General features: G+C 52.1%; 37 protein-coding genes. 13 read left to right on the forward strand and 24 right to left on the reverse strand.

Translation table 11 applies throughout. The annotated features are described in order from the left end of the window. Nucleotides 1-71: 71 nt before the first annotated feature. Nucleotides 72-434 (forward strand): hypothetical protein, encoded by a 363-nt coding sequence (locus tag V7D78_RS05460; RefSeq protein WP_333607426.1) that lies wholly within the window; start codon nt 72-74, stop codon nt 432-434. A gap of 51 nt (nt 435-485) precedes the next feature. Here V7D78_RS05460 and V7D78_RS05465 read toward each other — a convergent pair whose 3' ends face one another. Next, entirely contained in the window at nt 486-1,547 is a 1,062-nt protein-coding gene (locus V7D78_RS05465) for a CobW family GTP-binding protein (RefSeq protein WP_333607427.1), read from the reverse strand. Nucleotides 1,548-1,771: 224 nt separating this feature from the next. Here V7D78_RS05465 and V7D78_RS05470 point away from each other — a divergent pair, with 224 nt between their 5' ends. Beyond that, complete coding sequence (locus tag V7D78_RS05470) at nt 1,772-2,323, forward strand: phosphoribosyl-AMP cyclohydrolase (RefSeq protein ID WP_333607428.1); 552 nt, start codon at nt 1,772-1,774, stop codon at nt 2,321-2,323. Between the two features lie 79 nt (nt 2,324-2,402). Here V7D78_RS05470 and V7D78_RS05475 read toward each other — a convergent pair whose 3' ends face one another. From V7D78_RS05475 to V7D78_RS05540, 14 genes are all read right to left on the reverse strand, one after another. Beyond that, complete coding sequence (locus V7D78_RS05475) at nt 2,403-3,077, reverse strand: response regulator transcription factor (protein ID WP_333607429.1); 675 nt, start codon at nt 3,075-3,077, stop codon at nt 2,403-2,405. Then, nucleotides 3,058-3,999 carry a HAMP domain-containing sensor histidine kinase gene (locus V7D78_RS05480; RefSeq protein ID WP_333607430.1) on the reverse strand — a complete coding sequence of 314 codons (942 nt, stop codon included), beginning with the start codon at nt 3,997-3,999 and terminating at the stop codon, nt 3,058-3,060. The genes V7D78_RS05475 and V7D78_RS05480 overlap by 20 nt, the downstream gene beginning before the upstream one ends. Nucleotides 4,000-4,011: 12 nt before the next feature. Further along, on the reverse strand, nt 4,012-4,722 hold the full coding sequence (locus V7D78_RS05485; RefSeq protein WP_333607431.1) for a hypothetical protein: 711 nt from the start codon (nt 4,720-4,722) through the stop codon (nt 4,012-4,014). A 129-nt stretch (nt 4,723-4,851) separates the two neighbouring features. Continuing rightward, nucleotides 4,852-5,394, reverse strand: coding sequence for a response regulator transcription factor (locus V7D78_RS05490; RefSeq protein WP_333607432.1), 543 nt, complete (start codon nt 5,392-5,394; stop codon nt 4,852-4,854). After that, a complete protein-coding gene (locus V7D78_RS05495; protein ID WP_333607433.1) occupies nt 5,394-6,722 on the reverse strand; it encodes a sensor histidine kinase in 1,329 nt (442 codons plus the stop codon). Before V7D78_RS05495 ends, V7D78_RS05490 begins: the two co-directional genes overlap by 1 nt. Before the next feature lie 156 nt (nt 6,723-6,878). Further along, a complete protein-coding gene (locus V7D78_RS05500) occupies nt 6,879-8,315 on the reverse strand; it encodes a hypothetical protein (protein ID WP_333607434.1) in 1,437 nt (478 codons plus the stop codon). A gap of 24 nt (nt 8,316-8,339) precedes the next feature. Continuing rightward, the gene (locus tag V7D78_RS05505; protein ID WP_333607435.1) at nt 8,340-10,487 is read right to left on the reverse strand and encodes a TonB-dependent receptor; all 2,148 of its coding nucleotides are present in this window, start codon (nt 10,485-10,487) and stop codon (nt 8,340-8,342) included. A gap of 104 nt (nt 10,488-10,591) precedes the next feature. After that, entirely contained in the window at nt 10,592-12,340 is a 1,749-nt protein-coding gene (locus V7D78_RS05510) for a CocE/NonD family hydrolase (protein ID WP_333607436.1), read from the reverse strand. A 98-nt stretch (nt 12,341-12,438) separates the two neighbouring features. Then, on the reverse strand, nt 12,439-14,094 hold the full coding sequence (locus tag V7D78_RS05515) for a M28 family peptidase (protein WP_333607437.1): 1,656 nt from the start codon (nt 14,092-14,094) through the stop codon (nt 12,439-12,441). Between the two features lie 15 nt (nt 14,095-14,109). After that, complete coding sequence (locus tag V7D78_RS05520) at nt 14,110-15,474, reverse strand: dihydroorotase (protein ID WP_333607438.1); 1,365 nt, start codon at nt 15,472-15,474, stop codon at nt 14,110-14,112. After that, the gene (gene folE2, locus V7D78_RS05525; RefSeq protein WP_333607439.1) at nt 15,471-16,388 is read right to left on the reverse strand and encodes a GTP cyclohydrolase FolE2; all 918 of its coding nucleotides are present in this window, start codon (nt 16,386-16,388) and stop codon (nt 15,471-15,473) included. The genes V7D78_RS05520 and folE2 overlap by 4 nt, the downstream gene beginning before the upstream one ends. 81 nt (nt 16,389-16,469) lie before the next feature. After that, nucleotides 16,470-17,060, reverse strand: coding sequence for a DUF1826 domain-containing protein (locus tag V7D78_RS05530; protein ID WP_333607440.1), 591 nt, complete (start codon nt 17,058-17,060; stop codon nt 16,470-16,472). Beyond that, nucleotides 17,057-18,277: a zinc metallochaperone GTPase ZigA gene (gene zigA, locus V7D78_RS05535; RefSeq protein ID WP_333607441.1), complete on the reverse strand. Its 1,221-nt coding sequence runs from the start codon at nt 18,275-18,277 to the stop codon at nt 17,057-17,059. Before zigA ends, V7D78_RS05530 begins: the two co-directional genes overlap by 4 nt. Continuing rightward, nucleotides 18,264-18,638 (reverse strand): MerC domain-containing protein, encoded by a 375-nt coding sequence (locus V7D78_RS05540; RefSeq protein WP_333607442.1) that lies wholly within the window; start codon nt 18,636-18,638, stop codon nt 18,264-18,266. Before V7D78_RS05540 ends, zigA begins: the two co-directional genes overlap by 14 nt. A gap of 260 nt (nt 18,639-18,898) precedes the next feature. On the opposite strand from V7D78_RS05540, the gene V7D78_RS05545 reads away from it, so the two are divergent. Both V7D78_RS05545 and V7D78_RS05550 read left to right on the forward strand, forming a co-directional pair. Next, nucleotides 18,899-21,382, forward strand: a complete 2,484-nt coding sequence (locus tag V7D78_RS05545; protein ID WP_333607443.1) for a TonB-dependent receptor — start codon at nt 18,899-18,901, stop codon at nt 21,380-21,382. 27 nt (nt 21,383-21,409) lie between these two features. Then, complete coding sequence (locus tag V7D78_RS05550; RefSeq protein WP_333607444.1) at nt 21,410-22,768, forward strand: 5-methyltetrahydrofolate--homocysteine methyltransferase; 1,359 nt, start codon at nt 21,410-21,412, stop codon at nt 22,766-22,768. A gap of 73 nt (nt 22,769-22,841) precedes the next feature. On the opposite strand, the gene V7D78_RS05555 is transcribed toward V7D78_RS05550, so the two are convergent. Beyond that, the gene (locus tag V7D78_RS05555) at nt 22,842-23,909 is read right to left on the reverse strand and encodes a linear amide C-N hydrolase (RefSeq protein ID WP_333607445.1); all 1,068 of its coding nucleotides are present in this window, start codon (nt 23,907-23,909) and stop codon (nt 22,842-22,844) included. A 194-nt stretch (nt 23,910-24,103) separates the two neighbouring features. Between V7D78_RS05555 and V7D78_RS05560 the strand changes: the two genes are divergently transcribed. Next, nucleotides 24,104-26,194 (forward strand): TonB-dependent receptor, encoded by a 2,091-nt coding sequence (locus V7D78_RS05560; protein WP_333607446.1) that lies wholly within the window; start codon nt 24,104-24,106, stop codon nt 26,192-26,194. Nucleotides 26,195-26,352: 158 nt separating this feature from the next. Next, the gene (locus V7D78_RS05565) at nt 26,353-29,226 is read left to right on the forward strand and encodes an insulinase family protein (RefSeq protein WP_333607447.1); all 2,874 of its coding nucleotides are present in this window, start codon (nt 26,353-26,355) and stop codon (nt 29,224-29,226) included. Between the two features lie 82 nt (nt 29,227-29,308). Here the strand turns inward: V7D78_RS05565 and V7D78_RS05570 are convergent, their stop codons facing one another. Beyond that, nucleotides 29,309-30,151 carry a LysR family transcriptional regulator gene (locus tag V7D78_RS05570; RefSeq protein ID WP_333607448.1) on the reverse strand — a complete coding sequence of 281 codons (843 nt, stop codon included), beginning with the start codon at nt 30,149-30,151 and terminating at the stop codon, nt 29,309-29,311. Nucleotides 30,152-30,261: 110 nt separating this feature from the next. On the opposite strand from V7D78_RS05570, the gene V7D78_RS05575 reads away from it, so the two are divergent. The 3 genes from V7D78_RS05575 to V7D78_RS05585 are packed head-to-tail and all read left to right on the forward strand — an operon-like array spanning nt 30,262 to nt 34,711. Next, nucleotides 30,262-31,437, forward strand: a complete 1,176-nt coding sequence (locus tag V7D78_RS05575; RefSeq protein ID WP_333607449.1) for an acyl-CoA dehydrogenase — start codon at nt 30,262-30,264, stop codon at nt 31,435-31,437. Continuing rightward, entirely contained in the window at nt 31,437-33,677 is a 2,241-nt protein-coding gene (locus tag V7D78_RS05580; protein ID WP_333607450.1) for a thiamine pyrophosphate-dependent enzyme, read from the forward strand. The genes V7D78_RS05575 and V7D78_RS05580 overlap by 1 nt, the downstream gene beginning before the upstream one ends. Beyond that, nucleotides 33,674-34,711, forward strand: a complete 1,038-nt coding sequence (locus tag V7D78_RS05585; RefSeq protein WP_333607451.1) for a malonyl CoA-ACP transacylase — start codon at nt 33,674-33,676, stop codon at nt 34,709-34,711. Before V7D78_RS05580 ends, V7D78_RS05585 begins: the two co-directional genes overlap by 4 nt. Here the strand turns inward: V7D78_RS05585 and V7D78_RS05590 are convergent. Both V7D78_RS05590 and V7D78_RS05595 read right to left on the reverse strand, forming a co-directional pair. After that, the gene (locus V7D78_RS05590; RefSeq protein ID WP_333607452.1) at nt 34,701-35,417 is read right to left on the reverse strand and encodes a M15 family metallopeptidase; all 717 of its coding nucleotides are present in this window, start codon (nt 35,415-35,417) and stop codon (nt 34,701-34,703) included. The genes V7D78_RS05585 and V7D78_RS05590 overlap by 11 nt on opposite strands. Beyond that, nucleotides 35,414-36,808, reverse strand: a complete 1,395-nt coding sequence (locus V7D78_RS05595; protein ID WP_333607453.1) for a Na+/H+ antiporter NhaC family protein — start codon at nt 36,806-36,808, stop codon at nt 35,414-35,416. Before V7D78_RS05595 ends, V7D78_RS05590 begins: the two co-directional genes overlap by 4 nt. A 239-nt stretch (nt 36,809-37,047) precedes the next feature. Here V7D78_RS05595 and V7D78_RS05600 point away from each other — a divergent pair, with 239 nt between their 5' ends. Then, nucleotides 37,048-38,487 carry a M14 family zinc carboxypeptidase gene (locus V7D78_RS05600; RefSeq protein WP_333607454.1) on the forward strand — a complete coding sequence of 480 codons (1,440 nt, stop codon included), beginning with the start codon at nt 37,048-37,050 and terminating at the stop codon, nt 38,485-38,487. A gap of 87 nt (nt 38,488-38,574) precedes the next feature. Here the strand turns inward: V7D78_RS05600 and V7D78_RS05605 are convergent, their stop codons facing one another. Then, nucleotides 38,575-39,126: an NADPH-dependent FMN reductase gene (locus tag V7D78_RS05605; RefSeq protein ID WP_333607455.1), complete on the reverse strand. Its 552-nt coding sequence runs from the start codon at nt 39,124-39,126 to the stop codon at nt 38,575-38,577. A 153-nt stretch (nt 39,127-39,279) separates the two neighbouring features. Here V7D78_RS05605 and V7D78_RS05610 point away from each other — a divergent pair, with 153 nt between their 5' ends. Next, nucleotides 39,280-40,074, forward strand: a complete 795-nt coding sequence (locus V7D78_RS05610) for a copper resistance protein NlpE N-terminal domain-containing protein (RefSeq protein WP_333607456.1) — start codon at nt 39,280-39,282, stop codon at nt 40,072-40,074. Between the two features lie 24 nt (nt 40,075-40,098). Here the strand turns inward: V7D78_RS05610 and V7D78_RS05615 are convergent, their stop codons facing one another. Genes V7D78_RS05615 through V7D78_RS05630 form a run of 4 tightly spaced genes read right to left on the reverse strand, consistent with a single transcriptional unit; the run spans nt 40,099 to nt 44,687 of the window. After that, a complete protein-coding gene (locus V7D78_RS05615; protein WP_333607457.1) occupies nt 40,099-41,328 on the reverse strand; it encodes an exo-beta-N-acetylmuramidase NamZ family protein in 1,230 nt (409 codons plus the stop codon). After that, entirely contained in the window at nt 41,325-42,248 is a 924-nt protein-coding gene (gene murQ / locus V7D78_RS05620; protein WP_333607458.1) for an N-acetylmuramic acid 6-phosphate etherase, read from the reverse strand. Before murQ ends, V7D78_RS05615 begins: the two co-directional genes overlap by 4 nt. Further along, nucleotides 42,245-43,129 (reverse strand): BadF/BadG/BcrA/BcrD ATPase family protein, encoded by an 885-nt coding sequence (locus V7D78_RS05625; protein ID WP_333607459.1) that lies wholly within the window; start codon nt 43,127-43,129, stop codon nt 42,245-42,247. Before V7D78_RS05625 ends, murQ begins: the two co-directional genes overlap by 4 nt. A 1-nt stretch (nt 43,130) precedes the next feature. After that, a complete protein-coding gene (locus tag V7D78_RS05630) occupies nt 43,131-44,687 on the reverse strand; it encodes a sodium:solute symporter (protein ID WP_333607460.1) in 1,557 nt (518 codons plus the stop codon). 161 nt (nt 44,688-44,848) lie between these two features. Here V7D78_RS05630 and V7D78_RS05635 point away from each other — a divergent pair, with 161 nt between their 5' ends. Together V7D78_RS05635 and V7D78_RS05640 are read left to right on the forward strand one after the other, a co-directional pair. Beyond that, on the forward strand, nt 44,849-46,669 hold the full coding sequence (locus V7D78_RS05635; protein WP_333607461.1) for a glycoside hydrolase family 3 protein: 1,821 nt from the start codon (nt 44,849-44,851) through the stop codon (nt 46,667-46,669). 121 nt (nt 46,670-46,790) lie between these two features. Continuing rightward, nucleotides 46,791-47,500, forward strand: a 710-nt coding sequence (locus V7D78_RS05640) for a transporter substrate-binding domain-containing protein (protein WP_333607462.1), incomplete at its 3' end; no start/stop codon positions are given.

Consider the following 47,500-nt stretch of genomic DNA (forward strand, 5'->3'; position numbering starts at 1 on the left):
CCCAATCAACTAACATTTTATTTTAACTACAGAATTTCTGGGGATACCTCAGATAAAAAGGACATCATTAAATGAAAAAAGTACTCTGTGTGGTATCTCTGGTGACGGCTTTTTCTGCTTTTGCGGCTGAGCCTCTGCAGTTAAATGTCAGTGTTTACCTGAACAACGAGCTGGTTGTAACGGACGTAATTGAAACTGAAAGCGGGCAACTACAGTCATTTACCGCAAAAGATCTACTTAGGTTTGATGTTACGCCAACCCTTAATGATGACATCGTGACCTTAACCTCATCGTTGCACAAATTTAAAGAGGGTTCATTTAATAAGTTTGCTGAACCTGTGTTACGGGTAGCACTTGATAAGCAGGCGGTCATTGAGATGGGTACCGAAGGTAAAAATATTTATAAGGTAGAAGTGACCACCAAAAAAATATAACGCGATTTGCGTTATTGTTGCAAAGCAAACCACATCTGCTCAGATGTGGTATTAACTGACAGCTTCAATACCACACTTGATTAGGCTTTGTGCTAACTGCTCACGGCTGATGCCATCGGTAATAAACACCAGCCGGCTGCGCTTATCGGCATCGGGCCAACTAGCCATAAACTCAGCCGGATGAAACAGATGCTGTACGCCATGGATCACCATAGGGCCGGGAAAGCCGGCAATATGCAGTATGCCTTTAATTCTGAGCATATTGGGTGCCATCTGCGCTACCATCATATTTAACCACTGCTCAAACTGGCTAAACGGCAGTGGCGTGTCGATGATAAAGGCATGGCTTTGAATCGGCGAAGCATGCGCTGTCGCTGAGGTCAGCGCAGATGTGTGGGGGCTCAGCAAAGCGGTTGCCGTTGTGCTGGCAGTATCGGCTGCAAAGCGGCTGCTGTTAATCCACTGTGAAAGTGGCGTATGGCTGCCTTGTGGCTCTATGTGATCCAATGCTAACAGCTGCTGTGGGTCAATGCGCCCCTGAGTCATGCCAAGTTGTTCGGCCTGCAAGTTGAGTTGGCTCAGTTGGGCCCTTAATGCTTGTTGCTGATCCGGGTTGGCCAAATCGGTTTTGGTTAGCAGCAGCAAATCGGCTACTGCCACCTGCTGCTGAGCTTCACGGTGCCGCGCCAGGGTGTTAAGGCCATTAACGGCATCCACAGTGACGATAACCCCTTGCAGCCTAAACTGACGTGCTATTTTCGGCTCGGCCATCACGGTGTGAATAATAGCAGCGGGGGCGGCCAGCCCCGTGGTCTCAATTATCACCTGCTCAAACTGGCGCACGCCATTGCGCGAAAAGCGCCAGCTAATGTCGCGTAAGGTTTTGGCTAAATCGCCCCGAATAGAACAGCAAATACAGCCACTACTCAGTTGCACTATGTTGTCTTCAGCGCTGCGGGTAACCAGCAGATGATCGAGGCTGATATCGCCCAGTTCATTAATGATCACCAGGCTTCGCGCAAAGGCAGGTTGTTGCACCAGATAATTCAGTAAGGTGGTTTTACCGCTACCCAAAAAGCCGGTTAATAAAAATAACGGTATAGATTCAGTCATGCTGCGCTACAGCTAAGAGATTTGGCGCTATGTTAATGGATTTACCGGCACTTTCCAACTGTTTAACTGCCACAGAGCTTTTGGTTGTTCATCTTTATTTAATGAAATCAGCGTCTGTTATTCATGTTGGCTTGGCATTGCGGTTAATCCACGGCCGTTAAGCTGACATCATTAAAGGTTAACAGTAAACAGTCGCCCTTCGGGCTAAGCAAAAGGTGAAGATGATGAAAGCATTAACAGTAACACTTCTTAGCAGCGCACTATTGGTAGCGGGCAGCGTGCAGGCCGCTACGAGCAGTAAGGCGATTACCGAGGCCGAGCTTAAGGCTGCACAACAAGCCTGGGGTCAAGCGCTGATCAGTATCAGCCAGGCCTATGCGGAAGGTGGCCACGCTAAAGCAGAAAAGAAAGCCCGTGCTGTATTAGACGCTGCTTACGGTTATAACCTGGGGCCGGTATTGTTTAAGCCTACTTTAGCCAGTGGCGAGCAAACCTTTCGCACCGAATACGATGGCGCTCTGGCCTATTTTGTGGGTGGCAACACCGCTTTTGCCAACGACAGCGGCTTTGCCTTGAAAGGCTGGCAGGGTTATCAGTTTAACAATGCTGCCGTACATATTAATGACAACTTAGCCTTAACCATGGGCCATGTCATGCTGACTGACAGCAATGGCCAGGTTACGACGGTAGATAAAACCTGGGGGTTTAAAAAGGATGACAAAGGTGCACTGCGCATAGTGTTGCATCACTCATCACTGCCTTACAGTGCAAACTGATTAACGGGCTGCAACAGCGTTTCACATAGGGTTCCCACCCATCTTTGGCTGGTATAGTGCCTCTGCTTACCAGCCTTTTTTATTCTGCTTGTAAACAATAGCCCAGGCAGCGCCGGGTGTGCAGTAACTTTACCGGGTAAGGATCATCCACTTTTTTTCTCAGCCGCGCCAGATAGACATCAACAATATTGGTCAGCGGATCTTCGTTCATGCCCCAGACATTAGTTAAAATACGCTCGCGGCTGTATACCTTGCCGCTGTTACTCATTAATAACTCCAGAATACCAAGCTCTTTGGCAGTGAGGGTGAGATCGTCCCCCGCCCGTTGCACCCGCATAGTATCTAAATCAAGCACTAAATCGGCCACCTGCAACTGGCGGCTTTGCTCGGCACTGATAGTGCGTTTAGCCAGGGCTTCTATGCGTGCCAGCAACTCTTCAAAGTGAAAAGGCTTGCCCAGATAGTCATCGGCACCGGCGCGTAAGCCTTTTACCCGTTCATCTACCTCAGATAGCGCCGATAAAATTAAAATCCGGGCCTTGACCTGCTGGCTGCGCAATTGCTGGCAGAGCGTTAAACCATCCAGTTTTGGCAGCATTCTATCGAGGATAATGACATCAGGCTCAAACTGCTTTACCGCTTCGGTGGCATGCTGACCATCACTGAGCAGCAGGGTAAGATAGCTTTCGGCTTTTAAGCCGCGCGATAAAAAACTGCCTACCCGCTCATCATCTTCAATGATCAGTATTTTCATGCATAGCTCCGTTAAATAGCGGTAAAGTGAGCAGCACCCGGGTGCCCTGAGGCTGATTGGCACTGAGTTGAATAGTGCCATCGTGCGCCTGCATAATGGCTTTGGCGATACTCAGGCCAATACCCAAACCATCGGGGCGGGCAAGGCGTGCGGCGTCGCTGCGGTAATGCCGGCTAAATAACTGTTGCTGTTCGGCCGGATTAACTCCCATACCCTGATCAGACAGTTGCACACTGACCTCGTTTTCTGCCGGCAGTACCGCCAGCTGCAACTGATCACTTTGTTTAGCATAGTGCTGGGCGTTGTCGGTAATAATGCCCAATACAGCGGCAAATTTTTCGGTATCCAACAGCAACCATTGGCTGTCACTTAATGCTGGCAGCGGGGCAATAGTTAACTGGAAGCGGCTGTGCAACTGCTGTTGCACCAGGGTGCAGACCAAAAGGGCAAATTGCTGCAACGAGATGGCTTTTAAACTGACATTAAGCAGGCGCTCTTCACCACGTGCTAAAAACAGCAAATCATCAATGCGCCGGTTTAATTGCTGGCTGGAGGCTAAAATCCGGGCAAAGGCATCTTTATATTCCTGGTGGTCCTTGTCTTTACCGCGCAGGCTGATTTCGGCCTCACCCTGAATGCTGGTGGCCGGGGTGCGTAGTTCGTGGCTGATATCAGTCAGCAATTGTTTCTGTCGCAACTCAGCCTGATGCAATTGTGCCAACGCTTGTTGCAGCTCAGCGGTACGAGCCTGCACCCGTTGCTCGGTGGCTTGCTGGCTTTTCTTTTCTTGCTCGGTAAAGGCATCAATATAGCCTGACATCAGGTTAAACTGCCGGGCCAACTCGGCAAATTCGCTGGGGCCTTGCTCGTTAATGCGATGGTTAAAGTGGCCTTGTTGCAGCTGTTTGGTGCCATTGAGCAATTGTTGCAGCGGCTAGCGTAGCGCTTTAGATAAGTGATAACCCAGCAGCACCGCCAGCACTATGCCGGCTGCGCTAATCAGTAGCATTACCTGCTTTACTTTTTGCACGGCCCTTAAGGCATCATTTTCGGTGGAGTGGGCCCGCTGTTTTTGCTCGGCAATGGCGGCCTGCAACAATTCGGCTAAATCGGTATCCTGAAATTTATCAAACAACGAAATCAGCGTTTGCCAACGCTCGGTATCATCTTGATATTGGGCAATCTCGCGCGTTCTGAGCGCCTGCTCTAAGGTTTGCAGGTTGGTTTGCAGCAATGAAATCACTTTTACCTGCTGCATAATATGCTGCAAGTCTGCTTCGCTGGTGCTAAACAGCTGATCGCGAATCGCCAGCTGATCCAGGGTAGCTAATTGCTGTTGCTTGCGCTGAAACAGGGTGTCACGAAAGTCGGTATTGGCATTGTCGGTAAGCAGGTACTCGGCCAGCCAGACTTTTAAGCGCTGTTTATCAGCCCGAAGCGAAATAAACTCTGACAACATCTGGTTGGCGATGCGATTGCGCTCGGTATGAAATTCAGAATTCTGATGCGCCCAAAAGCCAATAGCCGATTGCAGCACAATAATCGCCACCAGAATACACAGGGATATGATGAGTTTGCGCAGATACATGGCTTGGCCCGCACCGGTAAATAACGCCAGTATAAGACGTTGGAGCGGACAAAGCATGAATATGAGGTTAACTTTTCAGCATTTTTACCTTGTGGCTGAGCACAGGAAATAAGCCGGAACATCGCTTACTGATGCCGGTAATAATATGGTGCGAAGACAGGTGGAAGCGTTGATACTTAGCTGATTTCAAGGTCGCTTTTTTGACAATTTGCGCTGCAAGGTACGCCGGTGCATGCCAAGTAATTCTGCGGTGCGGCTGATATTGCCCTCTTGCTCGCTGAGCACCCGGTTAATATGCTCCCATTGCAGTTGCTCAGGCGACAAAGGCGTCGCCTGTACTGGCGCATTGCCATCTAACTGGGTGTTACCGGAGGGGAGTGGTAAGGCATCTAACCCCAAAGCCTGCTGTAACTGCGCAAAATCTACCGGTTTTGTTAAATAATCGTCCGCGCCTAATTTTACGGCTTGCACCGCATTGGCAATGCTGGCGTAGCCGGTAAGCAATACAATCCGACAATGCGGTAATGCCTGGCGCAGCGGTTGAATAAAGCTCAGGCCAGATTGATGGGCAAAGCGTAAATCGAGTAAGTAGGCATCTGCTTGCAGCGCGATTAAGGCCTCTGCTGTGCACGGTGTGCTAAAGGCTTTAACGTCAACGCCGGTTTGGCTAAAGCGGCGGCTTAAGGTGCGTAGTAGTGGTATGTCGTCGTCCAGTATCACCAGTTGCATTAGTGTGGCTCAGTTCGGGGTAATAGAATACGGGTTAGGGTGCCTGGTGTCTGGTTTTCTCGTTGCACCTGACCGCCAAGTTGCTCAATCGACATATTCGCCAAAAACTGACCAATCCCCAGCCCCTCAGCGCTTTGCTGTGGGATCTGGCCTAATTCGGCTAGCCTGGCAGCGGATACACCTTCCCCAAAGTCGCGGATAGACAGGCAAAGCCCCTGTGAGGTTAGTGCTAATTGTACCTCCAGCCTGGGATCGGCGTTTAGGATACTGGCATCGGCAGCATTATCCAGAATATTCAGTAAAGCGGCGCTTAAATTATGGCTGTTGTGTAATAAAAAATCGCTGCCATCCAGCTGATGGCTAAGGGTTAGCGTCATGTCCGGCCGGCTGCTAAGCCATCGGCTTAACTGTTGCTCTACCAGCGCCCGCACAGGTTGAGGTGCCAGTTGCCTTAAGCCTGAGGCATCCTGACGCAGCTGTTGCACACTGTGCTGGCAACGCTGTAACGCTGCATTGAGCTCGCTAATGATCTCTGCGGGCACCTGTGCCGGCGGCTGAGCCAGTTCGTCGCACAGCAGGCTGATGGTTTGCAGGGGGCTGGCTAAATCATGGGCGGTATTGGCGGCAAAGGTGGCCAGGGCAAGAGTCTGTTCCTGCCGTAACTGTTGCTGTTGCAGATGTTGTAACTGGCGGGATTTAAGCCGTACCAGGGATGCCTGCTTACTGATAAAACCAGTGAGTATCAATACCGATAAACTAAAGGCCCACCACATTTGCAGTACATGCTGATTAAAATGGCTGCCATGTTTAGCCGGTGCCTGAAAAAAGCTGGCATAGGCCAGGCTGTGAGATGCGTGTGGATCCGCGGCCAGTACCGTGATGGGCTCAGCGTGGCTAAGATCACCCAGCAATAACAGCATGCTGTAGGCGGCAATGGCCAGCAGTGCCAGCACATAGCAGATCCTACCCGGCAGCAATAAGGCGCCGATGGCAACCGGCAGCAGCAAAACGGACACCAGACCATTGCTAAAGCCACCACTTAGCAATAGCATGCAACTGATTAACAGCACGTCTAATGCACAGCTACTGGCATAGAGTAGCGGCAGTCTGGGTGTATGTTTTGCCAGCAGTATCAATAATGAGTTGCTACAGCTTTGCGTCAGGATCAGCAAGCTGAGCAAAGGCCAGGAGCTGACCGGGTAATGAAAAAACCACCCTACCAGTGCCGCCAGCAGCGCCAGTAAAATTAAGCCCCAGCGAAAGCGGATAAACTGCTGTAATTGCAATTGTGGCGCAAGAGTGCTGTCGTGAATAAGGTGTTGGGCCATAGCATCACTAAAAAAGACGGCTGCCAGGCAGCCGTTTGCAAAATGTCAGAAAAGACTAAACCATTGCAATGGGAATGTCATGTCTGAGTCATAGCAGTATATCGCTAAGGGTAACTAAGTTCACTGTGACAAATTGCCGCAGTGCTGATTACGGCGTTATTTACGCCGCAGGCGCATCGCAAAACCCATACCGGCCAGCAGTAATACCAGTGCCATCATGGCCACCACCACTGCATCGCGACCATCCCTCCCCAGCCAGGGTTGCAAAATGCCCCATTTATGCACAAAAGAAAAACTATAGCGTTCAAAGCGGCTGCCGTGGCTTTGTTGCTCTACCAGCTGACCGCTGGCACTGTCGACAAAGATCCGGCCCTGCGCATAATCCAGCTGCCAGACCGGTAGGCGCTTGTTGCGAAAATCGTAATCAGGCCCAAAGCGCTGCACCAGCTGTTGCTTGGATATCGCTTCGGGTGATAGCCCAATAAAACGCTCTGCCAACAGCAACGCATAAGACGCATCGTTTAGTGTCGGCGCATCCGCCAGCACAGGGATAAAGAGCGCCCCGCGCTCAGACGACTGGCCGGCAAAGCGGCTATGGCGGTCGGCTTGCAGTGCGGCATTGTGCAGTGACAAACGCCAGTACCAGTGTGAAGCGGGCCCTTGTATCAGGCTGGCACTGTTTAGTACCGCATCCGAAGGCAAAATGCCTGCCGGCAGTTGCCAGTGTTGCGGTAACGGTTGAGCGTTGCTGGCAGTTAAGCCCAGCGTATCTGGCTTTACGTACTTATAGGCAAAATGGTAGATGCCGGTCAGCAAATACAGGGTAACAGGCAGTAATAGCCCCCAGGACAGCAGATAATGGCAGCGGCGCAGACCACGACGTTTTGCTTTAAACGGCAGTCGCAGCAACAGCCAGCCACCGGTCAGCACCAGCAACAAGGCACTACCCAACAGCAGTGTCATCACCAGCGCTTTGATGATGGGCAGACCATCCAGCCATTGCCAGCTATGGAATTGCCTGAACAGCGCCTGCAAATTGGTTTTATAGGGATTGGTAATGCCCGCCAGGCTCAGGGTTTCAGTGTGTACATACAGGCTGAGCCCAGAGTCAAAATCGACCTGCCACACCGGCAATAAGCGATTGACCGAAGGGTAGGCGCTGTCAAATTCGGTTTGTAAGCGGCTGCTGCGCACCTGGGCTTGCTCTAAGCCGCTGTAATGACTGGCCAGCCAGATCGCCATCTGTTGGTCCGTGATTGCAGCCCCTTCATCATCTAAGGTCAGGTACTGGCGTGGGCTGAGCAAATCCGGGGTCAATTGTAGCAGCACCTGCTGCTGGTAAGGTACCAGCTTAACCAGCGACTGAGCAGGTAAGCTGGCCTGTTGCAGCCTTTGCATTGCCTGATTTAGCTCGGCTTCGCTCAGGTTGAGGCTTGGCGGTCGCATGGTTACAGCCTGCGGGCCGGTCCAGCTCATAATGGGGTGCGAAACTCCGGTCAGAGCAAAGATCAATAACGTGATACCGCCCAGCCAAAGCAGCCCGCGGTGCCAGCGCAGCAACTGGCTGGTGCGGATGGTGTTTGCTGTTGTCATACCAAGATCCTCAAGCCATCCGCCTTAAAACTGCCAGGTTGCCGATACAAAGACACTGCGTGGCATGCCAGGCCGGTAGTCAATGTGGGTCGAGCCAACCTGATTGCTGGTCAGGGTGGAATAGGTTTTATCGGTCAGGTTCATCAGCCGAATCGCCAGTTGCCAGTGTTCACCCAGCTGATAGCGCGCCCGCAGATGAAACAGATCATGCCCGGGGTAGATATTGGTGTTGGTCTCATCAGTGTAGTAGCGGCCAACTTGCTGCCATTCCAGCTCCAGCCAGAGCCCCTCAATACTCAGCGGCTGGTAACTCAGGCTGCTTTGCCAAAGCTGACGCGGCGCTTTACCGACGTCAAAGCCAGCAAAATTGCGGGTTTCATTAACTGCAGGCACGCAGGCCGGTGGGAAGCAGCTGAATAAATACTGAAAATCACGGTATTTTTGCCGGGTAAAGGTACCACTGAGATTCCACAACCAGGCTTGGCTTAATTGCCAACTGGCCATCAGCTCCAGCCCCCGGTGCGAGGTTTCACCAGCATTGATAACCTTGCGGGTATTACCATCAATGTAATTCACCACATCGTCTTTTATCTGCAAGTCGTAAACACTGGCATCCAGCCTTAGCCCATCCAGCTGCGCCCGCCAGCCGAGTTCATGGTTGATAGCGCTGACCGGTTTCAGCTCGGTAGTATCCTGACTGGAACCCGGGCGAAACACCTGCCCAACCGAAGGCACCCGAAAGGCATGGCGGCGGTTGGCATACAGCTGCTGATTCGATGTCAGCTTGTAGACAACCCCCAGCTTGGGGCTAAGCTGCTGGTAGCGAATGCGCTGCGACTCAGGCCGAAGCCAGCTGGTACGGCCTACTTGCTGCGGCACCGATGAGTCCAGCCGATCGGTGTAATCAACTTCAAACCAGTCGTAGCGGGCGCCCAGACTCAGTATCCACTGCTCAGAGGCAAACCATTGCAATTGTGCATAGGGGGAGATGCTGGTTTGATCAGCATCATAGTGGTAATTGGTACGCCCGGTGTGCTGGTAATCAACAAAAATATCTTGTTGCATGACGATGCTGATTTGCTGCTCACGGAAGGTGGCAGGCGTGACATCAAGATCCAACCCGGCTGTCCAGTTCAAATCCGCAGACGCTTGTTGTGAGAATTGCGTCAGTAGCCCATAGGAAGAAAAGCGGGTAGATTGCAGCACCGGATCATAGGTCAGCATCCAGCTGGGCATCAGATCCGAGCGGTTGTTGCGGTAAAAGGGTGTCAGCATCCACTCGCTTCGTTCAGACAATTGATAGCGCAGCTCAGTAGATAACCGAAACGCCTGCACATCACGCGCGCCCATATCGCCGTGAAAGCGGTTTTTGCGCGGATTACTGTTAAAATCAGCCAGGTTTAAGCCGGAGGTACCGCTTTGGTCAATGCTACCAAAACTGGCCAGGGTTTTAAGTTGCAACTGAGGTGTTAGGTCGCTGTCCAGTCGCAGGCTGCTGGAAAAGCGCTGATAATCCGCTTCTTCCCGAAAGCCATCGCTTTGGGTACGATTCAGTTGCAGCCTGGCCAGGTGCTGCGCGTTTAAGGCAGCGCTTACTGCCACCAGGCCACGCTGCCAGCCGTCACTGCCTAGCTCGGCTTGGAAGCGGCCACTGAGCTCATCGGTTGGCTGCGGCGTCAGAATATTAAAAATACCTCCTATGGCATCGCTGCCATAGAGCGCTGAGCCCGGGCCCTTGGTCACTTCTACCCGGCCGGCGTTCGGCATGTCAATTTCATACAGGCCGTTGTGGTTAAAAAAGCCGGTCGGCCGGGTGGGTAAGCCATCTTCTAAAAACAGGTAAACCCCGCCGGTGGTGATGGGCTGGCGAATGGCCGTCATATGGCCTTCCCCGCCTAAATCATTAACATGTACACCTGAAACCCGGTTCAGCAGCTCAGCCGGATGGCCGGGGCTGACCTTACCAATGGTGGCTTCATCCAACACCGCCACGGCTTCTGCCAGATTGGCTAAAGCTTGCGCCTGGCGACTGCTGGTGATGACCATCACCTCGGTGTGTTGTGCTGCAGCATCCTGCTCGGGCACGGGTTGCAGCGTTTCAGCCTGCAGCAACAGCGGTAAGGTGACAAAAGGCAGGCTAAGTAAAACGGTGTTGCGGGCAAACTGGGGCATGTGGGGTTCTCAAGCAAAATAGTTATTTGTTGAGATACGGTAACAAAATGCTACTGCCAGTGGCATGCGACAAATTGTCGCAGCGCTACAGGGTTTTTATAGCATTACTGTAGTGGTAGCCATAATATATTCGGTTGCTCTGCGGTTTGTACCATTTTGACCGTAACGGTACCCGGGTTAGTGGCTATCTGCGAAGAGACTGCAGAGGGCCCGCTATAGTTGTGTTCCAGATATAAAGGTGGGTTGGAATGAAGCGACAGCCTTAATCTGGAGCCTGCAGCAAGACGCCGTGCAATAAAGGTAAAGCTGTCAAAGATTATAGGGTATAGCTTGCCAGGTTGCAGCAGCACGTTTTTATCCAACCCAGTAAGGTGTCGTAACCGTTGCATGTCATAGGATAGCCTGAGGGTTTCACCGTTGGCCAGCAGTTCCTCAACAAGCACATAAATATCAGCATCGACCGCATCTACACTAAGTTGCAAAGTGAGTTTTGGCATACCAACCAATTCAATGCTATGTGGAAATGGCTCAGAAACAAACACCAGGCCGTCACCATCAAGCACCCGAATATCGCGTTGTTCGTTTGCAAGCTGGCTGAACTGCACCGGATTAGTCAGTGCGGCCTGCTGTGGATCAAACTCATAGCTGAACGTAGTTGCTGGCGCTTGCTCAGGGCTTAATAATCCAGGTAACGCAGTGGTGAAGTTGGCCCCAGGGGCTGGATGCAAATGCCAGCCAACATTGGCTGCTGGCATCAACTCAAGATGACGCCACTCATTGGCTCCCATTAAAAAATAATGAATACCACTACGTAAAGACACAGGCTGGGCTTGTTGTTTTAGCACCCAGTTATACCAGGATAAATGCAAGGCATTCATATCCAATACACTGCCTTCTTCCACGGCAATACCTGCTTGTGTTCGCGAAGGGCTGCGGGTGCCGCTATGATCCCAGGGGCCAATTAACAGGGTTGCCTGTAGGCGCTGCTGCGCACCAGCACTCACATAACGTTGATGATGCGCCACAGCACCCCGCTGATCAGCATCAAAATAGCCGGTAATAGTTAACACTGGCAGTCGGACCTGTTGCAACGCTGTGCCTGAGGGTACCGTTTGCTGCCAAAAATTATCCAGTAAAGGCTGCTCTAGCCACTGCTCAGCAATAGCACTGTTACTGCCGGTTAGTGCAGCCAAACTTGCGGTCGCCTGACCTGCTTTTCTCAGATGTTGCACTTGTTCAGCCCAGACATCCTCTCGAAAGGCCATGTTGAACCAATCGCCCCGACCTTGCATGGCTTCTAACCACTGAAATGAATAGTTAAAGCGGATATTGTTGTAAGCGGGGTAGTCAATACCCGGAAATACCGCAGCAGCAGGTACTATGGTTTTTAATGCGTCAGGTAAATGGCTTAACGCTGCCCATTGGCTGTAACCGACATAAGACCCGCCCCACATCGCTACCTGTCCATCAGACCAGGGCTGTGTTGCCGCCCACTGGATAACGCTAGCGGCATCTAGGCCGTCGATAGCGCTAAATGGCTGAAATGTGCCACCACTATCACCACGGCCGCGGCTGGATACAATTAAAAAAACGTAGTCATGTTCGGCAAAAAACACCGCTCTTTCTGCCAGAGCCTGAGGGCTGTAAGGCGTAAAAGCTAAAATAACCGGTTTGGGCTTATTATCTCTAGTAAACAACCAGGCGCTGAGCGATGTGCTGGTGTCGACTGCAATCTGATGTGGGCCGCTAAACGCCACCTTCGCTTTAGTTTTTGGCGTATCAGCGGCTGCTACCAGCAAATAAGATGGACTAAACAGCAAAATAAGCAGAGCTAAGTAAACTTTGGTAATCATAACACTCTGCTTCCTTTGTTGTATTGGCCTGCAAGGCACCTGCTGCAACGGCTGGTGTTAAGCCGTTCATGCAGTAAGCGCATCAAAAAAAGGTGTTATTATTTGTCAGCTCTGAGTGCCTTTCCTAGCTGATAAAACTCACTGTGTGCTGACCACTGCGGCCATTGTGCCGAGTTCGCCAGTTGCTCAATCACCAAATAATGCAGCTGAGTGTCTTGCAGCATAGCGCCCATTTCCCAGTCATGGCTAAAGGTATCGTCTGGGGTATGATAGCGGTTTTGGGTTGCATTAAGCGCGGCCTCACCTGCGACAATTCCTCCCGTTATAGCATCGGTGCCTGGCCCCATAAACAGGCCAGGCACGCCTACCTGTGCAAAGGCAAACTGATCGGAGCGGTAAAAAAAGCCTTTTTCAACTTCCGGGTTGCCGGCAACGGTGCGTTGTTGTTTTGCCGCTTGCTGGCGCACCACATCGTCCAGTTCTGACTGCCCAAGGCCAATAATCCACACATCCTTTGTCGCGCCGACCGGCAGTAGGGCGTCAATGTTGATGTTGGCCACGGTATTTTTTAATGGTACTACAGGGTTAGCTGCATAATGCTTCGTACCCAGTAAGCCAGATTCTTCAAGTGTTACCACTAAAAACAGTACCGAGCGGGCAAAGCCACCTTGTTGTTTCGCCATGGCGGCAATCTCAAGCAGGGCAGCTACCCCACCGGCGTTATCAATAGCGCCGTTGTAGATATCCATGCCGCCCTGGTCGTTTGTAATCGCACCCAGGTGATCCCAGTGGGAGGTAACCACAATCCATTCATCCGGCTGACTATGGCCTTTAAGGCTGGCCAGCACGTTATCAGAGCTGCCCATGACAATATCAGTGCTGACACTAGCACTAAACGCGAGCTCTGCCAGTGGCTGAGCTTTAAATCCTGGCTGATGGGCTTGTTGTTTAAGCTCAGCAAAATTGAGGCCCGCTTTGGCAAACAGCGCACCAGCGCCTTCAGTAGACAGCCAGCCGACTATTGGCGTTTTTGCCGCACTACTATTGGCTAGCTCAAACTGAGCACGCTGGCCAAAGCTGGTTTGAACAACATTAAAACCATAACCGGCGGCTGCGGTGTCATGTACTATCAGGCAGGCCGCTGCTTGCTGGCGGGCGCACTCTTCATATTTGTATGTCCAACGGCCATAGTAAGTCATCTCATGGCCTTTAAACTGTGCATTGTTATCGCTGGCAAAGCCCGGATCATTTACCAGTACCACCACAGTTTTACCGCGGGCATCAATATCGGCATAGTCATTCCAGTGGTATTCAGGGGCTACCACACCATAGCCGGCAAAAACCACTTCTGTTTCGCTGATGGCGACCTCTGCCAGGCCGCTACGGGAGCTAAGCACGATATCGGTGCCGACCACAGGCTGCCAGGTTTGGCTGGCTTTCTGAAACAAAGCATTGGGCGTGCCGCTGGTGGTCATTTGCATATAGGGCACTGCTTGCGCAAAGCTGTCGCCATTGCCGGGTGTCAGGCCTATTTTACTGAATTGCTCCGTCAGATAAGCCACCGTCAGGGTTTCACCCTCGGTGCCCGGTTGCCGGCCCAAAAATTCTTCACTGGCCAGGATGCTAATGTGCTGTGCTAATGATTCAGCCTGAAATTCTGGTAACTCAGTCGCAGCAGGCTGATTGGGAGCGTCGCTACAAGCACTTAGGGCCAAACCCAGCAGGGCCAAAGGGATAAAAGAACGTTTTTTCATTATGATTCCTTTTTTTTATAAGTATCTGTTATGAGTGTCGGCAAAAACATATGGCTTGCCGTTTGGCACGCCCAGTATCTGGTCACTGTGCATCACCAGTTGCCCGGCAATCACTGTTGCCAGCGGCCAACCTGTAACAGTTTCGCCATGATAGGGCGTCCAGCCTGCTTTGCTCGCTATCCACTGGTTGTCAATTTGGCGCTGTGCTTTTACATCAACCAAGGTAAGGTCGGCGTCATAGCCCACCGCCAATCGGCCTTTACCGGTTAAGCCAAAAATACGCGCCGGGTTGCTGCAGGTTAAATCGACCAGTCGCTGCAGGCTTAACTGGCCGGCAGCCACATGGTTCAGCATTATGGGTAATAACGTTTGCACCCCGGTCATACCGCTGGGTGAGTTGGGATAAGGTTTGGCTTTTTCTTCCAGGGTATGCGGCGCATGGTCGCTGCCGATAATATCGACTGTGCCATCAGCAATACCCTGCCACAGCACCTGTTGGTGGCTAAGATCGCGCACCGGCGGGTTCATTTGTGCCAGGCTGCCCAGCTGTTGGTAACACTCTGGTGCCTGCATCGATAGATGATGTGGCGTCACCTCCACGGTGACAAGGTGTTTAAAGGCTGCCAGATAGGCCATTTCGTCAGCACTGGAGATATGCAATATATGTAGCGGGCGCTGTGTTTTTTCAGCTAAAGCGATGATACGCTGAGTTGCCAGCAGGGCGCTTTTAGCATCGCGCCAGATAGGATGATTACACACATCAGCCGCTGTTAAATGTCGGCGCTGTCGCAGGCGGGCTTCGTCTTCGGCATGGATCGATATCCGGCGCCGGCCGTCTTGTAAAATTTGTAGTAACAGCTCATCTTGCTCGGCCAGCAAATCGCCAAAAGAGCTGCCCATAAATACTTTAATACCCGCACAACCCGGTAATTGCTCAAGTGTGGCCAGTTGGCCCAGATTGGCAGCGCTACCACCGATGTAAAACGCGTAGTTGCAATAGCTGTGCTGGGCAGCAATATCAAGCTTTGCCTGCAGGCAATCGGCCGATAACGTTAGCGGGTTAGTATTGGGCATTTCAAAAAAACCGGTAACACCGCCCAGCACGGCCCCTTTGCTGCCATGGGCAATGTCTTCTTTATGAGTCAGGCCGGGCTCCCGAAAGTGCACCTGAGTGTCAATCACACCCGGTAAAATATGTAAGCCGGCAGCATCCAACACCTGCTCAGCCTGCCAGCCCGTGCAGCCGATAGCCGCAATTTTACCTGCAATCAGTGCCAGATCTGCTCTAATAATACCCGAGGGGGTTACTAACTGCCCATTGACGATTAAAAGCTCAGCGTGTTTGCAGGCTATTCGCTGTAAAAAATCATTGGCGTTCATATTAACTGCTCATCTTGGTTTACGCTGACACTGGCAACCGCATCATGCGGGTGCAAGCTTTCGAGGTGACTGACCTCAACTGAAAATGATTGGTAGTGCAGGCGTAAACTGGCGTGTAATCGTCTTACCGCGTCTTCAACAAACATCAGGTTGGCACCGTTTAAACGGGCAAACTCCTGCTCATCAGCGCGTTTTACGGCGGTTTGTAGTGGGGTAGCCAGTGCTTGTTCAGCAAGTTCAATTAAAGGTACTAAGCCAAAGTGGCTGGCTTGCTGGCTTAAATTGACACTGATGCGCGCAACACTGCGTTGGCTGTGCGGTGTCGCCAGGCTGCCATGCTCTGCCAGCCATGTACTGGCTTGCTCTACGTTGATTGCGGCTTTGCCAGCAAAGCTACGGCGAAAATGCGCAGACAACAACTGCCTGCTCAGGGCTGCTGAGCAAGGGCAAGTAGAGGAGTAGCCAATGTCAACGGTGAGCTTAATACTGACACTGTGGCCAATAAGGCTCGCGTTGATACTGACCGGGTAGGCTTTAAAACCGGCCAGTCCGTCAGTAATAAGCGCAGTGCGCTGCAATAAAACGGTGCTACGCAGGCCAAGGTGTGCGCTGGTGCTGCCGCACTCTTGCTGGCTAATGACCAGATTATACAGTAACTGCTCAACAGCAACGGGGCTGAGTGGTTGAGCCAGTGCAGTGTGATACACATGCTGGTACAGCCTGGACATATGAATGCCTTTGATGTCTGGCTCTGGCAGGTTAACACTAACATTGGCTTTCACGGCTAGCGATTGCTCAGGCAAATCGACAAGCGACAGCAATAAATCAATATGCTGCATACCCACGCTGTCAAGCGCCGCTTGATGGGTTGGCCTAGTGGCGCGGGCAATATCCGGGTTTTCCAATTTAAACATGGGCTTAACTATCCTGAGGTAATGTTGGTGAATTGGCGCAAGTGATTGTCAGGCCAGCTTAGTCAGGTCATTGCTTAATCTTTACATCGGGTCTAATGTTAACAATACTCTGGGCAAATCTGATGGTGGTGAGCGGTGCACTATTGCCTGCTTTTCATTGCCTACCCAGCCGGAGCCTTTGAGCAGGGTAATGGCAAAAGGCGTTGCCTGATGCTGCTGCTCTTGACTAGCGCCTTGCCATTCGGTGCCCGGGCCCTGATAGGTGCAAACCAGCCGGCATACCAGATGATCGGTGTGAAACTTCGGGCACATCGGCTTGCTCAGGGTTTCTAATCGCAGCCCCAATTGCTGGCAGTCCATCAGGCAGCTGAACATTTCGCACAGTAAGGCAATATCAGCGAGCAGCTCGGCCTTGCCCGGTGCATCTGGCAGCGCGGCGGCAATGTCGGTGTGCACTGTGGCCGCCGTGACAATGCGCTTTAACGGCATCGCAAATGCGAGCTGTGAGCAATAAGCGCTAATCGCCGGATCTGCTGGGCGCTGCCAGCTGACCAGGTTAACATCAGGGGCGAAAATCTGGGTGAGCACCTCGGGCGCATCGCCAGCCAACTGACGGCTAATCGGCTGAAACGCCGAAAACGCCGTTAGCGCAGGAGACGACAGCGCACTCATTCGATTACTTCTGCGGTAAAAGGGCTGGGTAGTTGCAGCCAGCCTGCTTCGCCCAGCGCCAGTTCGGCATCAGTCAGCAGGCAGTCTTCAAGTTGCGCCAGCATAGTGTTTTTGTCCAGCTGCTGGCCAATAAATACCAGCTCCTGACGGCGGTCGCCAAAGGGTGCTTGCCAGTTTTGCATAATGGCTTGTTGCATCTCAGCATCTTCTGGCCATTCCGCCTTAGGCACCGCCTGCCAAAACAAGCCGGCCATGTTATAACGGGCAATACCGCCGGCCTGATGCCAGAGCCAGGCATAGCCTGGGGTACTGGCCAGCCAAAAATAGCCTTTAGAGCGCAGTAAGCGACCGCTAGGCCAGTCCTGATGCAAAAACCCATAAAAGCGCGCCGGATGAAACGGCGTGCGGGCAGTAAAAGCAAAGCTGCTGATACCGTACTCTTCGGTTTCCGGGGTATGCTCGCCGCGCAGCTCTTTCAGCCAACCGGGCGCCTGCTGCGCCTGTTCAAAATTAAACAGGCCGGTATTGAGGATCTGGGTTAACTCCACCTTGCCGTGCTCAGAGTGAATAATGCGGGCGCGGCTGTTTAAGCTGCGTAAAATGGCGCTGAGCCGCTGCAGTTGTGTGCTACTGACTAAGTCGGCTTTGCTGACCACCAGTACATCACAAAACTCTACCTGCTCAATCAGCAAATCGGCCACGCTGCGCTCATCCTCTTCACCCAGACTTTCACCACGCTCGGCGAGATGCTGAGCCGCTTCAAAATCAGCCAGAAAATTGACCGCATCTACTACAGTGACCAGCGTATCCAAGCGGGCAATATCGGCCAGCCGCTGGCCGTCTTCGTGCTCAAAAGTAAAGGTTTCGGCAATCGGCAATGGCTCTGATATGCCGGTCGATTCGATCAGCAAGTAGTCAAAACGACCGGCTTTGGCCAGCTTGCCTACTTCCAGCAGTAGGTCTTCGCGCAAAGTGCAGCAAATGCAGCCATTACTCATTTCTACCAGCTTTTCTTCGGCGCGGTTTAAGCTGACATCACTATTAAGTTCTCTGGCATCAATATTTACTTCACTCATATCGTTGACGATGACAGCCACACGCAGGCCATCGCGGTTATTCAACACATGGTTAAGTAAAGTGGTTTTGCCGGCGCCCAAAAAACCAGACAGCACTGTGACCGGTAAGCGCTGATCAGCCATTGGCTTAGTGTGCAGCATGCGACATCTCCATTGAGCGTTGTAATAAAACCCGGTTACGCAAGTGGGCACTGGCTAACAGTATGCCGCCTGCCAGCGATAAAGGTAACTCGGCGTCATGGCCGGCAAACAGTGCCATCACCAATAATAAAAACCCGCTGATCCCCAGCACAAAAGGCAATTTATTGCGGTGGATACACCAGCCACCGGGCAGGCTCCAGGCCAGCAAGGCACTGATCGGCAGTAACATCAGATAATGGAACCACTCCGAGCTGAACAGACCCAATAGCAGGCCAGAGCTGCCTACCGCCAGCAAAACAGGTAAAGCGAGACAATGCACTATGCAAAGTCCGGATAACGCTGCAGCGATAAGATCTTTCATCATGCCTCACTTTTAAGGTTAGGGCTCAGCTTGAGCTGGTTTTGTTATGTTATAACATTTTAACCGAAAGGCCCAAGATTAATCCATTCTATTTTTTAATAAGTGCTTTGCTGTTGTGTCCATGCCCTTCTGAACTGACTATCCGTTGAATGGCCAGTTTTATGTGACAGTGTAACATTGCGCATAATAATGAGATGTTATAACATATTTGCCTTGTTGTGGGCTGCGTGTTCAGCCTGAGCGTTTAAAAGGGAGTAACTATGTTACGCAAAGCGTTACGTAAAACGGCTATAGCATCAGCCATCGGCATGCTGTTTATTGCAGCACAAGCTTCAGCCAATTCTATCAGTGGTACTGTGCTCGATGCAGCGGGACAACCCGCAGCCAATGTTGAGGTATCGGTATCAGGTACCGCCATTAAAGTATTAACCGATAGCCAGGGGCGCTTTGAATTAACTGGCATCAACGCAACAAAGGTTGAATTGCACTTAGCCGGTCGGCGCATTGCCCACCGTAATATCGACGTGCAGGTACCGACACAGGGTGTCAGCAATTTAACGCTGACCGTTAAACCCACTCCTTTTGAAGTGATTGATATTACTGCCAGTCCGTTACATGCCTCTATTACAGAATCGTCCTTACCAGTTAGTGTGCTGGCCGGCGAGCAGTTAAAAATGCGCCAGGCGGCAACGCTGGGTGACACCCTGAAAAATGAAATCGGCGTGCACAGTAATTTTTATGGTGGTGTCGCCAGCAGCCCGATCATTCGTGGCTTAGACGGCCCCCGGGTGCTGATCACCCAAAATGGCCTGGATGCCGGCGACGCCTCACGCGTGGGCCCGGATCACAGCGTGGCAACCGAAGCCAGCACCGCCACCCAGATTGAAGTATTACGTGGCCCGGCCACCTTGTTTTATGGCAGTGGTGCCATCGGTGGTGTGGTCAATATCGTCGATGAGCGGGTACCCACTAACAGTACACCTCGCGCCGAGTGGATCACCCAGTTACAAAGTGTCAATTCAGAAAAACTGATTGCCGGCTCTGCAGTAGGCGGCAACGACTTATTTGCGGTCTATGTCGATGGTTTCTGGCGTGACAGCATTGATTACAAAGCGCCGCATGGCCATGATGAGCATGATGATCACGGCCATGACCATGACCACGATCATGAAGAACATAGCGAACGTCGTATCGAGAATACCTTTGCCCGTAGCCAGGGTGGCACCTTAGGCGCCAGCTATTTGCTCAGCAACGGTTTTGTCGGCCTGTCTTACGGTCGGATGGAGCGTAAGTACGGTATTCCAGGCCATAGCCATGGCGGCCATAGTGACCATGGTGGTGATGGTGAAGAGCAGGTATTTGCCGATAAAACGCAAGACCGTTTCCAGCTGCAAAGCAGTGTCTTCTATCAGGATAGCTTGCTCAGTCAGGTGAATACCAAGTTGGCCTATACCGATTATCAGCATGCTGAAATTGAAGGTGGTGAAATCGGCACTGTGTTTAGCAATAAAAGCCATGAAGCCCGGCTGGAATTACTGCATCGCCCATGGCAGCACTGGAAAGGCGGTTTAAGCCTGCATTATAAGTTCAGCGACTTTGAAGCTGTTGGTGCTGAAGCCTTCAGCCCACCGTCTGATACCACTATGCTGGCGGCGGCCTGGATGACAGAGCGGCATTTTGGCCCTGTGCTATTACAACTGGGTGCCCGTACCGAGCGGGTTACCATCAAGGCACCTTCAGTGTTATTGCCAATGCTGGAGTTGCATGAGCATGATGACCATGGACACGATCACGGGCACGGCCACAATCATGGACATGACCACGGTCATGGCCCCGATATTACCCGGGTATTCGATTTTAACAGCCGCTATAACCCTTATAGTCTGTCCGCCGGCCTGGTCTGGGACTTTACGCCCGGCTATAACATGGGCGTGTCTATATCCCGCGCCGAGCGCGCCCCTAGCGCGGCCGAGTTGTTATCCTTTGGCCCGCATATTGGCACTAGCGCCTATGAAGTCGGTGCCATTTTTAAGCTGAATGCCGATGAAGATGGCTTTGTGTTACATCCTGATGGCTTTAAAACCGAGCGCTCTAACAATATCGATTTAACCTTGCGTAAAACCACTGGCAGCACCGGTTTTGTGCTGAATGCCTTTTACAACAGGGTCGATAACTACTACTTCCAGCAGTTTACCGGGTTATTTGCCGAATTTTCGCATGACCATGGAGATGACCATGACCATGGCGGACATGCTCACGGAGGTCATGATGATCACGATGAGCATGTAGATGAACTGCCGGTGTACCTCTTTACCAATCGCGACGTTAATTTGTATGGTCTGGAAGCACAGTTTGTTTGGCAAATCAGCCAACCTTACCGCTTAACCCTCCAGGGCGATTATATCCGGGCCAGTGTGCGTGGTGCCGGCGAGTTACCGCGCACGCCACCCATGCGTTTACTGACCTCTTTTGCCTACGAAGGGAATCATTATGATGCCGATGTGACCTTTGCCCGCTATTTCCGTCAGAGCAAGGTCGCAGAAATGGAAGCGGCGACCAGTGGTTACAGCATGCTCGATGCCTCAGTTAGTTACCGCTTTAACTTTGCCGGCCAGGAACTGGTTGCCTTCTTAAAAGGCCAAAATTTGCTGGATCAACGCGCCCTGATGCACACCTCTTTCCTGAAAGACGATGCCCCTCTGCCAGGCCGCGGCCTGGCGGTTGGTTTACGTGGTCGCTTTTAACTTATATTAATGGATTTGGAATTTAACATGATGAAATTACAAACAAAAATTGCCTACCTGGCTATCGCAATGTCTGCCGCATTTTTAACAGGTTGTGGTGATACTACTGTTAACATCAACGAATTACCGCCGATTGTCGGCGACGATGATGACCACGACCATGATCACGATCATGATGGGGTGAACGCCGCCGGACGTTTAGTGTTATCGGCCATTGATAACGCCTTTATTCAGGTACTGGAACTGCCGGCCAAAACAGAGCTCAACACCTTTGTGGTTACTGCTACACCAAGTGCTGTTGTTGCCTCTGGCGATCACCGTTATGCCGCTATAGTGCAACGTAACCAGGATTTAGTGCAGTTTATTGATGGCGGCTTGTGGCAGGAAGATCACGTAGAACACATGCATGACTATCAGGAAGCCCCCAGGTTGATGCCATTCCAGTTAACGCAAGTACGGCCTACCCACTTTACCAGTGCAGAAGGGCAGTTGGCGGTATTCTTTGATGGTAACGCCACCACGGGTGCGGCGGCGGGTGTTGCCGTATTAACCGATGCCGATATTGGTGAAGATCGCAGTGATTATCCACAATTAACCTTAACTACCCATCAGCATGGTGCAGCTCAGGCCCGTGGCGACTATCTGATTAGCACCCTTCGTGATGCCAACAGCAGTACTACCTTACCAGACCAGGTCGCTTTGTATCATCAACATGGTGATCACTTTGATTTAGAAGAAGTGTTTGCTGTTAATTGCCCTAATTTGCACGGCAGTGCCCAGAATCATGACTTTATTGCCTTTGGCTGCACTGATGGCGTGTTGCTGATTGAGCAAAGCGGCGAAACCTTTACTGCCAGCAAGCTTGAAAACACTACAGATTTTAGCGGCAGCATGCGCATTGGTACCCTGGCCGGGCACGATGCGGCTGAGCACTTTATTGGTTTAGCCGGTAGTGCAGTTTTCGCTATTCATGCTGAAGATGCTGAAATGGAGCTGCTAGACTGGCAGCCGGGCGAAGCTACTGCAATTTGGGGCTATGGCTTTGCTGAGCAAGGCGAAAAGTTTGTGTTGCTGGATAACACTGGCGCGCTCACTATATTCAATTATCATGGCCATGCCCATGGTGATGAAGAGGCCTTTGAGTTTGCCGCTAAACTAGTAATGACTGAAGCCGAGCTGGCTGCTATGCCAGCCGGTGCCCGTTTTCAGCTGGCCATTTCTGCCGCTGACGACAAAGTCTATGTGACTGACCCAATCGCTAAGCAGTTAATTACCGTTGATTTGCATGATGCTGAAGTCGTGAATACTAAACAACTTAACTTTACTCCGCACCGGATAACCTGGTTGGGCATTGCTAACCCATCAGATGACCATCACGATCATTAATGCTGGCTAATCAAAGCTGACATCTGGTTGTAGCTAAGCCAACCGCTGTATCTTGTCGATACAGCGGTATTTTTTATAAATCCAGACCCTGAAATGTAAATGGCTCAGCGGCGACAAAGTACGCTGAGCTCTCGCCGGCATAGACCTGGCCTTTATCGGCGTATAACACTTTTGCAGCGGCCTCTGGCCGGAAATCTAATTTGGTTAAGTCTACCCAGAAGGTATTGGGTGTCAGTGCTGTTTCAAAGAAATAACGCAGATGCTTATGATCGGCCACCACCCGCCACTGGGTGCTGGATAAGTTCGGGTAGCCTTCAATCTGATAACCATAGGGCACTGAGGTGTTACGGATCACACTAAATACACTGGCGGTAGCGACTAGCGGATCACTGGTTTGCGGAATGCTATTAATATAGTAATGCGCCCGCACAAAGCGATCGGCTGCTTTGACGGTACCAGGTAAAAACTGATTACCCGGAATACCTTGCCAGTACTGCTGAATGGCCAGTTGTTGCTGGTAGGGCGGATCATTGGTCATCACGGTGTAAGAGGCATCATGATGGATCACCAGCTCTCCGGCGATATACTCAAAAATCGCATTGTCGCCAGTGGCATCCGATACCGACAAATGGATAGTAGTATGTTTATCAGTACCCGGTATCACATCAGTGACCACCACAAAGGGCTCCTCGCGTAAGGCTGCGACAGCCTCTGCTACGCTGGCAAAATTATCTAACACATATTGCGCCCATAGCGAAATTGACAAGCCCGGCTTGGCGCCGTCAGGGCTAAAGCTGGGGTACTCTGATTCGACCAGCCACAGCATATTGGCCACCAGGCCTTTTTCATTCATGCCATCAGAGCTGGCAATATCCCAGGAGCTGACCACCAAGCTGCCGTATTTTGCCGTCCAGGCGATGCTGTTGGCACCCACTTCACCACTGCGGCTAATACCGCGGGGCAATGCCCATAAATTGGCCGGTATCGGCAGGCTGAAATCCATGCTACGGCCGGTTAAAATGGTTTGTTCCGGGCCCTTGTACATCACTCTGGTGCAGGCATCTGCGGGCGGGCTCCAATGCAGCACCAGTACAGTACTGGCCGTCAGCAGGCCACTAAACAGCGTTTTGGTTAAGGTCATACAGGCGCTTCCTCAGTAAAATCAGAATCTTTAGTCTAGTCAGGCTTTAGCTGCAGCGCCAGAATGAAATGTGATACTATAACATTTGTCGCAGCAGCAGGCGTTTTGGTCTGAGTGCCCTTGTGGTTCAGGGCAGAGTGTTTTAGCATCTGGCCACTTTTTACGACGGTCATTTTAATATGGGTTTAATACGGATGAAAAAAACCACAGTAGCGCTGGTACTGGCCAGCGTCTTTGGCAGCCACCCAGCTATCAGTGTCTATGCGGCAGAGCCGGCGTCCGGCACTGACCAGCAGGATGAATTACTGGAAGTACCCGGTAGCGCAAATAAGCCGGCAGTAGAGCGCATTGAAGTGCGGGCCTCCGGCTTAAAACGTAATGTGGTGGACATGGCGGGGCCAGTATCGGTGTTAGCCGGTGAAGACTTGCTGCGCCGCACCGATGTCAGTATTGGCGAAACCCTGAAATACGAAGTGGGCGTGCATGCCAATTATTACGGACCGGTCGCGTCACGGCCGGTGATCCGCGGGCTCGACGGTGCCCGGGTGCAGGTGGTACACAACGGTATGGGCACCGGCGATGTGTCCCGTGAAGGGCCTGATCATACCATTACCGCCGATGCCGTTACGGCGCAGCAAATCGAAGTGCTACGAGGCCCTGCCACCTTGCTTTATGGTAGCGGCGCTATTGGTGGGGTGATTAACGTAGTGGATAATCGCATTCCACAGCAGGTGCCGGTGCAAAGCGACACTATAGTACAAAGCCGCTTTGCTACTGCCGCCAGCGAGCGCAGCCTCAGTTTTGCTCATGACAATGGTGCTGCGCAGTTCGCCTGGCATATTGATGGCAATGTTCGAAAAGGTAATGACTATAAGGTGCCTTTCTATCAAAACGAGGACGGCGACAGCAGCAAGCGCTTACAAAACTCCTGGTCAGAACATCAGGTGCTGAATATCGGTACCAGTTATATTGCTGAGCAAGGCTTTATTGGCCTGAGTTACGGTGTGATTAAAACCGAATATGGTTTACCTGAAGGTCCGGGCGAGCAGGAGGAAGAAGGCGAATACATAAAACTTAATCAGCAACGTGTGTCGCTGGCATCAGAATACCGGCCGGGCGGCAGCCTGTGGCAAAGTATCACCGCCGATATTGCCTTTACTGATTATGATCATGCGGAATTTGAAGAGGGCGAGGCGGGCACCGAGTTTTTAAGCCAAGCCCTGGAGCTGCGCACTACGGCAACCTACGAGTTAGCGGACAGCTGGCGCGGTATTGTTGGGTATCATGGCAATTTACGTGATTATCAGGCGCTGGGCGATGAAACCTTTACCCCTAATACCGACACCGATAGCCATGCGTTGTTTATGCTGCATGAAAAACGTTTTGGTGAGGTTAAGCTGGAGTTTGGCAGCCGCTACGAGCAACTTGCCCATCAGGCCTATGAGCTGACTGATAGCCTGGGCAGCCGTGATCTTAAGCAGACATTTAATTTGTTTAGCTGGTCTTTTGGTGCGGTTTACCAGTTGCAGCCAAACCAGCAACTGACGCTATCCTATAGCCAGGCACAGCGCGCGCCCGCGGCGAACGAGCTCTATGCCAATGGTATTCATATCGGTACCCGCTCTTATGAGATTGGCGTCGGCTATGAGGTGACTCAGAATAATGGCGCGGTGCAAATTGTCCACAATCCGCAACTGGCCACAGCTGAGCAGGCAAACAACATCGATTTAGGCTGGCGCGGCCAATTTGCCAGTGTCAGTGCCAATATTAACCTGTTCTACAACCAAATTGATAACTATGCCTTTTTAGCCAATTTAGGCTTTGAAATTGCCGATTTTGCCGCTTATCAATACCAGCAACAGGATGCCCGTTTGCATGGGATGGAGGCCAGCGTCAGTTGGCAACTGACGCCTGAACATCAGCTAACCTTGATTGGTGATACTGTGGTGGCGCGTTTACGCGATGGCGGTTACTTACCGCGGGTGCCTGCTTACCGGTTAGGCGCAGAGTATGCCTATAGAGCCGATAACTGGGGTGGCCAACTGGGTTTAACGCATTATGGCAAACAACAGCGTTTGGCCGAAAATGAAACGGCCACTGCTGGCTATACCGTGGCAGAAGCCGGGATAAACTATTATCTGAACTGGCAGCAGTACGAGCTGACGACCTTTGTTAAGCTGCAAAACCTCAGCAACCGCTTGGGCTTTGTTCACAGCTCCTTTATTAAAGAGGATGCGCCTTTGCCGGGCCGCCAGCTGGTGCTGGGCTTGCGTTTAGCGTTTTAATCTTTTAGCTGGTTAGCCACAGCAGACGCCGTGCGCGTCTGCTGTGTGCAAGACATACTTTCTTACAAATGCCCGCCATTAAACACTGGTCTGCTATTAGCCTTTTCGTTAGCATCAAGCATACGTTTCTCTTACAAATGTGGTTAAGGACAAGACTGATGAAAAAACTCTTTGTGATCAGTGCAGTAGCACTGGCGGTTATTACAGGCTGTGCCCAGCAATATGGCACGGCAGCGCTGAGCAAAGCTGAGCAACAGCAAGCGGCGGCCATTATTGTCAGCCCGAATGATCAACGCGAATACAAAACCATCACCCTGCCGAATAAAATTGAAGTAGTGCTGGTGTCTGATCCGAGCAGCGAAAAATCAGCAGCGTCGCTCAGCGTGGCCGTGGGTATGTTGCAAGATCCGATGAGCCAGCAGGGTATGGCGCATTATCTGGAGCATATGCTGTTTTTGGGCACCGAACGTTTTCCGGATACCGCTGAATATGGCGCCTTTATGAGTCAGAATGGCGGCGCTGCCAATGCTTACACCTGGTTAGACATTACCAACTATATGTTTCAGGTAAATAACGGTGCATTTGAAGAGGGACTGGACAGGTTTTCTGACTTTTTTAAAGCACCCAAGCTGTATCCTGAATATGCCGACAAAGAGCGCAACGCGGTCAATGCAGAGCAATCGATGCGCCGTGAAGTGGATTTTTTAGGCCAGTTTGAATTAATGCGCCGCATGTTTGGCGAGCACCCGTCAAACCGTTTTCTGGCCGGCAGCTTAGAAAGTTTAAGTGACAAGCCAGATAGTAACCTGTACGAAGAGACGGTGAAATTTTATAACGATTACTACTCGGCCAATATCATGAAAGTGGCCCTGCTCAGTAACAGACCGCTGGCAGAAATGGAGTTACTGGCCCGCCAGCATTTTTCCAGTATCGAGAATAAAAACATCGACAAACCTGCCGTGACTGCTGAGCTCGATTACAGCTTGTTTGCGCCCAAACGCATCCATTATTTACCGAATCAGGATGTGAAACAGCTGCGGCTGGAGTTTGTAATTAAAGATAACAGTGATCAGTTTGCGCTAAAACCGAATGAGTTTGTCAGCTACCTGTTAAATTCAGAAATGCCGGGCACCCCGGCGTATCAGTTAAAAAATCTGGGGCTGATTTCCAGCCTGAATGTGTCGGCTAACCCGAGCTTTTTCGGCAATTACGGTAATATCAGTATTGATCTGAACCTGACCGATGCCGGTATGCAGCAGCGTGAAGCTATAACTGCGGTGGTGATGCAGTATATCGATTTAATTCGTGAGCAAGGTGTCGACAGCAAGTACTTTAATGAAATTCGTACTAGTCTGGATAACCGCTTCCGCTTTTTAGAAAAAACCGATGGCTTTAACTATGTGGCCGGTTTAACCGCCAGCATGCTGAATGTGCCGACCCGGCATATTATTAATGCCCCTTATCATTTTGAACGCTTTGAGCCGGCGGCCATTAAGCAGGTATTAGATCAGATGACCCCGGCGCAGCTGCGGGTATGGTATATCAGCCAGCAAGAGCCGGCCGATACCGATTTGGTGCGCCATAAAGGCCGCTACAAAATTGCCGATATCACGCCTGAAGAAATTTCCACCTGGCAACGGCCGGTGGTGGCGCTGAATCTGCCACAGGTTAACCGATTATTGCCTGAAAGCTTTGATTTAAAAGCGCCTCAAGCATTAGACAAGCCAATAGCTTTACCAGAAATGGCGGGTATTAAAGCCTGGTTTTACCCCAGCCAGGCCTTTGCTGATCAACCACGCGGCCGCCTGGATATCTACCTGAATAATGCCACCCCGCTGACCGATGTCAAAGCCAAGGTGATGCTATCGTTATGGCGCGATTTGTACAACCTGGAGCAAAGCGTGTTAGCTACCGAGGCGTCGGTTGCCGGTATCTTTATGCGTTTAAGCGAAAGTAATGGCTTATTGTTAAATGTTGATGGCTTTACTGATAAACAGCCGCTTCTGGTCGATCAGGCATTGGCCGGAATTATCCCGACAGTCAGCGATGAGCGGCTGGCGCAGGCGGTAGACCGTTTAGTGCGCGGCTTGCGTAACCAAAGTCGTGAAGCGCCTTTCCGTCAGGCGTTTAACGCCTTTGGAACCTTATATCGTGGCGGTAACTATAACAACGAGCAGATGATTAGCGCCGCCCAGCAACTGACGGTTGCCGATTTACAGGCCTTTATGCAGCAAACCTTAGCTGCAAATCAGGTGCGGGTGTTTGCCTTTGGTAACTATGATCAAGCCGACGTTGAGCAATTGGTTAGCACCATTGCCAAGCGCTTGCCGACAGAGCGTCAGGTGACCGAGTATGTTCGCACGCCAGTCTGGCTGCCTAAGCCAGGTGAAGTGATTACCCTGATGCGCGACATTGATGTCACCGATGTGGCGGTGGTGGACATGCACATTCACCCGGAGCCGACTATTGAGCAGCTGGCGCGGGCGCGCTTACTGCAAAGCCACTTTAGCAATCAGGTGTTTGATAAACTCAGAACCGAAGAGCAGTTAGCATATGCGGTGGGTGGCACTGCGGTGCAACTGGAAGATTACACTGCCTTTGGCATGTACATTCAAACGCCGGTAATGGCACCAGAGCCTATGCAGCAACGCTTTGAGACGTTTAAACAGCAGTACGGTGAGACGTTAGCCAAGATGCAGGCTGCTGAGTTTGAACAGTTAAAACAAAGCTTACTGGTGAGCCTGAAAGAACCGCCAAAAAATCTGCGCGAAGAGATGGCGCCTATTGTTTCTGACTGGTATCAGGAAAAGTTTAACTACGACAGCCGCGCCCGGTTAATTGCTGCGGTAGAGCAACAAACGCTGCCAGATATTCAGGCGTTCTATCAGCAAACCTTGCTTAACCCGCAAGCGGCACGCATCTCAGTACAAATGCGTGGTACCAGCTTCCAGGATAAGCCTTTTGCTACTATCCCTGGCCAGCAGGTGATTACCGATCTGGCCGAGTTCCATCAGCGGATGAGCAAGCAGTAACACTGTTAGTCTGAGATAAAAACGCAGCTTTTACGATATACTCTGTAGGCTGCGTTTTTTTTCGGCTAAAAAAGCAGTTCTATCAACCCTTGTTGGCAGCCTGTTGGCAAAGCTGCCGCAATACCTGCAACGCCGGGCTGTCCTGAGTGCGGCCATGTGCCAGCACCAGATTGCGCTGTAACGTCAGGCCCTGAATAGGCCTGAGGCTGACATCGCTACGTTGTTGCAGGCTGTCAAAATCCGGTACCAGCGCACAGCCTACGCCAGCCGACACCAGACCCAGCGCATATTCGATGGTTTGAATATCAGCGCGGATATCCGGGTTGATGTCGCGCCGCAACAACTCCGGGTACAGCAGTGCCCAGGCGTCGCAGGGCATTCGCTTTATCAGCGGCAGATTGGCAAAATCAGTTAGCTGGATATGAGATTGTAAGCTGAGCGGCCAGGCCGGTGGCAGCGCCAGTAAATAGCGGTCATGCCAGATCGGTTGCAGCACTTCACCGGCTTTTAATTGCTGTGGCGTAATAATACGGGCATCACAAGGCTCATCCGGCTCGACTAAATGCAGCTCCAGCCCGGCTACCTGCTGGCTGAATTCGCGCAGTAACGCACTCATGCGTTCTACCCCCAGCGCTTTAATTAAACCTAAGCGAAATTGTACCCGGTTCACCGGCGCTTTGAACGACGCCTTTAACGACTGCAGCTGGCTGAGCAGTTTACCGGCATGGCCATACAGCTTATCGCCATCCTCCGTTGGGGTTACCCCTTTAGGCAGACGGATAAATAAACTAACCCCCAATTCCAGTTCTAACTGACGTAAGGCGGCAGATAGCGATGGCTGCGCCACACAGCATTGGCGCGCAGCGGCGCTGACACTGCCTTGCTCGTACACGGCGACAAAGTAATTCAGTTGGCGGATATCCATAGTTAAAAACTATACCAGATACAGAATTAATATATTTTAACTTTATACTGCAGCGCAGTAGAGTGGTCAATAACCGCTGTTTTTTTAACTGCATAGCATGAGGTAACTGTATGGCCCGCCCGGTATTTGATTGGCAAGATCCGTTTCAATTGTCCGCCATGTTAACGGAAGAAGAGCGGATGATCCGCGACACCGCCCACCAGTATTGTCAGGAAAAACTCCAACCCAGAGTGTTACTGGCCAACCGCAACGAGCATTTTCATCGGGAGATCATGAACGAGCTGGGCGAGCTGGGGCTGCTTGGCGCTACTTTACCTGAGCGCTATGGCTGCTCGGCAGTCAATTATGTCTGTTACGGCTTGGTCGCGCGCGAAGTAGAGCGGGTAGACAGCGGCTATCGCAGTGCCATGAGTGTGCAGTCTTCTTTGGTGATGCATCCTATTCACGAATATGGCACTGAAGCGCAGCGCCAGAAGTATCTGCCAAAACTGGCTACCGGCGAGTGGGTGGGCTGCTTTGGTTTAACCGAGCCCGATGCCGGTTCAGATCCGGCCGCTATGCGCACTGTCGCCAAAAAAACCGCTAATGGCTATCTGCTTAATGGCAGCAAAATGTGGATCACCAATAGCCCCATTGCTGATGTATTTGTGGTCTGGGCTAAGCTGGACGGGGAGATCCGTGGCTTTGTGCTGGATAAAGGCTTAAAAGGCCTGAGCGCACCTAAGATAGAAGGCAAATTTTCACTCAGAGCCTCTATTACCGGTGAAATTGTCATGGACAATGTTGAAGTGCCGGAGGATGCTATTTTCCCCGACATTCGCGGTTTAAAAGGCCCCTTTGGCTGCCTGAATAAAGCCCGCTACGGTATCGCCTGGGGCGCGCTGGGCGCGGCAGAGTTTTGTTGGCATGCAGCCCGTCAATATACGCTGGACCGCATTCAGTTTGGCCGGCCTTTGGCACAAACCCAATTGGTGCAGAAAAAACTGGCCGATATGCAAACCGATATCAGCCTGGGGTTACTTGGCTGCCTGCAAGCGGGCCGCCTGATGGACGCCGGCCTACTGGCGCCAGAAACTATCTCGCTGATTAAGCGTAACTCCTGCGGTAAGGCGCTGGAGATTGCCCGGCAGGCGCGCGATATGCACGGCGGTAATGGTATTGCTGATGAGTACCATGTGATCAGGCATCTGATGAACCTTGAAGCGGTGAATACCTACGAAGGCACCCATGATGTGCATGCCCTGATTTTAGGCCGCGCGCAAACTGGCTTACAGGCTTTTAGCTAATGATGGGCGAGCCATTTCACCCCTGGTTGCAAGGTTTTTTGCAGCGGATTAGCGCCGGTAAGTTACCCGCAGTCAGTGTGACGGAATCCAGTTTAAGCGATGCCGACTGGTATCGCTTATGGCACAGCCAGTTATCTAGCCGCCTGTTGGATTTACAGTCGCGCCTGCTGCAAGCCAAGGGCCAAAGTTTTTATACCATTGGCAGTGCCGGCCATGAGGGCAACGCGGCGGTCGCGGCGGCGCTGCGGCTTAGCGATCCGGCGTTTTTACATTATCGCAGTGGCGCGTTTTTTATTGAGCGCAGCAAACAGCTGCCAGGCAGTACGCCTTTATATGACATGCTGTTGTCGTTTTGTGCCTCCAGTGACGACCCGATTTCCGGTGGTCGCCATAAAGTCCTGGGCAGCTTGGCACTGAATATTCCGCCGCAAACCAGTACCATCGCCTCACAAATCCCTAAGGCCGTGGGCACTGCCTTTGCGATTGATTTATGCAAACGGCTGGGCCAGGTCGGGCACTGGCCCAATGATGCCATTGTCATGTGCAGTTTTGGGGATGCGTCTGCCAATCACTCCACCGCTCAGGGCGCCATTAACAGCGCCTGCTGGGCGGCGTTTCAGCATGTGCCGCTGCCGATACTGTTTGTCTGTGAAGACAATGGTCTGGGCATTTCTACGCCCACGCCGCAAGGCTGGATAGAGCAAAGCCTGGCCGAGCGGCCCGAGCTGCGCTATTTTGCCGCTGATGGCGCAGATGTAGCACAAAGTTATGCCGTGGCACGCAAAGCCGCCCACTATGTGCGGAGCAAACGCCAGCCGGCTTTGCTGCATTTATCGACGGTGCGTTTATTTGGCCATGCCGGTGCTGATGCTGAAGTAGCTTATCGCAGTAAACAACAGATTGAAGCTGAGCTGGAGCTTGATCCCTTACTGGCCAGCAGCGCGGCTTTGCTGGCGCGGGGCATCTTAAGTCGTGAGGATTTAGTCAGTGCCGTTAGCGAATTAGCGACACAAATCAGCCGGGTAGCGGCTATCGCCAGTGCTAAGCCTAAACTCAGCAGCGCTGCGGCGGTGATGGCCTCTATTGCGCCGACCCGCCCGGCACTGCCTGCGCCGCCGCTGGCCAGTACTGAGCTGCGCCGGGCTATTTTTGATTTTGATAAGCATAATCTGGCCAAGCCGCAGCATCTGGCTAAGCTGTTAAACTGGACTTTGCATGATCTCTTTGCCCAGTTTAGTCATACTGTGCTTTTTGGTGAAGATGTCGGCAAAAAGGGCGGTGTTTATGGCGTTTCGCAGCATTTAGTTCATGCCTTTGGTGCCAACAGGGTCATCAATACGCTGTTAGATGAGCAAAGTATTCTGGGCTTAGCCATTGGTCTGGCGCAGCAGGGCTTGTTACCTATCGCCGAAATTCAGTTTTTAGCCTATGTGCATAATGCGGAAGATCAAATTCGGGGTGAAGCCGCCACCCTGCCGTTTTTCTCCAATGGCCAGTACCACAATGCTATGGTGATCCGTATTGCCGGTTTGGCTTATCAGCGCGGCTTTGGCGGGCATTTTCATAACGATAACTCTTTTGCGGTGTTTCGTGATATTCCGGGCATTATTTTGTTATGTCCCTCTAACGGCGCTGATGCGGCCTTGTTACTTCGCCAGGCGGTGCAGTTAGCTTATGAGCAAAAACGGCTGGTGATTTTTCTGGAGCCGATAGCGCTCTATATGACCCGCGATCTGTTAACGCCCGGCGATGGTCGCTGGCTCTGTGATTACCCACTGCCCGACACGCCAATACCGGCGCTGGGTGAGCCCGCAGTATTTGAGCAGGGACTATTTCAGCAGGGTGACGCGGCAACACTGGCGATTATCAGCTATGGCAATGGCTATTACTTAAGCCGTCAGGCCGCGGCAGAGCTGGAAGATAGCGGCATAACCCTGCGTATTATCGATTTACGCTGCCTGGTACCGTTGCATACTGCGGCGATAATAGCGGCGCTGGGTGACTGTCAGCAGCTAATCATTGTCGATGAGTGTCGCCGTCGCGGCTCGCTCAGTGAAGAGTTGTTTACTGCCTTACATGAAGCCCGCCCTGGTTATTACCACATCAGCCGCATCACCGCGCAAGACAGCTTTATCCCGCTGGGCGCGGCCGCTTACAGCGTGCTGCCTTCTAAACAGCAGATCATTGACATGATTTACAGCTTAACGGCTCAGCCATTAACGCAGGAGTCGCACAAATGACCCAAGCTAAAAAAACCGCCTTAGTCGTTTGCCCGGGGCGGGGCAGTTATCAGCGCACTGAGCTGGGCTATATTAGCCAGCATCTGTCACAGCCGGCGCTGCTGCAAGGTTTTGATGCGGTGCGCACTGCGCTTGGGCTAACCACGGTCAGCGCGCTGGACAGGGCTTTGCAGTTTAATCAGCGCGAGCATCTGAAAGCCGATAACGCGGCGGCCTTGATTTATGCCGCCGGGCTGCAGGACTTCGCCGCGATTGACCGCGAGCAGTTTGATATTGTTGCCGTGACCGGCAATTCGATGGGCTGGTATACCGCGCTGGGTTGTGCCGGGGTGTGGCAAGGGGCAGACAGTATGCGCCAGGTCAGCAGCATGGCGCAGTTAACGGCAGAAGCGGCGGGTGCGCAGTTTATTTATCCACTGGTCGACAGCGACTGGCAACCTTGTCTGGATAAACAGGCGCTGGTCGCCGAGCAGCTCTATCTGCATCAGGGCGCGCTGTTTTTATCTATTGAGTATGGTGGTTATGCGGTATTGGCCGGTACGCACAGTGCGGTAAAGGCGGCGATGCAGGCACTGCCTGCTTGTGATGAGCGCTTTCCGTTATTATTGCCCGGCCATGCTGCCTTTCACAGCCCACTGATGCTGCCGGCCGCCGAGCAGGCGCAAAGTCAATGGCCTGAGCAGTTATTCGCCACACCGCAATTGCCGTTAATTGATGGTCGCGGCGTGGTTTGGTCAAGCCGGGTGGCTGCCACGGCAGCACTTAAAGCCTATACCTTTGGCCATCAGGTAAGCCAGAGCTACCACTTTAGCCGGGCAATTCAGGTCGCGGTAAAAGAATTTGCGCCTGAGCATATTATTTTGCTGGGGCCAGGCGCCAGTGTTGGCAGTGCGGTGGCGCAAAGCCTGATAGCGATTAACTGGCAGGGTTTACGCAGTAAAGCCGATTTTATCGCTTCGCAGCAGACGCCGCTGCCTTATGTGCTGAGCATGGGTATGCCAGAGCAGCGCCGGTTAGTCGCCATTAGCGAATAATAAAATCAAAGTACTTATCGGTGTATACCGGCGGTTGGTGGGTAAAATGCCACCATTCCATGTTGTACACCTTAAAACCCGCTTGCAGCATAATGCTCTCCAACAGTTGCCGGTTGGCTTGCTGGGCTTTGCTGATGCCAGGGTGGCCAACATTGGAAATAGGGTCAAACATATCAAAGGGCGAGCCCATGTCCAGCAACTGCCATTGCTGCTGTGCATCTTTGCCTGCCAGGGTTAAATCGATAGTACTGCCGCGGCTGTGGCCTGATTTCTCGGCAATGTATTCACCCACCAGCTGATCTTTGCCAAGGTTAGGGTAATAGGCGGCTTTGGTGCGGGTATCGGTTAAATCGGCGGCCCAGCGCATAAAATGGTTTACCGCGCGCTGCGGCCGGTAACAATCAAAAATCCACAGGGTCAGCCCTTTGGCAGCGGCCGCTTGTTGCGCCTGTAGTAAGGCGTTTGCGGCATCACGTTGCAAATAGCATTTATTCGCCTGATAGCCCTCGACCGGGCTGCCGACAAAGTTGTCACTGCCAAGGTAGGCCAAATGTACCTGCAAATCAGGGTTTAACTGTTGCACATCGACAAAATCTGCCGGTATCTCAGGCTTATTTGCTACAGCTGCCGCTGCCAGCAGTGTGCAACTAAATAGCAAGGGCGTACTGAGCAGCAGGCCGCTAAGCGGATAGCGTTTTGTTGTCATATCATCAGTATCCCGGCAATAACAAAGGCGACAAAAGCCAGGGCGCCACATACCAGCGCGTAGGGCAGCTGGGTTTTGACGTGCTCCAGTAAATCACAACCGGCGGCCACTGAGCTTACTGCTGTGCTGTCAGAAATGGGCGAGCAGTGATCACCAAAGACACCACCGCTTAAAATGGCGGCCAGGATCAGTTGCGGCGGTAAGCCCAGCAGGCTGACCAGCGGCATGCCAATTGGAATAAGAATGGCAAAGGTACCCCAGCTGGTGCCAGTGGTAAAAGAAATTAACGCGCCGGCTAAAAACAGCAAGGCCGGTATTAATACTTGCGGCAGGTTTTGATCAACAATGCTGGCAATAAAGGCGCCGGTACCCAGCAGTTTTAAACTGCTGCCCAGAGCCAGTGACAGCAACACTATGGTAACCAGTGGCAGCAGTTCGCTCATGCCTTTAAAGCCAATATCCACCAATTTCTGATGCGCAAAGCGCTTGCTGAGCAACATCATGCAATATACCACCACACAGGCCAGCGCTGTGGCATATAACACTGATTTTGAACCCGAGCCCTGTACCAGCTGACCGTTACCGGTGAGCAGCATAAAGCCGAGCATTGCCGCGACCAGCGTGACTAACGGCACCAGCATATAAGAGGGGTGGCTTGGCTCAGTTTCGATTTCGCTGTGGTGCGATAAGGTATGCAACTTCTGTTCAGACTGGCGCATCGGGCCATACACCTTGCCACTGATAATGGTATAGAGCACCACCACCAGGGTAATTAGCGCATAAAAGTTCAGCGGTATGGTCGCAATCAGCACGGCGACCGGCGTTTGCGGTAAGTCATACGTGCTGAGTAAGCCCAGAATATAGGCGCCCCAGCCGTTCAGTAAAATAATAATGCAAATGGGCGCACTGGTACTGTCGATGATATAGGCCAGCCGGGCCCGGCTCATTTTAAACTTATCAAACAGGCCGCGCGAGCTGATACCGGCCGTCAGTGAGCTGAGATTAGACTCGATAAAAGTCACGGCACTGATGGTAAAGGTCATTAACCCGGCCTGACGGCCGTTACGGGCAATACCTTTATTTACCAGCATGGCCACGGTGGCCGACACACCGCCGGAATAGCGCATATAGGCCAGTAAGCCGCCGACTAACAACGAAAACATTAAAATTCGGGCATTATCTGCATCGCCAGTCACCGCAATAATCCGCTCCAGCGTCTGAATACTGCCATCCAGCAGCAGGGCGGGACCAAAGCTCTGGCCATGCTGCAAAAAAATCAACAGCTCGGCGCTACACAAAGATAATAACAGCGCAAGAATCACCTCTTTGCGCCACAGCACCACCGCAATGGCGACAACCGCCGGAAGTAGGGTTAACCAGTCTGCCACCATCAACTCCTTTATCATTATTATGTTAAGGCATGCGACTACTTTTATACAGCTATCAGCAGCTGCGGGCAAGCCGCCCACTGGCGTTTTTAGACTATTGTGATTAATTCCAGGAAAATGCTATGGTACTCTCGGTCACTGTCACATTGGATACGACAACTGCCATGCAGTGCAGTGTTCAATTGCTGGCATAGCAGCTACACTGAAGCCAACTGGCAAATTCATCGTATCACGAGGTAAAAATGCAATTTCGCCTGACATCTAAGTTAGTTTATATGCTGGCTTTTAGCCTGTTTTTTAGCCCGGTTTTTAGCTTAAGTACTGTGAGCCATGCCATGACCCCAGAGCAATTTGCCCAGCAAAAACAAGCGGGCCTGAATAAGCCGCAACTGACACTGGCCGATATCGCGCCGTTAATTGCCCATTACCAGCAGCATCCGTTAGTGGCGGTGCAACAATTGGGGGAATCGGTGCAGGGCCGGCCGATTTATCAGTTAACTTTAGGCCGCGGTGAGACTCGTATGCTGGCCTGGTCGCAAATGCATGGTGATGAACATACTGCCACCGCTGCGCTGTTTGATTTACTTAAATATATTACAGACGAGGCTAATGCCGGGTGGCGTGACAGCTGGATGGACAATATCAGCCTGCATCTGGTGCCGATGCTGAACCCTGATGGCGCCGAGCGCAATACCCGGGTCAATGCCCAGGGTATAGATATCAACCGTGATGCAATGGCGTTACAAAGCCCGGAAGGACGCCTGCTGATGCAGCTGGGCAAGCAATTGCAACCTAAGTACGGCTTTAATTTGCATGATCAAAATCGCTTTCATGCTGCGGGGCCGCATCCCAATCCGGCTACTATTTCGTTACTGGCACCGGCATATAATGAAGCCCGTGATATCAATGACAGCCGCAAAGCCGCCATGCAGCTGATTGCCCATGTTAAACCTTTGATAGATAATAGTATTCCACAGCACTTAGGCCGCTATGATGATACTTTTTCACCGCGCTCTTTTGGCGATACTTTTGCTTCTCTAGGCATTAGTACCGTGTTGGTGGAAGCCGGTGGTCACCGTGCTGATGATAACCGTCAGGTAGCCCGCCGCCTTAATTTAATGATGTGTATAGCATTTATAGATGCGATAAATACCGGCAGTTATCGCCAGGCCGCTTTGGCAGATTACGAAGCGATCCCGTTTAACCGCCGCAATGGTATGAAAGATCTGATCTTGCACAAGGTGCAACTGGAAGTGTCTGAGCATCCCGCTACCGTGGATATTGCGGTAAATCTGCAGCTGGAATCTCATCGCCAGGCCAGCATAGATGAAATTGGCGATTTATCGGTGCATGCGGCTTACCACGAATATGACGCCAGCGGCTTGCAGTATCAGGCAGGTAAGGCCTATAAGCTGAGCAAACCGCTGACCTTAACCGCTGAAGCCTATTTAACCTTATTGGCGCAGGGGTATAGCCACTTTAGCGGCAAGGCCGCCTTGTTAGAAAACCGTAGTGGTTTTCCTGTGGTGCTAAACCCGGGGCGTTTGGCCGGTAATGAACCGCGGTTAGGCGAGCAGGCCAGTTTTTTACTGGTAAATGACCAAGGCGTGCAGCTGGCATTGATTAATGGCCAGCTGATTGATGTGCCAGCAGGGAAACAGCTGACGCCATTGGGTACCTGATGAGCTCAGGGCGCTTTATCAGCTCTGGGCTGTTATTACGCTCAGGGCGTTAATGCGCCAGGGCTACTATTCCGCTCAGGGCTGTTATTACGCTCTGGGCTGAAGCCGCTGCAGCCAGCTGTGTAACGCCTCTAATTGCTTGCGCACATTCGCCTGAATTTTTTCGTCCAGCAGGTTGCCATCATTGTCAAAGGCGCCACTAAAGGCATTCGCAAAAACTTCCGGCTGATTAAGCGGGTGCAGGTTCAGATAAACACAGACCTGGCGCAGGTGATACTGGGCGCGTGAGGTACCCATACCACCACCAGCGCCCATAATGGCAACGGCTTTACCGCTGAGGAGATGGTTGTCAGGCTCGCGCGACGCCCAGTCCAGCGCGTTTTTAAGAGCCGGTGCCAAAGAGTAATTGTATTCCGGACAACCGAACAACAGCGCGTCCGCCTGCGCAAATTGTTGTAACAGCTTTTCTAACGCCGCTGTTTTATCGGCTAAATCTGCATTGTAAAACGGGATATCCAGCAAATCGGCCAGATGAATTTTCATGCCATCCGGGGCATTGGCCTGGGCATAACGTAATAAACCGCGATTTGTCGATTTGGCGCGCAAACTGCCGCAGATCGCCAATACATTAATGGTCATAGTTGACTCCTGTTTGGTTTAAAGAGAATGCCAATAACTGATTGGGTAAAGTCTGAAACATTCAGCGTCCAGCCAGCTATTGGTGTCTAAGCTATACTGATTTCACCCCATAAAATATCATTACACTATCCACAGATAAAGATTGGAGAATCTATGCTTATACGAACCTTAGTCGCTATGTTGGCGCTTGTCAGCCTTTTTGGCTGTGAAAAACCTGCTGCGCCGCAAGCCCCTGTTGATATGGCAGCAGTATCACCCGATCCGGCCCATAACAGCCGCTTAGCGTTGGACTGGTCGGGCTATTATCAGGGTGTCCTGCCTTGTGCTGATTGCGAAGGTATTGATACCCAGCTGTGGTTACATCAGGATGGGCAATACCAACTAAAGCTGAAATATCTGGGGCGCGATGAGCAGCTATTTGAGTTGGCCGGCCGCTTTGAATGGCTCAGTGATGGTAACCGTATTCAGTTACACACCGATAATGCAGAAATCTGGCTGTGGCGGGTCGAGGAAGAGGGCATCAGGCAGTTAGATCAGCAGGGTGAACTGATTACCGGGCCACTGCAACAGCAATACCGCATTAGCAAGCAAGCCGAGCCTGCCGGCGAAAGCCTGCTTAGTGGCACCCGCTGGCAATTAACCGAATTAATGGGGGCAGCCGTGGCAGCCGATAGCGGTATTTTTATACAGTTCACTGCTGATGGCCGGGTACATGGCTATAATGGCTGTAATAACTTTATGGGCGGCTATCAGCAGCAAGGTTTATCCCTGAGTTTGAGTCAGTTAGCCTCGACCATGAAAGCCTGTGCTGATGCGTCCTATGAGTCAGAATTTATGCAGGTATTGCAAACAGCAGATAACATTAGCCTGGCAGCAGAAGTACTGAGTTTAAACAAAGCCCGTATGGCACCCTTAGCGCGCTTTTTGGCGGTGGCTCCAAGCGAGTAAGCAGCTCTGTGACGCCAAGCATATTCAAGGATACAATAAGTAAGGCTGGCGCTGCAGCTTAAACTGTTGCAGCGCCTGTTGCCAACTGTCCCGGATCTGTTGTTCGCTCCAACCCTGTTCTATTTGCAGCCGCAACTGATCCGTCCCTGCCAGCCGGTCCATAAATTGCGGCGAGGTAAAGAGGGGTTGCTGCTGTTGTTTAAACAGCTGCTGCCAGCGTATTAAATAACTTAAATCCAGCCCGCCGGCCTGCTGCTGTCGTAAATCCTCACCTGTTACCCGTTTGTCCTGCAACGGCGGCGTTAAGGCCGCACCCGGTGTCGACACCGGCGTAAAGCTGAAGTCTCCCAAACTGAATTGATCATAGCCCAGCACCTGAAACGCAAAGGGCGTACCGCGGCCGACACTCAATGGTGTGGCCTCAAAAAAACCCAGTGACGGGTACAACGCGATCGCCTGATCATTCGGCAAGTTCGGGCTGGGCGCAATACTCAGTGAATACGGCTGCTGACGCTGATAATGCGCGACCGGGATCACGGTAAGCAACAGTTGCTCAGCGTTGGTGATCCAAGCCTCGCCTTTAATCATTAACGCCAGCTCAGCGACGGTCATGCCATGCAGCAGCGGTATCGGGTGCATGCCAACAAAGGAGCGAAACGCCGGGTCCAGCACCGGACCATCGATATAGCGGCCATTGGGATTGGGCCGGTCGAGGATCAGTACTTCAACCTGATGTGTTGCTGCGGCCTCCAGCAAATAATGCATAGAGCTGATGTAGGTGTAATAGCGCACCCCGACATCCTGAATATCAAAAATCACCAGATCTAACTGTTGCATCTGCTCAGCACTGGGCGCTTTATTAGCACCATAGAGAGACCATAACGGCAAACCGCTGCGACTATCGACACTGTTACTGACCACAGCCCCGGCATCATAGTTACCGCGAAAACCATGCTCAGGCGCAAATATACTGACAATATTCACCTGTTGCTCTAGCAGTACATCCACCAGATGTTGCTGGCCTATGGTTGAGGTTTGATTGACCAGCATGCCCACTCTTTTACCCTGTAACAGCGGTAGGTAACGCTCAAGTTGTGCTGCGCCTGGTAGTGGCGGTTCGCCTGGCAAAGCGGCAACGGCTGTGGCGGCCTCAGTTTGCGTTGCTGGAATTGACGCCGGGGTGCAGGCGGCCAAACACAGGCTTAAGGCGGCGCACGCTAAGCGACAATAGCGGACTGTCAACACAAGGCTCATTGCAGTGCCTTCAGTGTCTGGCGCACAAAGCCGTGCTGCGCGGCTAATTGTTGCTGGCATAGCGCCACTGGCTGGCCAGTCAGGATATGCACTATGGCCAGTTTAGCGTTCATACCACAGGCTTGCAGCGCTTGCTGCGCCTGATCAGCATCAGCGTCCGTGACCTGCATCACTATGCGCACCGCCCTGGCCAGCAGCTTTTCATTAGTGGCATTAACATCGACCATCAGGTTTTGATAGGCCTTACCACTGAGTACCATGGCACTGGTGCTGAGCATATTTAACAGCATTTTTTGGGCGGTTCCGGCTTTCATGCGGGTAGAGCCGGTCAGCACTTCCGGGCCTACTTCGGCACAAATGGCGATATCTGCCGCTGCCAATATAGGGGCATCGGCATTACAGCTAATGGCAACGGTACGGCAACCCAGGCTGCGGGCGTAGGCCAGGCCTCCCAACACATAGGGCGTGCGGCCGCTGGCGGCGATACCGACCAGTATATCAGCGGGGGCTAGCCTCAGTTGCTGCAGCTCCGCTTTGGCCAGTTCCGGGTTGTCTTCAGCTCCTTCTACCGCCTGATACATGGCTGAGGCTCCGCCGGCGATCAACCCGACCACTTGGCGGGGCGGCACACTAAAAGTAGGCGGGCATTCCACCGCATCCAGAATGCCCAGCCGGCCACTGGTACCGGCGCCCAGATAAATTAAGCGGCCACCTGTCGCAAACGCCTGCACTATTGCTGCTACTGCGTTGGCCACTGCCGGCAAGGCCTGACTGACGCAGTGGGCGACCTGCTGATCGGCCTGGTTAATCAACGTTACCATCTGTAACGGAGTTAAGGTATCCAATAGCGCGCTATCCGGATGCCGGGCTTCGGTTGTCATGCTGGCTAACTGGGCTAACAGCTGGGGTTTAATCGTCATGATATCTCTCTTAGCTCAGGCTGTTGCTGTAACAGCAACTGGCGGGCTAGCAGGGTGGCACCGTCCAGTGCGTTGCCTTTGGCCGGCACTATCGCTTGCTGCAAGGCCGGCTTAAGTATCGCTTTGCTACGCTCAGCCAGACCACCCAGCAGCACCACCGGCAATTGCCGCTGGCCCTGACAGCAATCAAGATGGGCGCTGATGGCTTGTGCTTGCTGCATCAGTAATTGCTGTGCCAGTGGATCTGTCTGATGTTCAAATACCAGCGGTGCTAAGGCGGCAAAATCACTGGCAGTGGCTTGCTTTAACCAGGGTAATAATTGTTGCGGGCCTTGACCGCAGTGCCTGGCCAGCGACTGACACAGGGGTGATGTTATGCCCTGATCACTATCAACTTGCCACAACAGTTGCCGCACGGCTAAGCGGCCCAACCAGGCACCACCGCCCTCATCGCCAATATTAAAGCCCCAACCGCCTACCTGATGTTCAGCGCCATCCTGCTCCAGCCGCATAGACACTGAGCCGGTACCTAGTGCCAGCACGACTACCGGTTGGCCTAAGTTGGCACCATACAGCGAGATTTTGGCGTCGGTGGTTAGCTGCCAGGTCGCAAAGGGCAGGGCCAGTTGCTCAGTAAACGCCTGATGTAATTTCGGGTTGCCGGCACCGGCCAGGCCCATTACGGCCACCACGTCTGAGCAATCAATGGCCGCTTGCTGACATAGCTCAAGACACAAGGCTCTGACATTGGCCAGCGCCAAAGCGTAATTATTGGTCAGTTGCGCCGGACCACCACTACCGTACCAGCATTGGCCACTGTCGGCAGCGGTTAAACGTGCCTGGGTTTTGGTGCCGCCGCCATCTACCGCCAGCAGATACATACTATGACTCCTGTTGGATGGGCAGTGGTCGTCCACTGACACAAATCAGAAAGGCCACCAGCGTACCCAGACAAAGTTGCCAGGTAAAGCCCAGATCGACGGTTACTGCAAAGCCTAAGCTTGTTTGCACATAGGGCTGTAGCAGCAGGGTGACAATAAAACCGGCTAAAAGCGCCGCAGTAACAGTATAACGATTGCCACGGCGGCTAAACAAGGCGGTAAAGAACACGCCCAGCAAGCCGCTATAAGAAAACACCATCACACTAAGCGCAAAGGCCAGCAATGGCATATCGGAATAGCGCTGCCAATAATAGCAGAGCACCGCCATCAGCGATAACGCCGTGGCGGTAAGCAGCATGCCGAGTTGCCCGGCGCGGACAAAATGCCGGGCAGGGGTTTCGGGGTGCCGTGCCAGCCGCCAGGGCTGGTACAAATCGGACACCATCACCGATGACATAGAGTTTAAACCCGAGGTAATAGTAGATAAGGCCGCCGCTATCACACCCACCACCACCAGACCACGCAGGCCAGAAGGCAGCTCATTAAGCACATAAGCCATAAAAACTGTGACCGACTCGCCCTGAAACTGAGCGCTAAGCTCACCCCCGGCCTGGTGTAAATCCGGGCGCAGGTAAAACAAATAGAGTAAAAAACCGATGACAATAAACAGCAGCATCACCGGAATGACCATCAGCACTGAACTCAGCAAAGCCCTGGACCCGGCTTTGGCGTCTTTACAGGTTAACACCCGCTGCGTCATATCCTGATCCAGGCCAAAGGCGGCGATATTTAACAACACAAAGCCAGTGAGTGCTGACCACAGCGTAAAGACCCCGGCACTGCTAAAATCATGGCGCAAATCAAACAATAACCATTTGGAGCCAGCATCGCCTCCAGGCTCTGCCAGCGCTTGCCATATCACCGCCAGGGGCAAATCTAAACTGACAAACAAATAGCCCAATACCACCAGAGCCGCACTAATATAGACCACACATTGCAGCGCATCGGTATAAATAACCGAGCGGATGCCACCGGCCATAGTACAGACTAAACCCACTACGGCCAGCAATAATACTGACTGCATCACACTGGTGGCAGCAATATCATTAAATAGCAACATGGCCACTGCCAGTGCGGCCATATAAAGACGCGCACCGCTGGCAAATACCCGGCCAAACAAATACATCTGGCCGGCATGGTTTTTGGCGCTGGCTGAAAAACGTTGCTCTAGCAGTTCATAGACGGTCGTCACCCGACTGGCATAGTAACGGGGGATCAGCAGCTTCATCACAAAGACAGCCGCCAGCAGCGCGCCGATATTGCTGCTGAGGTAACTAAGATTGCCACGAAAGCCCATATCGGGCCCACCCAGAAAGGTTGCGGCAGATTGCGAGGTGGCCAGCACTGAGATGGCGACCAACAGCACCGGCATCTTGTTGGCGGCTAAAAAATAATCCTGGCTGTTTTGTGCCTGGCGCCGGTTGACCCATACAGATAGCGCAGCCAATAGCAAAAAATAGCCAAAAAAAACTGTCCAATCCAATGCTGTTAATTGCATACTAAGCGCCTTTAGTACCCTATCGTCGTGCCGGTGTGAGTTTAAGTCTGGCCAAGAGCGTTAGCATAACAGGAGTTAACAGTGTGTGGCAGAGGCAAAATGCGTGGCGCAAACCATGGGCAAGCTGGCTGCGTAGCAGCTTATTGTGCTGTGGTGTCCTTATGAGCAACAGCGTACTAGGGAATATGGCCACAGCTGCGCCTGATGTTGCCGCTATGTTTGGCCAAAAATTGATGCTGGACTTACGCTATTATTGTGCTGAACCCGTGGCCGCAGGCCAGTGCCGTACTCCGCTGACTGAGTTACCCCCAGAGTTATTTCAGCTGATACGCCAGCACAATATAGGCGGGGTGATCTTATTTGCGGAAAACCTGCAAACGCCGGCACAAATCATCCGGCTAACCCGGCAATTACAGCAGGCCGCAGCTGAGTCGAGCCTGGGGCTACCCCTGTTTATTGGCATAGATCAGGAAGGCGGCCGGGTTGCCCGTCTGCCGCGGCACTGGGCCTCCTCTTTTAGTGGCAATATGGCCATTGGCGCCACTTATGCAGAGCATGGCAGCCATTTTGCCAGCGAGGTTAGCCGTATTCTGGCTATTGAACTGTTGGCGCTGGGCATTAATGTTAACTTTGCGCCCACCGTAGATGTCAATGTGAATCCGCAAAACCCGGTGATAAACGTGCGCTCTTATGGTGAAGATGCGCAGCGGGTCGCTGAGCTGGGCAGCGCCAATACGCAAGCGATGCAACAGCAGGGCGTGCTGGCGGCGCTGAAGCATTTCCCGGGGCATGGCGATACCCATATCGACAGCCATTTAGGCTTGCCGCGGGTCGATCATAGCGCAGAGCAAATAAGCCGTATTGATCTCTACCCCTTTGCCCGTATTATCCTTGATGCGCAGCCTGCCATGATCATGACCGCACATATTCAGTATCCGGCGTTGGATAGCAGTACTTTTATTGCTAAGGATGGCCAGCCGCTGCTAAAACCGGCTACCTTATCGCGCACCATTTTAACCGGCGTTTTGCGCGAGCAGCTGAATTATCAGGGCCTGATTGTAACTGATGCACTGGATATGGCCGGTATCAGCCATTTTTTCAGCCCGACCGAGGCAGTAGTGGCCACCTTTGCTGCGGGCGCCGATATCGCTTTAATGCCCTTAAAAGTGCAAAGCCCGGCTGAACTGGCGGCCTTGCCACAGTTAATTGCGCAATTAGAAGCGGCGCTGGCGCAACAACAACTCGACGCCGCTGAGGTCGTGGCCTCTTATGCGCGGATCCGCAAGGCGAAACAACAACTGCGCATTGGTACTGAGCCTGAAGCCGAAGCGCTAAAGCAGGCTAAGCAGGTACTGGGGCAGCGCGAACACCGCGCTGCTGAACTGGCGTTAGCCCGCGCCGCTGTTACCGTGGTAAAAGGCGAAGCGGCACTGCCGTTAAGGTCCGCGGCCGGTCAGCGCTGGCTGCTGTTAATGCCCGATACCAGCAAGGCTCTGGCGTTACAGCATGCCTTGCAGCAGCTGTTAGCCCAACAGCCAGGCACAGCCCCTTTAATTGAGATATTAAGTTTGCAGCAACTGGATATGACAACGGCCAAATCAAAAGTGGCTGCTGCTGATCTATTGATAAGCGGTTTTATTTCGCCGATGCAATCGCTGGTTGAAATGGGTGGTATGGATGATCTGACTCCCGGCATGTCTCTGGCTGTCGCCTATCAGCAGCAACGACAGCAATTTGCGGCCTTGCTGCAACAGCGGGCCGCGTTGCAAAAGCCCACAGTGTTTATCAGCTTGCGCTCACCCTATGAGATAGCCGATTACGCACCTTATGCTGATTGGGTATTAGCCAGCTATGCCTATCATACCGAGCAGGCGCCAGGGCAGACACCACGAGGTGTGGTTTATCAGGCATTAGCAGAAGTGTTGCTGGGCAAGATTAGCGCTACTGGTCAGTTACCGGTTACTGTGGAAGCGATTAAGTAAGTTTTTAGCTGCTATTCCTGAGGCCGTTCGATGCAACCAGATATTTACTGCTATGCTAGCTAGTAATCATTGGAGACAAAAAGTGACCGTTGATGTATGGGGTAAAGCAGGATAGGGGTACATGAGTAGACGTTTAATGAGCTGGTTGCTGTGTCTGTGCTTTTTAGCCAGTTATACAGTGCTGGCCAATAATCCGCCATCACGGGAGGTGGTGGTGGGCGTTTATCAAAACCCACCTAAATTAACGATTGCAGCTAATGGAAGTCCTTCGGGGATCTTTGGCGACTTGCTAATGGAGATGGCCCGTCAGCAAAACTGGCGTCTTAAAACCGTGGTCTGCGATTGGGCCTATTGTCTGAGTTTACTGCAGTCTGGCGATATTGATTTATTACCGGATATCGCTTTTACAGAAGATCGTGCTGAGCAATTTCAATTTCATCAAACACCAGTCATATTCAGTTGGTCACATTTTTATCATCAACCCGGTGTGTCGATTAATCAATTCGAAGATTTACAGGGTATGCGCATTGTGGTGCTGGACCGCTCAGTGCAGCATAGTTATTTGCAACAAGAGTTTAATGCAATGCAGCTTGATGCTACTTTAATAGCCGTGCCTTCAATTAGCGAAGCTTTTGTGCAGGTAGCCATGGGTAATGCCGATGCTTTAGCGGCAAACCAATATTTTGGTGAACACCAAGCCCACTTTTATCGTCTTGAAGCCAGCAGTTGGCGGTTTCAACCCAGTGAATTATTTTTTGCCAGTGCCGCCGGGCGCACCACCGATTTGCTGGTATTGATTGATCAGCAACTGCTCGAGTGGCAGGCGATGCC

This window comes from Arsukibacterium sp., assembly GCF_036735525.1.
GTDB lineage: Bacteria > Pseudomonadota > Gammaproteobacteria > Enterobacterales > Alteromonadaceae > Alishewanella.

Bases quoted from the DNA above. Each gene is read 5' to 3' on its own strand.
- V7D78_RS05485 (WP_333607431.1), bottom strand. From the start codon at position 4,722: ATGCTTTGTCCGCTCCAACGTCTTATACTGGCGTTATTTACCGGTGCG.
- V7D78_RS05490 (WP_333607432.1), bottom strand. From the start codon at position 5,394: ATGCAACTGGTGATACTGGACGACGACATACCACTACTACGCACCTTA.
- V7D78_RS05590 (WP_333607452.1), bottom strand. From the start codon at position 35,417: ATGACAACAAAACGCTATCCGCTTAGCGGCCTGCTGCTCAGTACGCCC.
- V7D78_RS05585 (WP_333607451.1), top strand. From the start codon at position 33,674: ATGACCCAAGCTAAAAAAACCGCCTTAGTCGTTTGCCCGGGGCGGGGC.
- V7D78_RS05515 (WP_333607437.1), bottom strand. From the start codon at position 14,094: ATGAAAAAACGTTCTTTTATCCCTTTGGCCCTGCTGGGTTTGGCCCTA.
- V7D78_RS05520 (WP_333607438.1), bottom strand. From the start codon at position 15,474: ATGAACGCCAATGATTTTTTACAGCGAATAGCCTGCAAACACGCTGAG.
- murQ (WP_333607458.1), bottom strand. From the start codon at position 42,248: ATGACGATTAAACCCCAGCTGTTAGCCCAGTTAGCCAGCATGACAACC.
- V7D78_RS05475 (WP_333607429.1), bottom strand. From the start codon at position 3,077: ATGAAAATACTGATCATTGAAGATGATGAGCGGGTAGGCAGTTTTTTA.
- V7D78_RS05500 (WP_333607434.1), bottom strand. From the start codon at position 8,315: ATGACAACAGCAAACACCATCCGCACCAGCCAGTTGCTGCGCTGGCAC.
- folE2 (WP_333607439.1), bottom strand. From the start codon at position 16,388: ATGTTTAAATTGGAAAACCCGGATATTGCCCGCGCCACTAGGCCAACC.
- V7D78_RS05545 (WP_333607443.1), top strand. From the start codon at position 18,899: ATGTTACGCAAAGCGTTACGTAAAACGGCTATAGCATCAGCCATCGGC.
- V7D78_RS05530 (WP_333607440.1), bottom strand. From the start codon at position 17,060: ATGAGTGCGCTGTCGTCTCCTGCGCTAACGGCGTTTTCGGCGTTTCAG.
- V7D78_RS05605 (WP_333607455.1), bottom strand. From the start codon at position 39,126: ATGACCATTAATGTATTGGCGATCTGCGGCAGTTTGCGCGCCAAATCG.
- V7D78_RS05460 (WP_333607426.1), top strand. From the start codon at position 72: ATGAAAAAAGTACTCTGTGTGGTATCTCTGGTGACGGCTTTTTCTGCT.
- V7D78_RS05630 (WP_333607460.1), bottom strand. From the start codon at position 44,687: ATGCAATTAACAGCATTGGATTGGACAGTTTTTTTTGGCTATTTTTTG.
- V7D78_RS05495 (WP_333607433.1), bottom strand. From the start codon at position 6,722: ATGGCCCAACACCTTATTCACGACAGCACTCTTGCGCCACAATTGCAA.
- V7D78_RS05560 (WP_333607446.1), top strand. From the start codon at position 24,104: ATGAAAAAAACCACAGTAGCGCTGGTACTGGCCAGCGTCTTTGGCAGC.
- zigA (WP_333607441.1), bottom strand. From the start codon at position 18,277: ATGCTGCACACTAAGCCAATGGCTGATCAGCGCTTACCGGTCACAGTG.
- V7D78_RS05550 (WP_333607444.1), top strand. From the start codon at position 21,410: ATGATGAAATTACAAACAAAAATTGCCTACCTGGCTATCGCAATGTCT.
- V7D78_RS05540 (WP_333607442.1), bottom strand. From the start codon at position 18,638: ATGAAAGATCTTATCGCTGCAGCGTTATCCGGACTTTGCATAGTGCAT.
- V7D78_RS05555 (WP_333607445.1), bottom strand. From the start codon at position 23,909: ATGACCTTAACCAAAACGCTGTTTAGTGGCCTGCTGACGGCCAGTACT.
- V7D78_RS05610 (WP_333607456.1), top strand. From the start codon at position 39,280: ATGCTTATACGAACCTTAGTCGCTATGTTGGCGCTTGTCAGCCTTTTT.
- V7D78_RS05510 (WP_333607436.1), bottom strand. From the start codon at position 12,340: ATGATTACCAAAGTTTACTTAGCTCTGCTTATTTTGCTGTTTAGTCCA.
- V7D78_RS05625 (WP_333607459.1), bottom strand. From the start codon at position 43,129: ATGTATCTGCTGGCGGTAGATGGCGGCGGCACCAAAACCCAGGCACGT.
- V7D78_RS05600 (WP_333607454.1), top strand. From the start codon at position 37,048: ATGCAATTTCGCCTGACATCTAAGTTAGTTTATATGCTGGCTTTTAGC.
- V7D78_RS05465 (WP_333607427.1), bottom strand. From the start codon at position 1,547: ATGACTGAATCTATACCGTTATTTTTATTAACCGGCTTTTTGGGTAGC.
- V7D78_RS05575 (WP_333607449.1), top strand. From the start codon at position 30,262: ATGGCCCGCCCGGTATTTGATTGGCAAGATCCGTTTCAATTGTCCGCC.
- V7D78_RS05565 (WP_333607447.1), top strand. From the start codon at position 26,353: ATGAAAAAACTCTTTGTGATCAGTGCAGTAGCACTGGCGGTTATTACA.
- V7D78_RS05580 (WP_333607450.1), top strand. From the start codon at position 31,437: ATGATGGGCGAGCCATTTCACCCCTGGTTGCAAGGTTTTTTGCAGCGG.
- V7D78_RS05470 (WP_333607428.1), top strand. From the start codon at position 1,772: ATGAAAGCATTAACAGTAACACTTCTTAGCAGCGCACTATTGGTAGCG.
- V7D78_RS05570 (WP_333607448.1), bottom strand. From the start codon at position 30,151: ATGGATATCCGCCAACTGAATTACTTTGTCGCCGTGTACGAGCAAGGC.
- V7D78_RS05635 (WP_333607461.1), top strand. From the start codon at position 44,849: ATGAGCAACAGCGTACTAGGGAATATGGCCACAGCTGCGCCTGATGTT.
- V7D78_RS05505 (WP_333607435.1), bottom strand. From the start codon at position 10,487: ATGCCCCAGTTTGCCCGCAACACCGTTTTACTTAGCCTGCCTTTTGTC.
- V7D78_RS05615 (WP_333607457.1), bottom strand. From the start codon at position 41,328: ATGAGCCTTGTGTTGACAGTCCGCTATTGTCGCTTAGCGTGCGCCGCC.
- V7D78_RS05595 (WP_333607453.1), bottom strand. From the start codon at position 36,808: ATGGTGGCAGACTGGTTAACCCTACTTCCGGCGGTTGTCGCCATTGCG.